Source organism: Flavobacterium sp. (assembly GCF_025352015.1).
Lineage (GTDB): Bacteria > Bacteroidota > Bacteroidia > Flavobacteriales > Flavobacteriaceae > Flavobacterium.
In genome coordinates this window covers 1-57088 of record NZ_JANXUG010000101.1, presented here as the reverse complement: position 1 = coordinate 57088, position 57088 = coordinate 1, and the positions used below count along the sequence as shown (strand labels likewise).

At 34.1% G+C, this 57088-nt stretch carries 64 protein-coding genes and 2 pseudogenes (1 of these 66 cut by a window edge); 13 read left to right on the top strand and 53 right to left on the bottom strand.

The genetic code is table 11. From position 1 onward, the window contains the following. The 3 genes from Q0Q96_RS10355 to Q0Q96_RS10345 form a co-directional block, all read right to left on the bottom strand. On the bottom strand, positions 1–829 hold the 5' portion of the coding sequence (locus tag Q0Q96_RS10355; RefSeq protein ID WP_293874855.1) for a S8 family serine peptidase. 782 nt of this gene lie to the left of the window's left edge; only the first 829 of its 1611 coding nucleotides appear in the window; the start codon lies at positions 827–829; the stop codon falls past the left edge of the window. 149 nt (positions 830–978) lie between these two features. Continuing rightward, complete coding sequence (gene mnmA / locus Q0Q96_RS10350; RefSeq protein WP_293874853.1) at positions 979–2166, bottom strand: tRNA 2-thiouridine(34) synthase MnmA; 1188 nt, start codon at positions 2164–2166, stop codon at positions 979–981. A gap of 90 nt (positions 2167–2256) precedes the next feature. Further along, positions 2257–2991: a hypothetical protein gene (locus Q0Q96_RS10345; protein ID WP_293874850.1), complete on the bottom strand. Its 735-nt coding sequence runs from the start codon at positions 2989–2991 to the stop codon at positions 2257–2259. A gap of 227 nt (positions 2992–3218) precedes the next feature. Here Q0Q96_RS10345 and Q0Q96_RS10340 point away from each other — a divergent pair, with 227 nt between their 5' ends. Continuing rightward, positions 3219–3788 carry a fasciclin domain-containing protein gene (locus tag Q0Q96_RS10340; protein WP_293874848.1) on the top strand — a complete coding sequence of 190 codons (570 nt, stop codon included), beginning with the start codon at positions 3219–3221 and terminating at the stop codon, positions 3786–3788. 252 nt (positions 3789–4040) lie between these two features. Here Q0Q96_RS10340 and proC read toward each other — a convergent pair whose 3' ends face one another. The 8 genes from proC to eno form a co-directional block, all read right to left on the bottom strand. Then, positions 4041–4847 carry a pyrroline-5-carboxylate reductase gene (gene proC / locus Q0Q96_RS10335; RefSeq protein ID WP_293874845.1) on the bottom strand — a complete coding sequence of 269 codons (807 nt, stop codon included), beginning with the start codon at positions 4845–4847 and terminating at the stop codon, positions 4041–4043. A gap of 71 nt (positions 4848–4918) precedes the next feature. After that, positions 4919–6808: a membrane protein insertase YidC gene (yidC, locus tag Q0Q96_RS10330; RefSeq protein WP_293874842.1), complete on the bottom strand. Its 1890-nt coding sequence runs from the start codon at positions 6806–6808 to the stop codon at positions 4919–4921. 40 nt (positions 6809–6848) lie between these two features. Continuing rightward, entirely contained in the window at positions 6849–8468 is a 1620-nt protein-coding gene (locus Q0Q96_RS10325) for a CTP synthase (RefSeq protein WP_293874840.1), read from the bottom strand. Between the two features lie 111 nt (positions 8469–8579). Next, positions 8580–8813: a DUF3820 family protein gene (locus tag Q0Q96_RS10320; protein ID WP_293874901.1), complete on the bottom strand. Its 234-nt coding sequence runs from the start codon at positions 8811–8813 to the stop codon at positions 8580–8582. A 79-nt stretch (positions 8814–8892) separates the two neighbouring features. Then, positions 8893–9297, bottom strand: coding sequence for an OsmC family protein (locus Q0Q96_RS10315; RefSeq protein ID WP_293874838.1), 405 nt, complete (start codon positions 9295–9297; stop codon positions 8893–8895). Continuing rightward, entirely contained in the window at positions 9297–11330 is a 2034-nt protein-coding gene (locus tag Q0Q96_RS10310; protein WP_293874835.1) for a LysM peptidoglycan-binding domain-containing protein, read from the bottom strand. The genes Q0Q96_RS10315 and Q0Q96_RS10310 overlap by 1 nt, the downstream gene beginning before the upstream one ends. A gap of 154 nt (positions 11331–11484) precedes the next feature. Further along, positions 11485–13014 carry a glutamine-hydrolyzing GMP synthase gene (gene guaA, locus Q0Q96_RS10305; protein ID WP_293874832.1) on the bottom strand — a complete coding sequence of 510 codons (1530 nt, stop codon included), beginning with the start codon at positions 13012–13014 and terminating at the stop codon, positions 11485–11487. 152 nt (positions 13015–13166) lie between these two features. After that, a complete protein-coding gene (gene eno, locus Q0Q96_RS10300; RefSeq protein ID WP_293874830.1) occupies positions 13167–14459 on the bottom strand; it encodes a phosphopyruvate hydratase in 1293 nt (430 codons plus the stop codon). 195 nt (positions 14460–14654) lie between these two features. Between eno and Q0Q96_RS10295 the strand changes: the two genes are divergently transcribed. Further along, positions 14655–15719, top strand: coding sequence for a hypothetical protein (locus Q0Q96_RS10295; RefSeq protein ID WP_293874828.1), 1065 nt, complete (start codon positions 14655–14657; stop codon positions 15717–15719). 39 nt (positions 15720–15758) lie between these two features. Here the strand turns inward: Q0Q96_RS10295 and carA are convergent, their stop codons facing one another. The 33 genes and pseudogenes from carA to rpsL form a co-directional block, all read right to left on the bottom strand. Further along, positions 15759–16880: a glutamine-hydrolyzing carbamoyl-phosphate synthase small subunit gene (gene carA / locus Q0Q96_RS10290; protein WP_293874899.1), complete on the bottom strand. Its 1122-nt coding sequence runs from the start codon at positions 16878–16880 to the stop codon at positions 15759–15761. A 595-nt stretch (positions 16881–17475) separates the two neighbouring features. Beyond that, positions 17476–17883, bottom strand: a pseudogene (gene rplQ / locus Q0Q96_RS10285) (50S ribosomal protein L17); the annotation flags it as partial. Positions 17884–17916: 33 nt separating this feature from the next. After that, positions 17917–18909, bottom strand: coding sequence for a DNA-directed RNA polymerase subunit alpha (locus Q0Q96_RS10280; protein WP_293874825.1), 993 nt, complete (start codon positions 18907–18909; stop codon positions 17917–17919). Between the two features lie 21 nt (positions 18910–18930). Further along, positions 18931–19536 (bottom strand): 30S ribosomal protein S4, encoded by a 606-nt coding sequence (rpsD, locus tag Q0Q96_RS10275; protein ID WP_293874822.1) that lies wholly within the window; start codon positions 19534–19536, stop codon positions 18931–18933. An 80-nt stretch (positions 19537–19616) separates the two neighbouring features. Next, positions 19617–20000 (bottom strand): 30S ribosomal protein S11, encoded by a 384-nt coding sequence (gene rpsK / locus Q0Q96_RS10270; RefSeq protein ID WP_293874819.1) that lies wholly within the window; start codon positions 19998–20000, stop codon positions 19617–19619. A 9-nt stretch (positions 20001–20009) separates the two neighbouring features. Continuing rightward, complete coding sequence (rpsM, locus tag Q0Q96_RS10265) at positions 20010–20384, bottom strand: 30S ribosomal protein S13 (RefSeq protein ID WP_293874817.1); 375 nt, start codon at positions 20382–20384, stop codon at positions 20010–20012. Between the two features lie 2 nt (positions 20385–20386). Further along, positions 20387–20503, bottom strand: coding sequence for a 50S ribosomal protein L36 (gene rpmJ, locus Q0Q96_RS10260; protein WP_293874815.1), 117 nt, complete (start codon positions 20501–20503; stop codon positions 20387–20389). Positions 20504–20574: 71 nt separating this feature from the next. Continuing rightward, positions 20575–20790, bottom strand: a complete 216-nt coding sequence (gene infA, locus Q0Q96_RS10255) for a translation initiation factor IF-1 (protein ID WP_007136545.1) — start codon at positions 20788–20790, stop codon at positions 20575–20577. A gap of 5 nt (positions 20791–20795) precedes the next feature. Beyond that, entirely contained in the window at positions 20796–22139 is a 1344-nt protein-coding gene (gene secY / locus Q0Q96_RS10250; protein WP_293874728.1) for a preprotein translocase subunit SecY, read from the bottom strand. A gap of 11 nt (positions 22140–22150) precedes the next feature. Continuing rightward, complete coding sequence (gene rplO, locus Q0Q96_RS10245) at positions 22151–22603, bottom strand: 50S ribosomal protein L15 (protein WP_293874726.1); 453 nt, start codon at positions 22601–22603, stop codon at positions 22151–22153. 9 nt (positions 22604–22612) lie between these two features. Continuing rightward, positions 22613–22798 (bottom strand): 50S ribosomal protein L30, encoded by a 186-nt coding sequence (rpmD, locus tag Q0Q96_RS10240; protein WP_293874724.1) that lies wholly within the window; start codon positions 22796–22798, stop codon positions 22613–22615. A 12-nt stretch (positions 22799–22810) separates the two neighbouring features. Next, positions 22811–23335: a 30S ribosomal protein S5 gene (rpsE, locus tag Q0Q96_RS10235; RefSeq protein WP_121312864.1), complete on the bottom strand. Its 525-nt coding sequence runs from the start codon at positions 23333–23335 to the stop codon at positions 22811–22813. Between the two features lie 3 nt (positions 23336–23338). Continuing rightward, a complete protein-coding gene (gene rplR / locus Q0Q96_RS10230; RefSeq protein WP_293874723.1) occupies positions 23339–23692 on the bottom strand; it encodes a 50S ribosomal protein L18 in 354 nt (117 codons plus the stop codon). A 12-nt stretch (positions 23693–23704) separates the two neighbouring features. Next, positions 23705–24247, bottom strand: a complete 543-nt coding sequence (gene rplF, locus Q0Q96_RS10225; protein WP_293874721.1) for a 50S ribosomal protein L6 — start codon at positions 24245–24247, stop codon at positions 23705–23707. Positions 24248–24263: 16 nt separating this feature from the next. Then, positions 24264–24662, bottom strand: coding sequence for a 30S ribosomal protein S8 (rpsH, locus tag Q0Q96_RS10220; RefSeq protein WP_293874719.1), 399 nt, complete (start codon positions 24660–24662; stop codon positions 24264–24266). A gap of 77 nt (positions 24663–24739) precedes the next feature. After that, entirely contained in the window at positions 24740–25009 is a 270-nt protein-coding gene (gene rpsN, locus Q0Q96_RS10215) for a 30S ribosomal protein S14 (RefSeq protein WP_293874718.1), read from the bottom strand. Positions 25010–25012: 3 nt separating this feature from the next. Next, positions 25013–25564: a 50S ribosomal protein L5 gene (rplE, locus tag Q0Q96_RS10210; protein ID WP_293874717.1), complete on the bottom strand. Its 552-nt coding sequence runs from the start codon at positions 25562–25564 to the stop codon at positions 25013–25015. Between the two features lie 2 nt (positions 25565–25566). Continuing rightward, a complete protein-coding gene (rplX, locus tag Q0Q96_RS10205) occupies positions 25567–25851 on the bottom strand; it encodes a 50S ribosomal protein L24 (protein WP_293874715.1) in 285 nt (94 codons plus the stop codon). A gap of 11 nt (positions 25852–25862) precedes the next feature. Next, entirely contained in the window at positions 25863–26231 is a 369-nt protein-coding gene (rplN, locus tag Q0Q96_RS10200) for a 50S ribosomal protein L14 (RefSeq protein WP_007803649.1), read from the bottom strand. Positions 26232–26233: 2 nt separating this feature from the next. After that, on the bottom strand, positions 26234–26494 hold the full coding sequence (gene rpsQ / locus Q0Q96_RS10195) for a 30S ribosomal protein S17 (RefSeq protein ID WP_121312857.1): 261 nt from the start codon (positions 26492–26494) through the stop codon (positions 26234–26236). A 15-nt stretch (positions 26495–26509) separates the two neighbouring features. Continuing rightward, entirely contained in the window at positions 26510–26701 is a 192-nt protein-coding gene (gene rpmC, locus Q0Q96_RS10190; RefSeq protein WP_293874533.1) for a 50S ribosomal protein L29, read from the bottom strand. Between the two features lie 13 nt (positions 26702–26714). Beyond that, the gene (rplP, locus tag Q0Q96_RS10185; RefSeq protein ID WP_293874531.1) at positions 26715–27140 is read right to left on the bottom strand and encodes a 50S ribosomal protein L16; all 426 of its coding nucleotides are present in this window, start codon (positions 27138–27140) and stop codon (positions 26715–26717) included. A gap of 18 nt (positions 27141–27158) precedes the next feature. Next, positions 27159–27926, bottom strand: coding sequence for a 30S ribosomal protein S3 (gene rpsC / locus Q0Q96_RS10180; RefSeq protein WP_293874528.1), 768 nt, complete (start codon positions 27924–27926; stop codon positions 27159–27161). Positions 27927–27931: 5 nt separating this feature from the next. Then, positions 27932–28342 (bottom strand): 50S ribosomal protein L22, encoded by a 411-nt coding sequence (rplV, locus tag Q0Q96_RS10175; RefSeq protein ID WP_293874525.1) that lies wholly within the window; start codon positions 28340–28342, stop codon positions 27932–27934. A 6-nt stretch (positions 28343–28348) separates the two neighbouring features. Beyond that, the gene (gene rpsS / locus Q0Q96_RS10170; protein WP_293874522.1) at positions 28349–28627 is read right to left on the bottom strand and encodes a 30S ribosomal protein S19; all 279 of its coding nucleotides are present in this window, start codon (positions 28625–28627) and stop codon (positions 28349–28351) included. A 6-nt stretch (positions 28628–28633) separates the two neighbouring features. Beyond that, on the bottom strand, positions 28634–29458 hold the full coding sequence (rplB, locus tag Q0Q96_RS10165; RefSeq protein WP_293874520.1) for a 50S ribosomal protein L2: 825 nt from the start codon (positions 29456–29458) through the stop codon (positions 28634–28636). A gap of 6 nt (positions 29459–29464) precedes the next feature. Beyond that, on the bottom strand, positions 29465–29755 hold the full coding sequence (rplW, locus tag Q0Q96_RS10160; RefSeq protein WP_293874518.1) for a 50S ribosomal protein L23: 291 nt from the start codon (positions 29753–29755) through the stop codon (positions 29465–29467). A 7-nt stretch (positions 29756–29762) separates the two neighbouring features. Beyond that, the gene (gene rplD / locus Q0Q96_RS10155) at positions 29763–30392 is read right to left on the bottom strand and encodes a 50S ribosomal protein L4 (protein WP_293874516.1); all 630 of its coding nucleotides are present in this window, start codon (positions 30390–30392) and stop codon (positions 29763–29765) included. Next, positions 30392–31009, bottom strand: coding sequence for a 50S ribosomal protein L3 (gene rplC, locus Q0Q96_RS10150; RefSeq protein ID WP_293874514.1), 618 nt, complete (start codon positions 31007–31009; stop codon positions 30392–30394). Before rplC ends, rplD begins: the two co-directional genes overlap by 1 nt. A gap of 103 nt (positions 31010–31112) precedes the next feature. Next, the gene (gene rpsJ / locus Q0Q96_RS10145) at positions 31113–31418 is read right to left on the bottom strand and encodes a 30S ribosomal protein S10 (RefSeq protein ID WP_136151632.1); all 306 of its coding nucleotides are present in this window, start codon (positions 31416–31418) and stop codon (positions 31113–31115) included. An 11-nt stretch (positions 31419–31429) separates the two neighbouring features. After that, positions 31430–33585: pseudogene (gene fusA / locus Q0Q96_RS10140) on the bottom strand (elongation factor G). Positions 33586–33595: 10 nt separating this feature from the next. Beyond that, positions 33596–34072 carry a 30S ribosomal protein S7 gene (gene rpsG / locus Q0Q96_RS10135; RefSeq protein ID WP_293874506.1) on the bottom strand — a complete coding sequence of 159 codons (477 nt, stop codon included), beginning with the start codon at positions 34070–34072 and terminating at the stop codon, positions 33596–33598. Between the two features lie 90 nt (positions 34073–34162). Then, complete coding sequence (rpsL, locus tag Q0Q96_RS10130) at positions 34163–34546, bottom strand: 30S ribosomal protein S12 (protein ID WP_293874503.1); 384 nt, start codon at positions 34544–34546, stop codon at positions 34163–34165. 273 nt (positions 34547–34819) lie between these two features. Here rpsL and Q0Q96_RS10125 point away from each other — a divergent pair, with 273 nt between their 5' ends. The 4 genes from Q0Q96_RS10125 to rlmB all read left to right on the top strand — a co-directional run bounded on the left by Q0Q96_RS10125 (position 34820) and on the right by rlmB (position 42152). Continuing rightward, positions 34820–36499 (top strand): hypothetical protein, encoded by a 1680-nt coding sequence (locus Q0Q96_RS10125; protein ID WP_293874500.1) that lies wholly within the window; start codon positions 34820–34822, stop codon positions 36497–36499. Positions 36500–36597: 98 nt separating this feature from the next. After that, positions 36598–39864, top strand: a complete 3267-nt coding sequence (locus tag Q0Q96_RS10120) for a SusC/RagA family TonB-linked outer membrane protein (RefSeq protein ID WP_293874498.1) — start codon at positions 36598–36600, stop codon at positions 39862–39864. 3 nt (positions 39865–39867) lie between these two features. Further along, positions 39868–41352 (top strand): SusD/RagB family nutrient-binding outer membrane lipoprotein, encoded by a 1485-nt coding sequence (locus tag Q0Q96_RS10115; RefSeq protein WP_293874496.1) that lies wholly within the window; start codon positions 39868–39870, stop codon positions 41350–41352. Between the two features lie 65 nt (positions 41353–41417). Next, entirely contained in the window at positions 41418–42152 is a 735-nt protein-coding gene (gene rlmB, locus Q0Q96_RS10110) for a 23S rRNA (guanosine(2251)-2'-O)-methyltransferase RlmB (protein WP_293874494.1), read from the top strand. 3 nt (positions 42153–42155) lie between these two features. Here the strand turns inward: rlmB and Q0Q96_RS10105 are convergent, their stop codons facing one another. Next, the gene (locus Q0Q96_RS10105) at positions 42156–42899 is read right to left on the bottom strand and encodes a rhomboid family intramembrane serine protease (RefSeq protein WP_293874492.1); all 744 of its coding nucleotides are present in this window, start codon (positions 42897–42899) and stop codon (positions 42156–42158) included. Positions 42900–43156: 257 nt separating this feature from the next. On the opposite strand from Q0Q96_RS10105, the gene Q0Q96_RS10100 reads away from it, so the two are divergent. After that, the gene (locus Q0Q96_RS10100; RefSeq protein ID WP_293874490.1) at positions 43157–44434 is read left to right on the top strand and encodes a replication-associated recombination protein A; all 1278 of its coding nucleotides are present in this window, start codon (positions 43157–43159) and stop codon (positions 44432–44434) included. Between the two features lie 37 nt (positions 44435–44471). Here Q0Q96_RS10100 and Q0Q96_RS10095 read toward each other — a convergent pair whose 3' ends face one another. The 6 genes from Q0Q96_RS10095 to Q0Q96_RS10070 form a co-directional block, all read right to left on the bottom strand. Next, positions 44472–45194 (bottom strand): hypothetical protein, encoded by a 723-nt coding sequence (locus Q0Q96_RS10095; RefSeq protein ID WP_293874487.1) that lies wholly within the window; start codon positions 45192–45194, stop codon positions 44472–44474. A 1-nt stretch (position 45195) separates the two neighbouring features. Then, entirely contained in the window at positions 45196–45879 is a 684-nt protein-coding gene (locus tag Q0Q96_RS10090) for a YjjG family noncanonical pyrimidine nucleotidase (RefSeq protein ID WP_293874484.1), read from the bottom strand. A 2-nt stretch (positions 45880–45881) separates the two neighbouring features. Then, on the bottom strand, positions 45882–46571 hold the full coding sequence (radC, locus tag Q0Q96_RS10085) for a DNA repair protein RadC (RefSeq protein WP_293874481.1): 690 nt from the start codon (positions 46569–46571) through the stop codon (positions 45882–45884). Positions 46572–46581: 10 nt separating this feature from the next. Further along, complete coding sequence (locus Q0Q96_RS10080; protein WP_293874478.1) at positions 46582–47937, bottom strand: Mur ligase family protein; 1356 nt, start codon at positions 47935–47937, stop codon at positions 46582–46584. Between the two features lie 2 nt (positions 47938–47939). Beyond that, complete coding sequence (locus Q0Q96_RS10075) at positions 47940–48599, bottom strand: tetratricopeptide repeat protein (RefSeq protein ID WP_293874475.1); 660 nt, start codon at positions 48597–48599, stop codon at positions 47940–47942. Between the two features lie 185 nt (positions 48600–48784). Next, positions 48785–50938: a S46 family peptidase gene (locus Q0Q96_RS10070; RefSeq protein WP_293874472.1), complete on the bottom strand. Its 2154-nt coding sequence runs from the start codon at positions 50936–50938 to the stop codon at positions 48785–48787. Positions 50939–51184: 246 nt separating this feature from the next. Here Q0Q96_RS10070 and Q0Q96_RS10065 point away from each other — a divergent pair, with 246 nt between their 5' ends. The 3 genes from Q0Q96_RS10065 to Q0Q96_RS10055 all read left to right on the top strand — a co-directional run bounded on the left by Q0Q96_RS10065 (position 51185) and on the right by Q0Q96_RS10055 (position 52888). Beyond that, entirely contained in the window at positions 51185–51349 is a 165-nt protein-coding gene (locus tag Q0Q96_RS10065; protein ID WP_293874469.1) for a hypothetical protein, read from the top strand. Positions 51350–51530: 181 nt separating this feature from the next. Continuing rightward, positions 51531–52610, top strand: coding sequence for a hypothetical protein (locus Q0Q96_RS10060; protein ID WP_293874466.1), 1080 nt, complete (start codon positions 51531–51533; stop codon positions 52608–52610). Between the two features lie 14 nt (positions 52611–52624). Then, a complete protein-coding gene (locus Q0Q96_RS10055) occupies positions 52625–52888 on the top strand; it encodes a hypothetical protein (RefSeq protein ID WP_293874463.1) in 264 nt (87 codons plus the stop codon). 37 nt (positions 52889–52925) lie between these two features. Here the strand turns inward: Q0Q96_RS10055 and Q0Q96_RS10050 are convergent, their stop codons facing one another. Further along, complete coding sequence (locus Q0Q96_RS10050) at positions 52926–54089, bottom strand: hypothetical protein (protein ID WP_293874460.1); 1164 nt, start codon at positions 54087–54089, stop codon at positions 52926–52928. A 35-nt stretch (positions 54090–54124) separates the two neighbouring features. Then, complete coding sequence (locus Q0Q96_RS10045; RefSeq protein ID WP_293874457.1) at positions 54125–54466, bottom strand: hypothetical protein; 342 nt, start codon at positions 54464–54466, stop codon at positions 54125–54127. A 362-nt stretch (positions 54467–54828) separates the two neighbouring features. Here Q0Q96_RS10045 and Q0Q96_RS10040 point away from each other — a divergent pair, with 362 nt between their 5' ends. From Q0Q96_RS10040 to Q0Q96_RS10030, 3 genes are all read left to right on the top strand, one after another. Further along, the gene (locus tag Q0Q96_RS10040; RefSeq protein ID WP_293874454.1) at positions 54829–55869 is read left to right on the top strand and encodes a Fic family protein; all 1041 of its coding nucleotides are present in this window, start codon (positions 54829–54831) and stop codon (positions 55867–55869) included. A 221-nt stretch (positions 55870–56090) separates the two neighbouring features. Continuing rightward, positions 56091–56624, top strand: a complete 534-nt coding sequence (locus Q0Q96_RS10035; RefSeq protein WP_293874451.1) for a T6SS effector amidase Tae4 family protein — start codon at positions 56091–56093, stop codon at positions 56622–56624. A 7-nt stretch (positions 56625–56631) separates the two neighbouring features. Next, positions 56632–57066 carry a hypothetical protein gene (locus Q0Q96_RS10030; RefSeq protein ID WP_293874449.1) on the top strand — a complete coding sequence of 145 codons (435 nt, stop codon included), beginning with the start codon at positions 56632–56634 and terminating at the stop codon, positions 57064–57066. Positions 57067–57088: the final 22 nt, after the last annotated feature.

Genomic DNA, 57088 nt, shown 5'->3' with positions numbered 1-57088 from the left:
AGGTTGAGATAATATCCGCTCCTAGTCTATCGGCTTCTTCAGCAGCTTGCACCCAATAACTTTCTTCAACAGGATTTTCGGAGCCAACATCTTCGGTAATAAATAAATAATATTGCGCATCTGGAGCTGTTCCTATCAACTGCCCATCTACATAACCTGTCATGCAAGATAAAGTCATCGTGCCATGAAAATGTGTAGAAAAAACGTCGGTATTAGCAGCGACATAATTGTAGCCACCTAAATATTGCCCATTGTTAAAAAATCTATTAAAAGGAATTATGGTATTTACACCTGTAAATCCCGAATCTAAAACAGCAATTATTTTACCAGTTCCAGTATAATTAGCTTGGTGTAACAAATTAACATTTAACATCTGAACTTGGTTAGCCGAAGTACCATAGTTAAAAAAATCTTGAACAATCATTTGCTTGTTTATCGTTTTGAATGGTTTGTGAATTGCCATTCTAGCATTTAAAGTTTTGTCTGCAAAATGAATATGATTTACAAAAGACAAATTATTCAATGCCTGAATATCGCTGATGCTTCCGCGGATATGAAGACAATTTAACCACTTGGATTTGGCTTTAACTTCTATTCCAGTAACCGATAAAACCGCATTGATATATGATTGTTCAATTGGTGCATCGTTGTTATTTAAAGAAATATTTTGAGCCATTCTTCTGTCTAGAGATCTTTGAGATAATTCAGATAAAGGATTGTCAAAAAAAGTTTGAACATTGGGTTTGTCATTAAAATAAACCCAAGCATCTTCTTGAGAAAAGCCATAATAACTGCATAGAATAAACAAGAAAAGAAATATTTTTTTCATCACTAACACAATTTGGAACAAGCTAATTTACGAAATAACCATAGAACTACCTAATTCTGCTTCGAAATTCAGCGCACGATTCTTTATTAAAGGAAGGAATTCAAGTCATATTTAGTTAATGATTTTTTAAATATCTATAAAAGTTTTACCTATGAAATTACTCCAGAACCTAGCAACTCATCACCTACATACCAAGCTACAAATTGACCCTCGGTAATGGCTGATTGGGGTTTATCAAAAGAAACATATAATCCGCTTTCATAATGATGCAAAGTTGCATTTTGCAATTCTTGACGGTACCGAATTCGTGCTGTAACTGTCATGTTTTCGCCATTTTCTAATTTTAAATCTTCTCGTATCCAATGAATTTCTGAAGGTTGAACTCGTAAAGTTTTTTTAAATAAACCAGGATGATTGGCACCTTGACCTGTATAGATTGAATTTGATTTTACATCGGTAGCGATAATAAAAAGTGCTTCTTTTGTTCCGCCAACATTTAGTCCTTTTCGTTGCCCGATAGTAAAATAATGAGCGCCTTGATGTTTTCCAACAACTTTCCCGTTTTGTGAAGTATACGAAATTCCTTTGGCTTCAAAAGCTAATTGTTCTTCCAATGAATGAAACTCTGGTATTGGTTGATGGTAAATCGGATTATTGGCATCGATTTCAAAAATCAAGCCTTCTATAGGCTTTAATTGCTGCTGCAGGAATTCGGGCAAACGCACTTTTCCGATAAAGCATAATCCTTGAGAATCTTTCTTTTCGGCTGTAACCAAATCTAATCGAGCAGCAATTTCTCGAACTTCTGATTTATTCAATTCTCCAATTGGAAATAACGATTTCGACAATTGTTCTTGCGATAATTGACATAAGAAATAGGATTGATCTTTGTTGTTGTCTTTCCCTGACAACAATTGGTAAACGGTTTTATCACCTGCTTTTATTTCTCCTTTGCGGCAGTAATGTCCTGTGGCAACATAATCAGCGCCAAGACTTAAAGCAATTTTCATAAAGACATCAAACTTAATTTCGCGATTGCACAACACATCAGGATTTGGCGTTCGTCCCTGCTTGTATTCGTTGAACATATAGTCTACGATTTTTTCTTTGTATTGTTCGCTCAAATCAACTGTTTGGAAAGGAATTCGCAATTTTTCAGCAACAAGCAGTGCGTCATTACTATCTTCGAGCCATGGACATTCATTGGAAATTGTTACCGAATCATCGTGCCAATTTTTCATAAAAAGACCAATAACTTCGTAACCTTGTTCTATGAGCAAATGCGCAGCAACACTTGAATCAACACCTCCAGAAAGCCCTACAACAACTCGTTTCATTTGTAACAAAAATTTTGCTACAAAGTTACCTTAAAATATGTGTAATTTCAAACCTGACAGTAGTTAAACTCTATATGTTAACAGCGAAAGTTATTTAATATCAACTTTTTTATCCGGCTCCATCGCTGGGTCTTTTGGCATGACGGGTCTTTTAAAATTTTTATTTATGTAGTTCATGTTGACTTCTTTCAATTTCCCTTTTTCAAGAACTTTCCACATGCCTACTTTCTTTCCGTTTTTAAAAATACCTTGTCCTACAATCTGGTTATTGGGATCTTTAAAAATAGCTAAACCATCGTATTCTCCATTTTTGTAATTGCTTTCTTCGAGTGCAAAACCGTTTTCAGCATAACTTTTATATTTTCCCTGTTTGATTCCGTTTTTATAACTTGTTTCTTCGGCAATTTTTCCGCTTTGATAAAAAACTTTTCTTACACCTTCTAACTTACCGTTTTTATAGTATTCTGAAGTCATTATATTGGGCAAATCTTCATGATAATATTTCCACTGACCATCAAATTGCTTATTAACAACTTTTCCTTCGCTAACTTTGTTTTTATTTTGATTGTAAAAAATGGTGTAGCACGAATTCTCTTTTGAACTGAATTCTCGGGTTGCAATTACAGTTCCTACTTTGGTATTATCAAAAAATTTGAATGTCCCTCGTTCTTTTCCATGGTCAAAAGTTCCTTCGTATCTAGGACGCTTTGAATCTTCATAAATCCCTTTCCAAATCCCTTGTTTTTTTCCGTTTTCATCTAGTTTATTAAATTCTTGGGCAAAAACCGAAACTGATATAAAAAAAGCTGCTAAAATATATTTCATGTTATCGCTTTGTATTTAAAAAATGTAAAACCTTGGTTGCAAAATTAAACTTATTTAGTAAACGTAAAATAGGCTTATTTAGTATTTCATCCCTATTTCACATGTTCAAAATTACTTCATTTGATTGTATTGACAAAAAGATAAAGAGAACCGATGATTGTTTTAAGAAAATATTAGGAATTTAAATTATTATTTTTATATTTGAAAAAAATTAAACACAAAATCAAATGAAAAAATTAATCAAAAGCATTGCAATAGCAGCACTAGTTTTTACTGCCTTTTCATGTAGTAAGGAAGAACAAAAAAGTTTTCAAAAAGTATCTATTGCGAAATTAGCAACGGTAACACCTGAATTAAGTATTTTTAAAGAAGCTCTTGATGTAACGGGATTAACTGCAACGTTTGAAGACGCAGGAAATTATACTGTATTTGTACCAACCAATACTGCATTTGCTAGCGTTCTTGGCGGAATGACTGTTACTGATTTTAATACCGCTAACCCAGGAGTACTTGCTAAAGTATTAAAATATCATGTTATTGCCAATGCAGGAGTATTGTCTAAAGATTTAACAAATAATCAAAGTGTGGCCACGTTACAAGGTCAAAATATTACAATCAACTTAATTCCAAATACTTATTATCCTGCAATCGATCCAGACTTAAATACGTATGAGCAAACAAGTATTTTTGTAAAAGACGCTATGAATAATTCTTCAAGAGTATTTGCTAGAGATGTTTTAGCTACAAATGGTGTTATACACATTATTGATGCTGTACTGATGCCTTCTAACAATTAAGAAAAGTAACTCTTTTTAAAATTAAACTTCTCAATACTATGGGAAGTTTTTTTTTGCAGTTTTTTTTTAGAAAATAACTTAAAAAAATTTAGTTAAGAACTAAATTATAATTCGTGTCAAAATGTAACAAGATAATTTAGTAAAATAAGTGACTTTAAAAAATCTATTTTATAACATTAATATTTAAATAAAAAAATTTTCATGAAGAACAGAAAGAATATTTATGCTGTCCTAAATAATCGATGTAACGGTTTAGGAAATTACTCCTAATTCAAGAGCTCGGTCATTAGCTGCCTTAATAGCTTTAACTATTGTCTGTTCTAAACTGCCTTTATCGAAAACTTGTAATGCGCTTTCAGTAGTTCCGCCTTTTGAAGCTACTTTAGCAATCCATTCCTCATTAGATAACGAATAACTATTTTGAATTGCAACCGAGCCCATAAACGTTTGATTTACGAGTAATTCCGCTTCTGATTCGTTGAATCCTAAATCTACTGCTGCCAGTATCATTGACTGCATAAAATAAAAAACATACGCTGGTCCACTTCCCGAGATAGCCGTAGCGGCATTAATCAGTTTTTCATTCTCTACATACACTGATTTTCCAGTAGTGTTAATGAGGTTTTGAATGATGAATAATTCTTTTCTATCTACATTGGAAGAGGCTGTAAAAACAGTCATTCCCATTCCGATTTGAGTTGGAATATTAGGCATCGAACGCACAATTTTTGGACACGAAAGTTGGGATTCAATTTTTGATATCGTTATTCCGGCCATGACCGAAAAAATAATCTGACTGTCTTTTAAAAACGGTTTTATATTTTGTGCTAGTGCTTCAAAATCCTGTGGCTTTACGGCGAGAATTACAATATCGAAATCGCTGATTTTTTTATTTGTAATGGATGAAAAATTTGCTATTGGAATAGTACTTTCGGTTATTCTAAAATTTTCATTTCTAACTAAAACAAAAATATCTTCGGGCTTGATAAATCGTGAACTGATAAAACTATTGGCATAAGTCTTGCCCATATTACCATAACCAACTATTAATACTTTCATAGTGATGCAATTAAAAACTCTAATTAAATTTATATTTTGATATAGAGTTTTGAAAATGTATTATTAAAATATTATTTCTTTTTATTTTGGATTTGCTTTTGAGCCTCGGCTTGTTCCATCATTTCTCGCATCTTTTTCTGAAATTTTCCTTCGGTTTTAGGCTTGGTTTTATTTTCTTGAATTTGCGCATGAATTTTATCGCTATTGATAAAATATTTCTTAATGACCAGCATAATTCCGATAGTTATCAAATTAGAAATAAAGTTATATAAACTCAATCCAGAACCATAACTATTAAAGAAAATCAGCATCATTACAGGCGAAACATAAATCATTATTTTCATAATTTTTGCCATGTCGGGCATTCCTTCTTGTTGTGGTGCTGCCATTTGTTGATCGCCAGATGTCATTTTCATGTAAAAGAAAATCGCAATAGCTGCCAAGATTGGGAACAAACTTATATGATCTCCATACAACGGAATATGAAAAGGTAATTTAACTACTTGATCAAAAGATGATAAATCGTCTGCCCAAAGGAACCCTTTTTGTCTTAATTCAAATGCTGATGGGAAGAACTGAAACGAGGCATACATAAACGGTAGTTGTATCAATGCTGGTATGCAACCCGCCATTGGATTCACACCAGCTTTGTTGTATAACTTCATAGTTTCTTGTTGTTTTTTCATAGGATCTTTACTGAATTTTTCTCCTATTTCCATAATTTCAGGACGCAACACTTTCATCTTCGCTTGGGACAAAAATGATTTAAACGTTATAGGCGACATCGCTATTTTTATCATAATCGTAAAAATGATTATAGCAATTCCCAATCCCATAAACGAACTTAAAAATCCAAATAATGGAATAAAAATAAACTTATTTATCCATCCAAAAATCCCCCAACCTAACGGAACAATTTTCTCAAGATTTCGATCGTATTTTTTTAAAGTTTTATAATCTGTTGGCCCAAAATACCAATTCATTTTATAGTCTAACTCCCCATTAGCAAAGGCCAACGGTAGACTTGCTTTATATTGTTTTGTAAAAAGAGTATCCTTTTTTTCGTCATGCACCAAGTTTTGAGAATTCAATTTCGCTTTTTCAAATGGTATTTTGCTTAGTAATATACTTGAAAAAAAATGTTGTTTGTAGGCTATGAAAGTTATTTTTTCGGATGTTTCTTCCTTATTATCGCCTTGTCCCACGTAATCGATTTTTCCGTCATTATGCTCAAAATAAATTTCGGCATAACGATTTTCATAGGCTATACTCCTTTCATTTCTGAAGGTTTTTAAATCCCACTCTAAATCAATTGGTTTTGAAGTATTTAAAATTGTATTTAATCCTTGTGAACGAATATCAAAGTTTACTAAATAGTTATTTGGTGCCAAAACATAGTTGTACTCCAAAAAGGAATTAGCACCCGCTTTCAACTTCATTGATAGTATTTGGTTAACGCCAACTTTAGTTAAAGTGGGTTCAAAAAATAGCTCTTTCGTATTTAAAACCCGGTTGTCTTTTGTTTGTAATTGGAGATTAAAACTGGCGTTATTATCTTTAATCAACTCTACTAACTGACCTGAATTTTTCTTAAGTTTTTCAAAATTCTTTAAAGTAGCTTCAACGATATATCCGCCTTTGTTAGCAATTTTGAGGGTTACATATTCATTTTCTAAAGTGGTAAAATTTTCTTTGGCAGAAGGTAACGTTGCAGAATAAGCAAAACTACCCAAAGTGCCTGCTAGTTTTTTAATTTTAATAGAATCATTTATAGTAGTATCTTTTATAGTTTTTGCCGTGTCAATTGGAGTAGTTATAGTTTTTGTAACTTTTTCGGTTTTAACTTTTTCTTGTTTTTCCTTTAAATCTTTAGTTTTGTTGTTGTACATTATCCACATAATGATAACGAATATCAAACCAAAACCTATAATTGTATTAAAATCAAATTTCTTATTTTCCATTATTTAAACTATTTGTCATCATTGACAGCTTTAGCTATCATTATTTATTTTTATGTTTTACCATTGCGGCCACAAAGCTAACAAAAATTGGGTGCGGATTTGCAACGGTACTTTTATATTCTGGATGGTATTGCACACCTATAAAAAACGGATGGTTTTTGAGTTCAATAATCTCTACTAAACCTGTTTCTGGGTTTATTCCTGAACAAACCAATCCTGCTTTTTCCAACTGTTCTTTATAGGCATTGTTAAATTCATAACGATGGCGATGACGTTCTTCAATTTGGTCTTGATCGTATATTTGATGTGCCAATGTTCCTGTGGCAATATCACATTTCCAAGCACCTAAACGCATGGTTCCACCTTTGTCAGTAATGTTTTTTTGATTCTCCATGATAGAAATTACCGGATGACTTGTTTCTTCATTCATCTCAATAGAATTTGCATGTTTAAGTCCTAAAACGTTTCTTGAATATTCGATAATTGCCATTTGCATTCCTAGACAAATTCCGAAAAAAGGAATGTTTTTTTCCCGAGAATAACGAACTGTGTCAATTTTTCCTTCTATGCCACGACCTCCAAATCCTGGAGCCACTAATATTCCATCTAAATCTTGCAACTGTTCGGCTGCATTGGTTTCATCAATGTATTCCGAATGTATACTAACTACATTTACCTTGGTTTGATTGGCAGCACCAGCATGAATAAACGACTCCAAAATAGATTTATAGGAATCTTGCAACTCTACATATTTTCCAACCAAACCAACGTTTACCGTATGTTTTGGATGTTTCAATCGGTGCAAAAAAGTATTCCAATTTCTTAAATCTGGTGCAGCTTTTTTAGGTAAGTTTAATTTCTTCAAAGCTACCACGTCAAGACCTTCTTCGAGCATTAAATTGGGTACTTCATAAATAGTTGAAGCATCTATAGATTGAATTACAGCCTCTCGTTTCACATTACAGAACAACGCTAATTTTTGGCGCAATTCATCTGATAATTCGCGCTCGGTTCTGCAAACTAAAATATCGGCTTTGATACCACTTTCCATCAAAGTTTTAACGGAATGTTGTGTTGGTTTTGTTTTTAATTCTCCGGCTGCCGCCAAATAAGGAACTAATGTTAAGTGAATTACAATTCCATTGCTTTCGCCTAATTCCCATACCAATTGACGTACTGATTCTATATATGGTAACGATTCTATATCTCCAACCGTTCCGCCAATTTCGGTAATCACTATATCAAAATTGCCTGAATTTCCAAGCAATTGCATTCGTTCTTTGATTTCGTTAGTAATGTGCGGAACCACTTGAACTGTTTTTCCTAAAAATTCGCCTCTTCGTTCCTTTTCAATTACCGAAAGATAGACTCTTCCTGTGGTCACATTATTGGCTTGCGAGGTGGGAACATTCAAAAATCTTTCATAATGACCTAAATCCAAATCGGTTTCTGCGCCATCATCAGTTACATAGCATTCGCCATGTTCGTAGGGATTTAAAGTTCCGGGGTCAACATTTATGTAAGGATCAAATTTTTGAATGGTTGTTCGGTAGCCTCTAGCTTGTAATAACTTGGCTAACGATGCTGCGATAATACCTTTTCCCAAGGAAGAAGTAACGCCGCCTGTAACAAAAATATATTTTGTTTGTATTTGATTCATAGTAGTTTTGTTGGGGACAATTCTCTTGACTTATCCGTACTTGTTGTGTTGTATTTGTTGTAAAAACGAGACAAAAATACGATATATTTTGAAGAAAAATCAATTTGAAAATTAAATTGGTTTTGGATATTGCTTTTTAATCGTATGAACCAATTCCTCCAACCCATTTAATTTGAGTTCGTAAACGAGTTGCAAGGACTCGCCAAGTTGCCCTTTTGGAAATCCTTTATTACTATACCAAACTATGTAATATTCGGGTATGTCAATCAGGTGATATCCTTTGTATTTGCCAAAAGGCATTTTAGTATGGGCTAATTTTATAAGTTGTTGTTGGTTTTTATCCAAAGTCAAAGGTCTTAAAGTTTTAAAAGTGAATTAAAAAACCAAAGAATTTCGACTTTAGAATTTCTGACATTTTACTGAATTACTTCCAGTTAAAAGAAATCACTTTTTTAATATCTGGATGCAGGCTATGGTGCACGGGACAAGTCATTGCGGTTCGCTCTAAAATTGTTTTGGTTTTAGCATCAGCAATAAGATTCATTTCAAAATGGATATGAATTTCAGAAATTCTTCTCGGTTCAACTGCCATAACTTTGGTCACTTCGGCTGTGGTGCCTTTTAATTCAAGATCTAAATCTCTTGCCTTAATTGCCATGATGGTAATCATGCAGGTTGCTAATGAATTTGCCACCAGATCCGTTGGCGAAAATGCTTCTCCTTTTCCCTGGTTATCTGTTGGTGCATCCGACAAGATTTCTGTCCCCGACTGCATGTGCATTGACGAGGTTCGCAATTCGCCTAAATATCTAACAATAGATGTAGCCATTACAATGCTTTTTTTATAGTTAAATCAGTGTCGTAATACAAAATGTAAATTCCATTGTTGGCATAGCCGTACGTTGCATTGGAGACATATTCAAATTTGTTTTCTATTTGTTCTGATGAAGAGGATTGAACAGTTTCTTCAAACGTTTGATCTTGTGATAATCGAAGTAAGGTATCGAAAGTGACATCAAAGCCTCGAATGGCATATTGATTGGGCAGGATTTTATTTAATTTTTTATATTTTGCATCAAATTGATTGGCTTCATCTGTTTCGTTGGGTCTAGAAAATGATGGATATAATAGTTTTAATTTGGTTAGTCTTGTCAACGAAATTTCCTCAAAGTCAAAGGTTTCATTGGGTTCTAAAATCACTAATTGCACTTGATAGTCCTTTTGTGCATTCAACATGGCGGTTGTGGTGGCTAAAATCATTCCTGTTTTTTCGGACGCAAGTACTACATAATTAAGTTTGTCTTTTTGAAATAATAGTTTTAAACTATCTGCAATGACTGTTCCTTTTTCGCTCAATCCCATTATTTTAACTTGTGGTTGCGTGGTTTGAATATATTGTTTGACACTCCCTTTTTTTGAATCAATCACTGCAATGATATTACCGTCTTTTGCTTTCATATAGTCAAAAATAGAACTTCGTAAAACCTCCATTAATGGCATGGACTGGTACAAATTAGGATATTTTTTCCCATCTTCTTTTGACATCGGAGAAATAACAGGTGTTTTTGTTGATGCTACCAATTCGGCCAGTTTTTCTACATTGGATTGATAAAATGGACCAACAATTGCATCCATAGTTTGTAGACTATTTTGTTGCACTAACGCCGCTACATTGGATGAATTTTTAGTTTCTTGTGAGTCCAAAATTTTTATATCTACATTCATACCTAACACTTTCGCAGAGTCAATTGCCATTAAGGCTCCCGAATAAAAATCCAAAGTAAGGTTTAAGAATTTATCTTTCTTTAACCTAGCTTGTGTAGAGTTTATAGTATCGCTTTCTATCTTTGTTATATTAAACGGAAAAAGTAATGCGAGTTGTTTCCTCGCATTAGTGTTTATTGATTTCATTAAATTTCCTTGTTCTTTTTTGACAGGTTCCTTTCGTTGTCCTTTGGGAACCCGCAGTATCATTCCCAGTTTTACTCCTTTTTTTAATTCGGGATTCAATGATAGCAACTCTTGCTCTGTCATGCCATAATCTGCGGCGATACTGGCAGCAGTATCTTTTTGTTTTACAACGTACTCTTCCAAATATTTTTTGGTGCCCGAAGTTGATATTGTTAAAGGAGGTGATTTTGTTATTACTGTTGCCGGTTTTGTAGTTTCAGTACTGTTTCCCGCAGGAGCATTTCCCGAAATCACAAGCTTATATCCAATAGGAAAATCCGAGATAATTTGAGGATTTAAACGTTCTAACTCGGCAATAGTTATATTATATTTTTTGGAAATACCGTATTTTGTTTCTTTGGGTTCAATAATATGATAGGTAATTCCTGCTTTTGAAGTTTCTGCATTAGCTTGTATTTTGGGAACGGTTCCTTTAGAAGGTACTACTTTAGGAGCGGCTACTTTTGGCGTACTTATTGCAACTTTTGAAATTTCAGTTGGCGTTGCAGTAGTCTTACTTGGAGCGTCTGCAGCATTAGGAAGTTTAACGCTCATTCCTATTTTCAATCCGTTGTTTAGTAAATCACCGTTAGCAGCTTTAAGCTGATCAATAGTTATTTTGTATAGTTTCGACAAACTGTACAAGGTTTCTTTAGGTTGTACCAAATGCGTACTTGGATTGGTGTTTTTTGGTGGAATTGTAGTGCTATTTACGTTTGTTTTTGGAGCCATATATGCAGCAACTTCTCCTGAAGGTGGTATTAACAATACGCTATCTAACTGAATTCCGTTTTGAGAATCGGGATTAAGCTTATAAATATCATAGGGTGTGACCTTATATTTTTGAGCAATTAGGGTAACTGTTTCTCCTTTAGCAACAGTATGCTTAATATATTTTTCTTGTTTTGCCATCAGTGAAATTGTAAAGCAAAAAATAAAAAGTAAAGCGTAAATAATTCGGTTTTTCATGTATTTATCAATTAATTCAATGTCTAAAGTTAACAAAACTTTTCAATATCAATTCTTAAAGCTAATATTTTCATTAACTTTTTTGTGTTAACAAATATTATTCCCATTCTATAGTGGCTGGCGGTTTTGAGCTAATGTCATACACTACTCTATTGACACCTTTCACTTTATTGATAATTTCATTGGATATTTTCATCAAAAATTCATAGGGCAAATGCACCCAATCTGCAGTCATTCCGTCTGTAGATTCTACAGCTCTTAAGGCAATTACCTTTTCATACGTTCGCTCATCACCCATTACTCCCACGCTATTTACAGGAAGCAAAATCGCGCCTGCTTGCCATACTTTATCATACAAACCGTGTTCTTTTAAACCCTCAATAAAAATAGCATCCACTTCCTGCAGGATTCTAATTTTTTCTGGTGTGATGGCTCCTAAAATTCTTATCGACAATCCCGGACCAGGAAATGGATGCCTGCCCAAAAGTTCTGGGTCGATGCCCAATGTTTTCCCTACTCTACGCACTTCATCTTTGAACAACATCCGCAAAGGTTCCGCTATTTTAAGTTTCATATAATCGGGCAAACCGCCAACATTGTGATGTGACTTGATGGTTGCCGAGGGTCCTTTCACAGAAATTGATTCAATAACATCGGGGTAAATTGTTCCTTGAGCCAACCAAGTTACATCTTTAATTAAATGTGCTTCTTCATCAAAAACTTCAATAAAAGCATTGCCTATGACTTTTCTTTTGGCTTCTGGATCTTCGAGGCCTTCTAATGCACTCATAAATTTTGATGAAGCATCAACACCTTTTACATTCAGTCCCATGTTTTTGTATTGATGCAATACATTTTCGAATTCATTTTTTCGAAGCAAACCGTTGTTGACAAAAATACAATACAGGTTTTTGCCAATGGCTTTATGCAATAAAACTGCTGCCACAGTAGAATCTACGCCACCTGAAAGTCCTAATACTACTTTATCATTTTTTATTTTTTCCTGCATTTCTTTCACGCATTCTTCGACAAAAGCATTCGGTGTAAAGTTTTGAGGAACATGCGCAATTTTTACAAGAAAATTTTCCAAGATTTGCTTTCCATCCGTTGAATGATAGACCTCGGGGTGAAACTGAATGGCATAAGTTGCTTCGCCTTCAATTCGATAAGCAACATTTTCTACATCTTTGGTACTGGCTAATTTAACGCCGTTGGTCGGCAAATGTTTGATGGTGTCGCTATGACTCATCCAAACCTGTGATTGGCTGTTTACGTTTTCAAACAAAGTTTCACCGTCTTTGATATAAGATAAATTGGCTCTTCCATATTCCCTAATATTGGACGCTGCTACTTCTCCGCCCGAAAAATGTGCCAAATATTGAGCCCCATAACATACGGCAAGCAGCGGCAATTTGCCCCGAATATTCGACAAATCGATTTGCAAAGCGTCTTGTGAACGAACAGAATAGGGACTTCCGCCAAGAATGACAGCTTTGTAAGACGATAAATCTGTTGGAAAATGATTGTAGGGGAAAATTTCGCAGAATATATTTAACTCCCGAACTCTTCTCGCAATAAGTTGTGTGTATTGCGAACCGAAATCTAAAATAAGTACGTTGTGTTGCATGTGCAAAAGTACAATTCCCGATTGGAAATAAAAATAGTCGGGCTTTATTCTTTATGATAATCAAAGGAAAATCGTGACAAAAGAAAAATAGGCTAAGCATAAATAAAAAAACACCTCAATTGAGATGCTTTTTATTTATAATTAAGTGAAAATTACTTCTGCTTGAACGCTCTCACTCCCGGGAAATAAGCAGTATCACCTAATTCCTCTTCTATTCTTAATAACTGATTGTATTTTGCCATACGGTCTGAACGCGAAGCTGAACCCGTTTTGATTTGGCCACAGTTTAATGCTACTGCTAAATCGGCAATTGTATTGTCTTCGGTTTCTCCTGAACGGTGCGACATTACTGAAGTATAGCCGGCGTTGTGCGCCATGTTTACGGCAGCAATGGTTTCTGTCAAGGTGCCAATTTGGTTTACTTTCACTAAAATTGAATTGGCAATTCCTCCTTTAATTCCGCGAGATAAACGCTCCACATTGGTCACAAATAAATCATCGCCAACCAACTGGATTTTGTTTCCTATCAGTTCGGTTAAGTATTTCCAGCCTTCCCAATCGTCTTCGTACATTCCGTCTTCGATAGAAATTATAGGATAGTTTGTTGCCAATGATACTAGATATTCAGCTTGCTCTTGTGAGGATCTAATTTTTCCGGTTGCCCCTTCAAATTTGGTATAATCGTATTTTCCATTTACATAAAATTCAGAAGCAGCACAGTCTAAAGCTATCATTACTTCGTCACCAAATTTATAACCGGCATTCTCAACAGCTTTTTTGATGGTGTCTAAAGCATCTTCTGTTCCGCCCGCTAAATTGGGCGCAAAACCACCTTCGTCGCCTACAGCAGTAGACAAACCTCTATCATGCAATACTTTTTTTAGATTATGAAAAATTTCTGTTCCCATTTGCATAGCATGTGAAAACGAAGTGGCTTTTACCGGCATAATCATGAATTCCTGAAACGCAATTGGCGCATCAGAGTGTGAGCCACCGTTTATAATGTTCATCATTGGCACCGGCAAAGTGTTTGCCGAAACGCCGCCAACATAACGATACAATGGCAACCCAAGTTCATTGGCAGCCGCTTTGGCAACAGCCAGAGAAACACCCAAAATAGCATTGGCGCCAAGGTTAGATTTATTAGGCGTTGCATCGAGTTCAATCATTAAATTGTCAATATAATTTTGTTCAAAAATAGAAACCCCAATTAGTTCGGGTGCTATAATAGCATTCACATTGTGTACCGCTTTTGAAACCCCTTTTCCCATATACGCTTTTCCACCATCTCTTAATTCTACTGCTTCGTGTTCGCCAGTAGAAGCACCAGAGGGAACTGCAGCTCTACCTAAAACACCATTTTCGGTTACTACATCAACTTCAATGGTTGGATTTCCTCTGGAGTCAAGAATTTGTCTTGCGTGAACTTTTATGATAATGCTCATTTTGAATTTGTTTAAAATTTTAATAAAGTTCAAATTTAAGAAATTTAAAAAATAGATGATTACTTTTTTACACAACTTATAAACGCAATCGTTTTAGTAGTTATCTCTTATAATTATATAAGTTTAAAATATTATTTCACAACACGCCGCCTTACTATTGGGCATAAATTTGTATCAATAATCAAACTATATATCATGAAAAATTCTACTATTACAATCAGCCACGTATTTAATTCTTTATTACTGATTTGCTCTTTTTTAATTATTGGTCTTATGCCAACAATTTCGCAATCTCAAAATTATAGAACTATTGATGCTTACATGGATGATTTTGTGAAAAATGAATTATTTGTTAAAAAATCGTTGATGGACTATTCCATTACTATAGTTGAATCACAAATGTATTCGAGAACAAAAACTACAGCGGTAAGAATCATAGAAAAATTAGAAAAAATAAATACTATCATGAGAAATAGCAAAAATGGTTTTGAAGGTAACACCATGCTCAAAGATGGTTTTATAAAAATGAATCAAAAAACCATTGATTGTTTACAAAATGGAAGTTTGATTTTAAACGATTACGAATATCAAAGTTCGTTACCACTTTCCCAAATATCTGAAAACCTCAATCGTAAAGAAAACGAACTTATTACTTATTATCAGGAACTTAAAAATTTCGAGATTACCAAAAAAACTTTTGCTTTAAACAATAGAATACATCTTAACGGTAAGAATAGAAAAAATATTTTAGAGTACAATGCCTATCAAAACATATTGTTTTATAAAATGAATGTCATTGATGAGAAGCTAACCGCAGTAATAAACGCTAAAGATAAAAAAGGTTTTTCTGACTGTTTAGATGTGATTGCGTTAATGCATCAAGAAATCATTATAAAAACCAACCTGTATAAAAATGATTATAAAGACACTACTCTTAATGATGCTAACGTGGCGTACTCTAATTTTATAGTTGGTCAAAAAGATAAACTTAACGATTTATTTAACAGTTATGCTGATGCCTATAATGCACTGCAACAACTAAAAAATCCTTTACATCCTCAAACAAACCTCAACATTGATGCTTATAACAATGCGGTTAAAACATTTAATATCAATAAGAATTTGTTTTATACCGTGTTCAATTCGATACAATTAAACAAAGTCAAAATGTATAATAATTGGTTAACTACCAATAGTTCTTTCTTAAAAAACAACGGTCAGTTTGAAAGTATTTACGACAGATATGTTTATAACGATTAATATTATTTATTGAAGTTTTAAACATAAAAAGGTCAAAACTTACACATTTTGTAAGCTTTGACTTTTTTTAATATTTTCTATAAAAGTATCAAACAAATATTCCGAATCATGCGTGCCAGGACTTGCTTCTGGATGGTATTGCACCGAGAAAACATTCTTTGATTTCATGCGCATTCCCGCAACAGTATTATCATTGATGTGATAATGTGTGATTTCCAAATCGTTATGCTTTTCTAATAATTCTTTATTAACGGCAAATCCATGATTTTGCGAAGTGATTTCTCCTTTTCCGGTTAGGATATTCATAACTGGATGATTAATTCCCCGATGTCCATTAAACATTTTATAGGTGGAAACGCCATTTGCCAAACCAATAATTTGATGCCCTAAACAGATTCCGAAAACAGGTTTATCAGAAGCAATCATTTTTTGGGCAGTACTGATTACTTGTTCTAATGGTTCCGGGTCACCCGGTCCGTTTGACAAGAAATAGCCATCGGGATTGAAAGATTTCATATCTTCGAATGTTGTGTTGTATGGAAACACTTTGATATAGCAATCTCTTTTGGCAAGGTTTCTTAAGATGTTTCTTTTGATACCTAAATCTAAAGCTGAAATTTTATAAGTGGCGTTTTCTTTTCCAAAAAAATAGGGTTCAGTTGTCGATACTTTTGACGCTAATTCCAAGCCTTTCATATCGGGAACACTTTTTAATTGAGTTTTTAATTCTGCTACGGAAGTTCCGTCGGTGCAAATTACTGCATTTTGGGCACCGTTGTCACGGATGTAACTTACCAAAGCTCTTGTATCGACATCTGAAATGCAAATGAGGTTTTGCTTTTCGAAATAGTCAAACAGATTGCTTTGAGAATCGGGGCGCGAATGGTTAAAGCTGAAGTTTTTACAAACTAATCCTGAAATCATAATTTTTTCAGATTCTACTTCATTGGCGTTTACACCGTAGTTTCCGATGTGTGGATTGGTGGCTACTATGATTTGCCCAAAGTAAGACGGATCGGTAAAAATTTCTTGATACCCAGTCATACCCGTGTTAAAACAAACTTCTCCAAAGGTTTTTCCTTGAATCCCGATTGATTTGCCGCGAAAGATAGTTCCGTCGGCGAGTAGTAAAATGGCAGAGGTTTTTGTAGTGTGTTGCATAGTTACTTGTGTTTGTCCTTCGACTGCGCTCAAGGTTACAGTTTAGTTGTTGTAATCACAAATTTATTTATTTACGTTCAATTTTAAAAAAAGAATTATTAGAGTTTATAAACATTCCGATAGTTCCATTTTAGCCCCGATTGTAGTGGAAATCCTTTTTGTTGTTTTTAAGAGAAGCGTCTCGACTTCGTTAGATGTGACAAAAACAATAAAAAGATTGGAACGGAAAGCGGGAATATGGATTTTTAATAGAGCCCCGACGATTCGCTCTCAATTTCAATAGAATCTGAAACGAGTTCAGATTAAAAAAAAAGGATAAACAAAACTGTTTATCCTTTTTATATTTATGAGTTAACAATCATTATGCCTTTTCTTCTTTTGATTCTTCATCAGAAGCTGGTGCTTCAGGAGTTTCTTCAGCTGCTGGAGTTTCTGCTTCTGCAACTGGAGTTTCTTCAACAACTTCTGGAGTTTGCACTTCATCAACAGGAGTTTCCACTATTTCCTCTACTACTGGTGCAGATTCTTCTACGATTGGAGCAACTTCTTGTACAACTGGGGCTAGAGTAGCAACAGGTGTGGTCGTTTTTTTAGCACGACGCGTTCTTCCTTTTTTCTCTTCTTTTTTACCTCCGTTATATAGTTCGTTGAAGTCAACTAATTCAATCATTGCCATATCAGCATTATCTCCCAAACGGTTCCCCATTTTAATAATACGAGTATAGCCTCCTGGACGATCGCCAACTTTTGCAGCTACATCTCTGAACAAATCGGTTACTGCATATTTGCTACGTAAGTAAGCAAAACAGATACGACGATTGTGAGTTGTGTCGTCTTTTGATTTTGTAATAAGCGGCTCAACGAATTGTTTGAGTGCTTTGGCTTTAGCAACAGTAGTATTAATACGTTTGTGCTCTATAAGAGAACATGCCATATTAGCCAACATAGATTTTCTATGTCCTGTTTGTCTGCTTAAGTGATTTACTTTTTTTCCGTGTCTCATTGCTATTCTAAATTTAAACCTTACGGGTTTAGATTATTCTTTATCTAATTTATATTTACCTAAATCCATTCCGAACGTTAAATTCTTGTTGGCAACCAATTCGTCTAACTCTGTTAGTGATTTTTTACCGAAGTTACGGAACTTCATAAGGTCATTTTTGTTGAAAGATACAAGATCTCCAAGCGTATCAACTTCTGCTGCTTTCAAACAATTCAAGGCTCTTACGGATAAATCCATATCAACTAATTTTGTTTTAAGCAATTGTCTCATATGTAATGATTCCTCATCATAAGATTCAGTTTGAGCAATTTCATCAGCTTCAAGGGTAATTCTCTCATCAGAGAATAACATAAAGTGGTGAATTAAAACTTTTGCGGCTTCGGTTAAAGCATCTTTTGGATTGATTGAACCATCAGTTTTGATTTCGAAAACTAATTTTTCATAATCTGTTTTTTGCTCCACACGGAAGTTTTCAATAGCATACTTCACATTTTTTACAGGAGTAAAAATAGAATCCGTAAATATTGTTCCGATGGCGGAGTTTTGTTTTTTGTTCTCTTCTGCAGGAACATAACCACGACCTTTCTCGATAGTTAATTCCATATTAAGATTTACTTTGCTATCAAGGTTACAAATAACCAATTCTGGATTCAACACCTGGAAACCAGATATGAATTTTTGAAAATCGCCAGCTGTAATTTGATCTTTTCCTGAAATTGAAATAGAAACTGTTTCATTATCTACATCTTCAATCTGACGTTTGAAACGTACTTGTTTTAGATTTAGAATAATTTCTGTAACATCTTCTACAACTCCTGAAATTGTTGAAAACTCATGCTCAACACCATCAATTCTGATAGAGGTGATTGCATAACCTTCTAACGCTGAAAGTAAAACTCTTCTAAGTGCATTACCAACTGTCAATCCGTATCCTGGTTCTAAAGGTCTGAATTCAAACTTGCCTTCAAAATCGGTTGAATCGATCATGATAACTTTATCGGGTTTCTGAAAATTAAATATTGCCATAATTTAGACTAATGTCAATTATTATTTGTTGTACAATTCGACGATTAACTGCTCTTTAATATTTTCCGGGATTTGAAGTCTTTGCGGAACAGAAACAAAAGTTCCTTCCATAGTGTCATTATTCCAAGTAATCCATTCATATACATGAGATGAATTAGCTAATGAACTACCTATTGCTTCAACAGATTTAGATTTTTCGCGAACGGCTACTTTATCACCTGGTTTCAAGTGGTAAGATGGAATGTTAACCAATTCTCCGTTAACAGTAACGTGACGGTGAGAAACGATTTGGCGTGCTGCTCTTCTTGAAGGAGCAATTCCCATTCTGAAAACTACGTTATCTAATCTAGCTTCGCATAATTGTAAAAGGATTTCACCAGTTACACCTTTAGAAGCTGCTGCTTTTTCGAATAAATTCCTGAATTGTTTTTCTAAAATTCCATAAGAATATTTAGCTTTTTGCTTTTCCATCAATTGGACAGCGTACTCAGATTTCTTACCTCTTTTTTTAGCCATCCCGTGTTGTCCAGGAGGATAATTTCTTTTTTCGAAGGCTTTGTCTTCTCCGAATATCGCTTCTCCGAATTTACGGGCGATTCTTGTACTTGGACCAGTATATCTTGCCATTTTAAATTTTTTTAAGATAGAGATTATGAATTCAGGTCGAATCCTTCGATAATCTTAATTCTATCTTGGTTATACTATAATTATACTCTACGTCTTTTAGGAGGACGACATCCGTTGTGTGGCATTGGAGTAACGTCAATGATTTCTGTTACTTCAATTCCTGAATTGTGTATCGACCTGATAGCAGACTCACGCCCGTTACCTGGTCCTTTAACATACACTTTTACTTTTTTAAGTCCAGCTTCTAATGCTACTTTACCACAATCTTCTGCTGCCATTTGAGCTGCGTACGGAGTGTTCTTTTTAGAACCTCTGAAGCCCATTTTACCTGCTGATGACCACGAAATAACTTCACCTTTTTTATTGGTTAACGAAATGATGATGTTGTTAAAAGTTGCATTAATATGCGCTTCGCCTGTTGATTCAACGATAACTTTACGTTTTTTTATAGTCGCTTTAGCCATATTACTTAATTATTTAGTTGCCTTTTTCTTGTTAGCAACAGTTTTTCTTTTACCTTTTCTTGTTCTAGAGTTGTTTTTAGTTCTTTGTCCTCTTAAAGGAAGACCAGATCTATGACGGATACCTCTATAACATCCAATATCCATTAAACGTTTGATGTGCAATGAAACTTCTGACCGAAGTTCACCTTCAATTTTGTAATACGATACGGCATCACGAATTGCTCCGATTTCGTCATCGTTCCAATCTTGAACTTTTGTATCTTGGCTAACTTGAGCTTTTTCTAAAACCTCAATAGCTCTACTTTTTCCTACTCCGAAAATATAGGTTAAAGCGATAACTCCTCTCTTGTTTTTTGGGATGTCTACCCCTGCTATTCTTGCCATAATTATCCTTGTCTTTGTTTAAATCTAGGATTTTTTTTATTGATTACATATAATACGCCGTTTCTTCGTACAATCTTGCACTCGGCACTTCTCTTTTTAACTGATGTTCTTACTTTCATTGTAAATTTTATTTTGACTTTTGTCTTTTGGCTATAAGTTTAAATGCTTATTGCTTTCTGCTTACTGCTTTTTAATATCTATAAGTAATTCTTGCTTTTGACAAATCATAAGGACTCATTTCTAGTTTTACTTTGTCACCAGGTAACAATTTGATATAATGCATTCGCATTTTACCAGAAATATGAGCAATTACAATATGTCCGTTTTCTAATTCTACACGAAACATTGCATTTGATAATGCTTCGATAATTGATCCGTCTTGTTCTATTGCTGATTGTTTTGCCATAAAAATTAAGCTACCGCTTTTCTATTTTTACCACTTTTCATCAATCCATCATAGTGTTTATTCAATAAATAAGAATTTATTTGCTGAATAGTATCGATGGCCACACCAACCATGATGATTAATGAGGTACCTCCATAAAACATTGCCCAAGATTGTTGCACACCAAGACCTACAATAATTGCTGGGAACACAGCTATCAAAGCAAGAAATAATGAACCAGGGAATGTTATTAAAGACATGATTCTATCTAAAAAATCTGCTGTGTCAATTCCTGGTTTTACACCTGGTATGAATCCACCGCTTCTTTTTAAATCATCAGCCATTTTATTTGTTGGAACTGTAATTGCTGTGTAAAAGAATGTGAAAATAACTATTAAAGATGCAAACACTAAACAATACCAAAACCCAAACATGTTACTAAAAGTTCCTGCAATAGATTGAGAAGTTTCGGATTTAGAAAGTCCTGCAACTGCGGCTGGAATAAACATAATTGCTTGAGCAAAAATGATAGGCATTACCCCTGCAGAATTAAGTTTCAATGGAATCCATTGTCTGTTTCCTCCCATCATGTCTTGTTCGAAATCACCTGTTGTAGTACGACGTGCATATTGTACAGGAATCTTTCTAACAGCCATAACTAATAATACACAAGCTATAATTACTAATAACCACACAATAATTTCAATTACTAGCAACATTGGTCCACCATTATTATTGGTAACTTTGGAAGTAAATTCTTGAAATAAAGCTTGTGGTAATCTTGCTAGAATTCCGACCATAATTAATAACGAAATACCATTACCAATACCTTTATCTGTAATTTTTTCACCTAACCACATGGCAAAAATAGTACCTGTTGTTAAAATTAAAACAGAAGAAAACAAAAACGAGAAAGAATCAAATCCTAAAAGAAAAGCGCTATTGGGCAGAGTTCTGTATAAATTATAAATGTAACCTGGACCTTGTACTAGCGTGATCGCAATGGTTAACCATCTCGTAATTTGATTTAATTTCTTTCTTCCACTCTCACCATCTTTTTGTAATTTTTGTAGATAAGGTATTGCAATACCCATTAACTGAACAACAATTGAAGCAGATATATATGGCATAATTCCCAAAGCAAAGACAGACGCTTTCGAAAAAGCACCACCAGTAAACATATCTAGTATTGAACCAATACCTTTATTTGTTTGGCCAGCCAAGCTGTGCAACTGTGTGGCGTCAATACCGGGTAGCGTAACATGCGCACCAAATCTGTAAACTAATAACAGTCCAAGGGTAACCAAAATTCTATTTTTTAGCTCCTCTATTTTCCAAATATTACTAAATGATTCAAAAAAGTTCTTCATTGATATAGCAATTATAGGGTTACAGCTTCTCCACCCGCAGCCTCAATTGCCGCTTTTGCAGTAGCCGTAAATTTGTGGGCTGTTATTTTTAATTTTGATTTCAATTGTCCTCTACCAAGAATTTTAACCAGTTCATTTTTTGTAGCCAATCTATATTCAACAAATACTGAAAAATCTACAGTATCTGTTACAATACCGTTATCAACTAATAATTGAAGATTGTCAAGATTAATGCCTTGATATTCTTTACGATTGATGTTTGTAAAACCAAACTTAGGCACACGTCTTTGAAGAGGCATTTGACCACCTTCAAAACCAATTTTTTTAGAATAACCAGAACGAGACTTGGCTCCTTTGTGACCTCTTGCTGAAGTACCACCTTTACCAGATCCTTCTCCTCTACCTAATCTTTTATTTTGATTGTGTGTAGAACCTTCAGCAGGTTGTAAGTTACTTAAATTCATAACTATGATTTATTTTTTAACTTCCTCTACGGAAACTAGATGTTTAACTTTATTTATCATTCCAAGGATTGCAGGATTTGAATCATGCTCCACAGTTTGTCCCATTTTACGTAGACCCAAAGCCTCTAATCCTCTTTTTTGTGTAAGTGGACAATTGATTTTGCTTCTAACTTGTTTTACTAATAATTTAGCCATAATTTCCTTGAATTAACCTTTAAAAACTTTTTCTAAAGAAATACCTCTTTGTTTTGCAACAGTAACAGCACTTCTCATTTGTAGTAAAGCATCAAAAGTTGCTTTTACCACATTATGAGGGTTTGATGAACCTTGTGATTTTGATAATACATCATGAATACCAACTGATTCAAGAACCGAACGAACAGCTCCACCAGCAATAACTCCTGTACCATGAGATGCTGGCATCAAAAATACTGCAGCTCCACCAAATTTTCCTTTTTGTTCGTGAGGAACTGATTGTCCGCTCAAAGGTATTCTAACAAGATTTTTCTTTGCGTCTTCTACTGCTTTTGCAATTGCTTCAGAAACGTCTTTAGATTTACCTAATCCGTGACCAACTACTCCATTTTCATCACCTACAACAACAATCGCAGAAAAACCAAATGCTCTTCCTCCTTTTGTTACTTTGGTAACACGATTTACACTTACCAGACGATCTTTCAATTCAAGACCACTAGGTTTTACTAATTCTACATTTTTGTATTTAGACATAATATATTAGAATTTAAGCCCAGCCGCTCTTGCGCCTTCTGCTAATGATTTAATACGACCGTGATATAAATAACCTCCTCTATCAAAAGTAACTTCTGTAATTCCAGCTTTTAACGCTTTTTCAGCTACTAGTTTTCCAACTGCTGTTGCTACTTCAGTGCTAGTACCTTTAGTATCTACTCCTTTATCTTTTGATGATGCAGCCAATAAAGTAATTCCATTCACATCATCAATTAGTTGTGTATAGATTTCTTTATTACTTCTAAATACAGATAATCTTGGTCTTGAAGCGGTTCCGCTTACAATCTTTCTGATTCTGTATTGTATCCTTTGTCTTCTTTCAGATTTTGTTAATGACATAATGCTAATTTTTTAAGCTGATTTACCTGCTTTTCTTCTTAATACTTCACCAACAAACTTAACACCTTTTCCTTTGTAAGGCTCTGGTTTACGGAAACCTCTGATTTTAGCAGCAATTTGACCTATTAATTGTTTGTCGAAAGATGTTAACTTAACAATTGGATTTTTACCTTTTTCTGAAATAGTTTCTAATTTAACTTCTGAAGCTAATTCTAAAACTATGTTATGAGAAAATCCTAATGCTAAATCTAATTTTTGTCCTTGATTTGAAGCTCTATAACCTACTCCAACCAATTCTAACTCTTTAGTAAAACCTTCAGATACTCCTGTAACCATATTATTGATTAATGACCTGTATAATCCGTGTTTTGCTCTGTGATCTTTACTATCAGACGGTCTTTCAACTATGATTTGACCTTCTTCAACTTTTACTGCTACGTCAGCGTAGTCTTGCGTAAGTTGACCTAATTTTCCTTTTACAGTAACTGTAGTTTCGTTTACTTCAACAGTTACACCTGCAGGAATTGAAATTGGATTTTTACCTATTCTTGACATTGATTAACAGATTTAATTAGTATACGTAGCAAAGTACTTCTCCACCAACGTTTAATTGTTTGGCTTGCTTTCCGGTCATTAGACCTTTAGAAGTCGAAACAATAGCAACACCCAGTCCGTTAAGAATTCTTGGGATTTTTGAAGAACCAGCATATTTACGTAAACCTGGTTTGCTAATTCTTTGGATATCTTTGATTACAGACTCTTTAGTATCTTTATCATACTTCAAAGCTATTTTAATAGTTCCTTGAACAGAACTATCATCAAATTTGTAACTTAAGATATATCCTTGATCGAATAAAATTTTTGTGATTTCTTTTTTTAAATTAGATGCTGGAATTGCAACCACTTTGTGGTTTGCCATCACTGCATTTCTAACTCTCGTAAGATAATCTGCAATTGGATCTGTATACATTTGTATAAATTTGCGGTTATGGTTTTCAACTAGTACTCACTAAATGAACCTTTAACCAATTGATAATTTGTTTTTGATTACCAAGAAGCTTTTCTTACTCCTGGAATTAATCCTTGGTTTGCCATTTCACGGAAAGTTACACGTGAAAGACCAAATTGACGCATATAACCTCTTGGTCTCCCAGTTAGTTTACAACGATTATGCATACGTACTGGTGAAGCATTTTTTGGTAATTTTTGCAAGCCTTCATAATCTTTAGCTTGTAATAAAGCTTTTCTTTTTTCAGCGTACTTTGCTACCGTTTTTTCTCTTTTAACCTCACGGGCTTTCATTGATTCTTTAGCCATAACTTAATTCTTTTTAAAAGGTAATCCTAATTCAGCCAATAACGACTTTGCTTCTTTATCAGTGCTTGCCGTTGTTACGAAAGTTATATCCATACCTGATATTTTGTTTACTTTATCAATATCAATTTCTGGGAAAATGATTTGTTCTGTAACACCAAGGTTGTAATTACCTCGTCCATCAAAACCCGTAGCTTTGATACCACTAAAATCTCTAACACGTGGCAAAGACGAAGTAATAAGTCTGTCTAAAAACTCATACATTCTTTCTCCTCTTAATGTAACTTTAGCTCCAATTGGCATACCTTTTCTCAATTTGAATGAAGCAACGTCTTTCTTTGAAATTGTAGATACAGCCTTTTGTCCAGTAATCTTTGTTAACTCATCAACTGCATAGTCAACCAGCTTTTTATCAGATACTGCAGCTCCAACTCCACGGCTCAAAATGATTTTTTCCAATTTTGGAACTTCCATTACGTTTTTATAACCGAATTCTTCTTTAAGAGCAGCAATTACTCTGTCTTTATATTCTTGCTTAAGTCTAGGTGTATATTCCATAACTATGCTTTATTAACTTTTTTAGAATCTTTTTTCACTGAACCTTTAGTTGAATCAGCACCGCTTACCAAAGAAAGGTTTGAGATGTGTATAGGAGCTTCCATCTTAACGATTCCGCCTTGTGGGTTTTTAGCACTTGGTTTTGTATGTTTCGATACCATGTTCACGCCTTCAACGATCGCTTTATTTTTCTCTCTGTATACACGTGTAATTTTACCTGTTAAACCTTTATGGTCACCAGCTATCACTTTTACAGTATCTCCAGATTTTACTTTTAACTTTATCATCTTACTATGAATTAAAGCACCTCAGGCGCTAATGATACAATTTTCATGAATTGTTTTTCACGAAGTTCTCTTGCAACTGGACCAAAAACACGAGTTCCTCTCATTTCTCCTGCAGCATTCAAAAGAACACATGCATTATCATCGAAACGGATATAAGAACCATCGGCTCTTCTCACTTCTTTTTTAGTACGTACTACAACTGCAGTTGAAACAGCACCTTTTTTAACGTTACCGTTCGGCGTTGCATCTTTGATTGAAACTACAATTTTATCTCCAACAGAGGCATAACGACGTTTCGTTCCTCCTAATACACGAATAGTCAAAACTTCTTTTGCTCCTGTGTTATCTGCGACTTTTAGTCTTGATTCTTGTTGTACCATAATTATTTAGCTCTTTCAATGATTTCAACCAATCTCCAACATTTAGTTTTTGATAAAGGTCTTGTTTCCATGATTTTTACTGTATCACCAATGTTACAGTCATTTGTTTCGTCGTGTGCATGAAACTTTTTAGTTTTCAATACGAACTTACCATATAATGGGTGTTTTACTCTAGTTACCTGTGCAACAACAATAGACTTGTCCATTTTGTTTGATGTAACTACACCAATTCTTTCTTTTCTTAAATTTCTTTTATCTTCCATTTTAGCAGAATACAATTATTGTAACTCTCTTTTAGTTAGCTCTGTTACCACTCTGGCAACCGCTCTTCTAGCACTTCTGATTTGAAGTGGATTAGTAATCGGTGAAATAGCATGTGCGGACTTTAAATCCATATAAGCTCTTCTCAATTCAGTAAGTTTAACTTGTAACTCAGCTGCGGATAGATTTATAATTTCTGATTGTTTCATAATTAATTTTTGATTATGCTTCGAAATCTCTAGCAACTACAAATTTAGTTTTTACAGGAAGTTTTTGTGCAGCAAGACGTAAGGCCTCTTTTGCGATAGATAGTGGAACTCCACCAACTTCAAACATAATTTTTCCTGGTTTTACAACAGCAGCCCAATATTCGACTGCACCTTTTCCTTTACCCATACGTACTTCAAGAGGTTTCTTTGTGATGGGTTTATCTGGAAATATATTTATCCATAATTGTCCTTCTCTCTTCATGTAACGAGTTGCGGCAATACGTGCAGCTTCTATTTGACGTGAAGTTAAAAACATACCATCTTCATGTACAGATTTGATTCCAAACATTCCACTTGAAAGTAAATGTCCTCTTTGAGAAACACCTTTCATTCTACCTTTTTGTACCTTACGGTATTTTGTTCTTTTAGGCTGTAACATTTTTTTTAATTTAAAAAATTACTTTCTTTTACGGTCACCCGCTGGTTTTCTATCCTTATTAAAAGGTTTTCTGTCTCCTCCTCTTGGAGAATCTCCCCCTTTACCACCACCTTGACCTGCTTGTTTTTTGTCCATGCCTACCAGTGGAGAAAGATCTCTTTTTCCATAAACCTCACCTTTCATGATCCATACTTTGATACCCATCCTACCATAAGTAGTATGTGCTTCAGCCAAAGCATAATCAATATCAGCTCTGAAAGTTGATAGAGGAATCCTTCCTTCTTTGAATTGTTCTGAACGTGCCATTTCAGCTCCATTCAAACGACCAGAAATTAATACTTTAATACCTTCAGCATTCATTCGCATTGCAGCCGCAATTGCCATCTTAATAGCTCTTCTGTAAGAAATTCTACTTTCGATTTGACGTGCAATACTAGTTCCAACTAAATATGCATCTAACTCAGGTCTTTTAATTTCAAAGATGTTTATTTGAACCTCTTTGTCTGTAACTTTCTTAAGTTCTTCTTTTAACTTGTCTACCTCTTGACCACCCTTCCCGATAATAATCCCAGGTCTTGCAGTAGTGATAGTAACGGTTACAAGTTTCAAAGTTCTCTCGATGATTACTTTTGATACACTAGCTTTTGATAAACGAGCGTGGATATACTTTCTGATTTTAAAATCTTCGGCAATTTTATCACCGTAATCATTACCACCATACCAGTTTGAATCCCATCCTCTGATGATACCAAGTCTGTTTCCTATTGGATTTGTCTTTTGTCCCATCTTACTTAATTTGCTTGTGTGTTATCATTAGCTCCTAACACGATTGTCACGTGGTTTGAACGCTTTCTAATTCTGTGTGCTCTTCCTTGTGGCGCTGGACGAAGTCTTTTCAACATCATTCCACCATCTACAGTGATGGTTTTTATAAATAAGCCTGCTTCTGAAACATTTCCGTCAGCATTTTTCTGCTCCCAATTGTTGATGGCAGATAATACTAATTTCTCTAATTTTCTTGAAGCTTCTTTTGAGCTAAATCTTAATATATTTAAGGCTCTTTCCACTTTCTGACCTCTTACCAAGTCCGCTACTAAGCGCATTTTTCTAGGTGAAGTAGGGCAGTTATTCAATTTCGCGAAAGCTATAGACTTATTAGCCTCTTTTCTCGCATCTGCTGTTTCTCTTTTACGAACTCCCATTGCTTCTTATTTTTTACCTTTATTTTTTGCTCCAGCGTGACCTCTAAAAGATCTTGTTGGTGAAAACTCTCCTAATTTGTGTCCTACCATGTTTTCGGTTACGTAAACTGGTACAAACTGACGACCATTGTGTACTGCGATAGTTTGTCCAACAAAATCCGGAGTAATCATCGAAGCTCTAGACCAAGTCTTTACTACTCCTTTGTTACCACCTGAGATGTTTTCCTGAACTTTTTTATCTAATTTGTAATGAACAAAAGGTCCTTTTTTTAATGAACGTGCCATATCTTATTATTTCTTTCTACGTTCTACAATATACTTATTACTAGGGTTAACTTTAGAACGAGTTCTATAACCTTTAGCTGGTAGTCCTTTTCTAGAACGTGGATGACCTCCAGATGAACGTCCCTCACCACCACCCATTGGATGATCGACAGGGTTCATGGCTACTGGTCTTGTTCTTGGTCTTCTTCCTAACCATCTTGTTCTACCTGCTTTACCAGATACAATCAACTGATGGTCAGAATTAGAAACTGCTCCAATGGTAGCCGAACAAGTCAACAAGATTAATCTTGTTTCACCTGATGGCATTTTTATTGTAGCGTATTTCCCGTCTCTTGCCATTAATTGAGCAAATGTTCCAGCAGAACGAGCGATAGTAGCTCCTTGTCCTGGACGCAATTCGATGCAAGAAATAACTGTTCCTAGAGGAATTTTGCTCAACGGCAGTGTATTACCTATTTCAGGAGCCGAATCTTCTCCAGACAATACTGTCTGTCCAACTTGCAATCCGTTTTGTGCTACAATATATGTTTTCTCGCCATCTACATACCACAATAATGCGATAAAAGCAGTTCTGTTTGGATCATATTCAATTGATTTAACCGTAGCTGGAATTCCAACTTTAGTTCTTTTAAAATCAATCAAACGATACCTTTGTTTGTGACCACCGCCTGTATAACGCATGGTCATTTTTCCTTGACTATTTCTACCGCCTGAGTTTTTTATCGGTGCGATTAATGAACGCTCCGGCTTATCAGTCGTGATGGCGTCAAAACCATTCACAACTCTAAAACGCTGACCCGGGGTAATAGGTTTTAATTTTCTAACTGACATTTTCTATTAGATATTATTGTAAAAATCTATTGTTTCTCCTTCTTTAACTTGAACAATTGCTTTTTTGTAAGCACTTGTTTTTCCGCTAATTAAACCACTTTTAGTAAATTTTGTAGTTCTATCGGCTCTGTAGTTCATCGTGTTGACGGTTACAACTGAAATTCCGTAAGTAGCCTCAACAGCCTTCTTAATTTGAACTTTATTTGCTTTTTTGTCAACAACAAAACCAAAACGATTGAAAATTTCTCCTTCTTTCGTGATTTTTTCTGTGATGATAGGCTTGATAATGATACTCATGGTCTATTTATTTGCTTAAATTTTCTTCAATTCCTTCTAAAGAACCTTCTAAAAGAACTAAATTATTTGCATTTAAAATATCGTAAGTGCTTAATTCTGAATTAATTACTACGCTAGATGCTTTTAAATTGCGTGACGACAAATATACATTTTTATTTGAATCTCCCAACACAAATAAAGATTTTTTGTTTTCTAGTCCTAAAGCTTTCAAAACATTGATGAAATTTTTAGTATTTGGAGTTTCAAAATTAAAATCTTCAACAACTAATAAATTTGATTCTTTTACTTTTAAAGAAAAAGCTGATTTACGAGCTAATCTTTTTACCGTTTTATTCAGTTTGAAAGAATAGCTTCTTGGTCTTGGACCGAAAACTGTTCCTCCTCCTTTGAACAATGGACTCTTTTTAGATCCTGCACGAGCAGTACCAGTACCTTTTTGCTTTTTAATCTTGCGAGTACTCCCTGCAACTTCAGCTCTTTCTTTAGCTTTGTGCGTTCCTTGTCTTTGATTTGCTAAATATTGCTTAACATCAAGATATACTGCGTGATTATTTGGCTCAATGCCAAATACTGAATCGGAAAGTTGTACTTTTCTTCCAGTATCTTTTCCGTTGATATCGATAACTTTTACTTCCATTACTTCTGAATGATTACATAAGAGTTTTTACATCCAGGAATGCATCCTTTAATGACAAGTAAGTTCTTTTCAGCCACTACTTTTAAAACTCTAAGATTTTGAACTTTTACATTATCTCCTCCCATTCTTCCAGCCATACGCATTCCTTTGAATACACGTGATGGATATGAAGATGCTCCTACAGAACCCGGTGCTCTCAATCGGTTATGTTGACCATGGGTAGCTTGTCCGACACCACCAAAACCGTGACGTTTTACAACTCCCTGAAAACCTTTACCTTTTGACACTCCTTGTACATCAACGAACTCTCCTTCGCTGAATACTGCCACGGTGATGTTATCACCTAATTTGTAATTTTCTTCAAATCCTTGGAATTCAACGACTTTTTTCTTGGCAGTAGTACCGGCTTTTTTAAAGTGACCTAAATCAGCTTTAGTTGCTTGTTTTTCTGCTTTGTCATCGAAACCAAGTTGAAGAGCTGAATACCCGTCAACCTCATTGGTTCTGACTTGGGTAACGACACAAGGGCCAGCTTCGATTACTGTACAAGGAATATTCTTCCCATTTTCATCGAAAATACTTGTCATGCCGATTTTCTTTCCAATTAACCCAGACATATTAAACTATTTAAATTATTACTTGTTTACTTTTTTAATCTATATTGTGTATAGAATATTAAATACGAAAACGAATCTTGATACTTAATACTTTGTATTATACTTATACTTTAATTTCTACTTCTACTCCGCTTGGTAATTCAAGTTTCATTAAGGCATCGATAGTTTTCGAAGAAGAACTATAGATGTCTAACAATCTTTTGTATGAACTTACCTGGAACTGCTCTCTCGCTTTTTTGTTAACGTGTGGAGAACGTAGCACAGTAAATATTTTTTTGTGTGTTGGTAACGGAATTGGACCCGTTACAACAGCACCTGTACTTTTTACAGTTTTTACAATCTTTTCAGCAGATTTATCTACCAACATGTGATCGTAAGATTTTAATTTTATTCTAATTTTTTGACTCATCTTGATAAGAATTAAGCGTTACCTTTAGCTTTTTTGATTACTTCTTCTGAAATATTAGAAGGCGTTTGTTCGTAGTGTGAGAATTCCATTGTAGATGTTGCTCTTCCTGAAGACAATGTTCTTAATGTAGTTACATAACCAAACATTTCGGATAAAGGCACATCAGCCTTAATAGTTTTCGCACCATTTCTGTCACCCATGTCATTAACCTGACCTCTACGACGGTTGATATCACCTACGATATCTCCCATGTTTTCTTCTGGGGTAATAACTTCCATTTTCATGATAGGCTCAAGAATTACAGCTCCTGCTGCTTTTGCAACTTCTCTGTAACCCATTCTTGCTGCTAACTCAAAAGACAGCGCATCAGAATCCACCGGGTGGAAAGATCCGTCTAATAAAGTTACTTTTAAACTATCAACCTGATATCCAGCTAATGGACCTGTTTTCATAGCTTCTCTGAAACCTTTTCAACAGAAGGAATATATTCTTTAGGAACGTTACCACCTTTTACAGCATTGACAAACTGTAACCCAACAGGTGTTTTACCATCTACCTGATCAGCAGGTGCAAGAATAAATACGATATCACCAAATTTACCGCGACCACCAGATTGTTTCTTGTATGTTTCTCTGTGTTGCGCAGATTTTGTGAAAGCTTCTTTGTATTCAACTTGAGGTTCACCTTGATTCACTTCAACTTTGAATTCACGTTTCATACGATCTACAAGAATATCTAAGTGTAACTCACCCATTCCTGAAATAATCGTTTGACCTGAAGCTTCGTCAGTTCTTACTGTAAATGTTGGATCTTCTTCAGCTAATTTTGCCAAAGCCATACCCATTTTATCAACGTCAGCTTTAGTTTTTGGCTCGATAGCTATACCAATTACTGGCGCAGGGAATTTCATTGACTCAAGAACAATTGGATGTTTTTCATCACACATAGTATCACCAGTCTTGATATCTTTAAATCCAACTGCTGCTCCAATATCACCTGCTTCGATATAATCGATTGGATTTTGTTTATTAGCGTGCATTTGGTAAATACGAGAAATTCTTTCTTTGTTTCCTGAACGAGTGTTCAAGATGTAGGAACCTGCATCTAAACGACCTGAATACGCACGGAAGAAAGCCAAACGACCAACATATGGGTCAGTAGCAATTTTAAATGCCAAAGCTGCGAACGGCTCTTTTACATCAGGACGGCGTAATATTTTGGTTTGATCTTCTTCTAATAAATCAGCATCATCTGGGTCAATACCCCAAATGCCTTCTTTATCTAAAGGAGATGGTAAATATTTACATACAGCATCCAACATAAATTGAACACCTTTGTTTTTAAATGAAGATCCAGCAATCATAGGAATGATAGCCATATCCATAGTAGCAGCTCTTAGGGCTGTGTTAATTTCTTCTTCTGTAATTGAGTTTTCATCTTCCATGAATTTCTCCAAAAGATTTTCATCATAATCTGCAACTGCTTCTATAAGAATAGATCTATACTCTTTTACTTCAGCAAGCATATCTTCTGGAATAGGGACGATATCAAAAGTAGCCCCTAGTGTTTCATCATGCCATACGATAGCTTGGTTTTTTACTAAATCTACAACTCCTTTAAAATCGTTTTCTTCACCAATTGGCAAAGTAATAGCAACAGCGTTAGATTTTAACATATCTCTAACTTGTTGACAAACCATTAAGAAGTTAGAACCTTGACGATCCATTTTATTAACGAATCCCATACGTGGAACTCTATATTGATCGGCCAATCTCCAGTTAGTTTCTGATTGTGGCTCAACACCATCAACGGCAGAAAATAAGAAAACTAATCCATCCAATACACGTAGTGAACGGTTTACCTCTACGGTAAAGTCAACGTGTCCAGGTGTATCGATAATATTGAAGTGATAATCTTGGGAAGTTGGTAATGGTTTACCTTGTTGTGTTGGAAAACTCCATTCACAAGTTGTTGCAGCTGAAGTTATGGTTATACCTCGTTCTTGCTCTTGCGCCATCCAGTCCATTGTTGCAGCGCCATCGTGCACTTCACCAATTTTGTGTGACTTGCCCGTATAAAATAATATACGCTCCGTTGTTGTTGTTTTACCAGCATCAATGTGGGCAGCAATTCCTATATTCCTTGTTAATTTTAAATCTCTAGCCATTTCTTAAATTTTAAAATCTAAAGTGAGAGAATGCTTTGTTTGCTTCTGCCATTTTGTGAGTATCCATTCTCTTTTTGACAGCAGCACCTTCTTCTTTGGCCGCAGCCAAGATTTCTGAAGCTAACTTACCAGCCATAGATTTTTCGTTTCTTCTTCTCGCATAGAGTATCATCCATTTCATCGCCATAGAAATTTTACGGTCTGGTCTAATTTGCATTGGAATTTGAAATGTAGCTCCTCCTACTCTACGACTACGCACTTCTACGTGAGGCATAACGTTTGTAAGTGCTTCTTTCCATACATCTAATGATGCTTTTTCATCATTATTTTTTTTAGTTTCTACAATTTCCATTGCATCGTAGAATACTTTAAAAGCTGTTGATTTCTTACCATCCCACATTAAGTTGTTTACAAAACGTGTTACTAACTGGTCGTTAAATTTTGGATCTGGTAAAAGTGGTCTTTTTTTTGCCGCTCTTTTTCTCATGTCTTTGTTTTTTGTCCTCGGATGAAAGTCGAAATTCGTAAAGATTTTACTTTATAATATTAAGACTTTATTCTTGTGACTAGTTAAAAATTACTTTTTAGCTTCTTTAGGGCGTTTAGCACCGTATTTAGATCTTCTTTGTGTTCTTCCTGCTACACCTGATGTATCAAGCGCACCACGCACAATGTGGTATCTAACTCCTGGTAAATCTTTTACCCTTCCGCCTCGCACTAATACTATCGAGTGCTCTTGTAGATTGTGTCCTTCACCTGGGATGTATGCATTCACTTCATTTCCATTGGTCAAACGTACACGCGCAACTTTACGCATTGCTGAGTTTGGTTTTTTTGGAGTAGTAGTGTAAACACGCGTACAAACACCTCTTCGTTGAGGACAAGAATCTAAAGCAACCGATTTACTCTTCTTAGTGACTTGAGTTCTTCCTGTTCTTACTAATTGTTGAATTGTTGGCATAATTAAATACTAATTTTTCTTTATTTTTTTAATTCCCGCTTTTTTAGGGGTTGCAAATGTAGTAATTATTTTGAATGAAACAAATCGTATTTAATTAATTTTTTTAGCAATTAAATATTTGTCTTTTAATGTGACAAATAATAGCCAAAAATGTTTTAGTTTTTTGAAAATCGAAATGTTTTGAATATGCTTTTTAAGCAAATTGTTTTTAGAAACTATTTACAGCAATAAAAACAATTTTTTTGCGTTATTTTGATGCAAACAATTTCAAATTTGAGAAAGATTTTTCTACTTTTTTTCTTGTGTATTTTCAGTGGAACTATTTCGGCGCAGCAATTCTATCTCAAAATTATTGGGGAAAATGAAAAAGAAACTAAACAAATAGATAGTTTAAGCTATGTTTCAAACCATCTAAATACCAAATCAATTGTTGACGAAAACAATTTGTTTTATGAAAAACTAACCAAAAAAGGGTATTTTGAAAGTCAGCTAATTGAAAATTTTAAACAAAATGATTCAACATTTTATTTTAAATATAAGCTTGGGAAAAGAACAAATTATGCGCACTTATTTATAGGAGAATCGTTTAAAGAAAATATTGTGGAAAACTACAAGGTTAAAAACGATACTTTGGTATTGCCGTTTGAGGAAGTAGAGGGCTTCTTAAATACCACTTTGAGAAAATTAGAAAGTGATGGTTTTTCGATGGCTAAGGTAAAACTAACCAACCTACAAAAGAAAAAAGATTTTATCACTGCCGACTTACTCATCACAAAAGAAATTAAAAGACAAGTTAACGCAATTGTTATCAACGGCTACGACAAATTTCCGAAAGGACACAAAAAAAATATTCTTCGATTATATCGCAACAAAGTTTTTAATCAAAAAAATTTAGATAAGATTTATAATGATTTTGAAAAATTTCGATTTGTAAAACAGACTAAATATCCTGAAATCTTATTCACCAAAGATTCTACAAAAATTTATGTGTATTTAGAAAAAGCCAAACCCAATACTTTTGACGGCTACATAGGATTTACTAACGATGATAAAAAGAAAATTGTTTTTAGCGGTTATCTGGATTTGGTTCTAAACAATATTTTAAATTCTGGCGAAAAATTTGCCTTATATTGGAAAAGCGATGGTCAAGATCAAAAAACTTTTAATCTTGGCGTTGAGCTACCTTATATATTTAAAACGCCCATTGGTTTAAAAACAGAACTTAACATTTTCAAACAAGATAGTACGTTTCAAAATACAAAAACGGCTGTAGACTTGGGTTATTTTTTTAATTATAATACGCGCTTGTATCTAGGCTACCAATCTACGGAGTCGAGCGATATTAAAAACGTTAACACTGCTACATTAAGCGATTTCAACAATTCTTATGTAACTACGTCATTGGAATTTGTAAATTTTAATCGTGACACAATTGGTAATGAGTTTCTTTTTCCTGAAAAAACAAATTTTAATCTCAAAATAGGAACTGGAAAAAGAGAATCAAAATTGATTTCCGACAATCAGTTTTTTATTAATTTGAATATTAAGCATAATTTTTACCTCAATCAAAAAAATATAATCAACATTAAATCTCAAAATTTCTATCTTCAGAGTGGTCATTTTATCATTAATGAATTACAACGTTTTGGGGGCATCAACTCTATTCGAGGATTTAACGAAAATAGTTTGCAAGGCAATGCTTTCAATTCTATATTAACGGAATATAGATATGTTCTAGCACCTGCTATTTATATTCATTCTATCATTGATTTTGCGAAGTTGCAGGATAAAACTACAAATAACAATCAAAACCTTCTTGGACTGGGATTTGGCTTCGGATTGTTGACAAAAAACGGACTTTTTAATTTAGTTTACGCCAACGGAAGTACTAAAGAACAAGCCATAAAACTATCAAACTCGATCGTTCACATTAGTTTTAAAGCTGTTTTTTAAAAAATTACAAACTTTAACACTCAATGTTAAGTTATTGTTATCAATGTTAAATTTTATTTTGTTGTAAATTTATACTCTAATTAAAACCAAATTAAATTATGAAAACAAAGTTAAATGGATTTTTGACGCTTTTTATAGCGTTACTAGTGCAGATATCATTTGCACAGGAAAGAACAGTCAATGGAGTTGTTTCAGACAACAACGGTTTACCCATTCCGGGTGTCAATGTTTTGGTAAAAGGAACAAAACTTGGGACTCAAACAGATATGGATGGAAAATTTTCCATAAAAGCAACGCCAACGCAAACGCTGCTTTTCAATTTCATAGGTATGAAATCACAAGAAATTGTGGCTACCTCTTCCTCTATTAATGTAAAAATGAAAGACGATGCAGTAGAACTCGAAGGTGTTGTAGTAACCGCGTTAGGTATTAAAAGAGAAAAAAAATCTCTTGGTTATGCCACCCAAGAGGTTAAAGGTGAAGATTTGAAATCGAATACTGCTGGCGGAAACTTTTTGAATGATTTATCTGGAAAAGTTGCAGGAGTTCAAATTAGAAGAAACAACAACTTTGGTGGTTCAACCAATGTGGTTTCTCGTGGAATAAAAAGTTTAACTGGAGGCAACCAGATGCTGATAGTAATAGATGGAGTTCCTGTTAATAATTCAAACACGAATTCATCAGCTCAAGTAAATGGTAGAGGCGGTAATTACGATTACGGTAGTACAGCTTCAGATATCAATCCTGAAGATATTGAGTCCGTAAATGTTTTGAAAGGAGCTGCAGCAAGTGCACTTTACGGTTATCAAGCTGGTAACGGTGTGCTTCTTATTACTACAAAAAAAGGGAAAGGTGGTAAAAAAGGCATGGGAATTACTGTTTCTTCTGAAGCCATTGTTGGTAGTATTGATAAAACTACATTCCCAACTTATCAAAGTAGGTACGGAGAGGGATACGGTTTGTATTATGGAACAAATGGTGATGGATATTTTAATCAAGCAGATATAAATGGAGACGGAATTATAGATAACATTGCTCCTACCACAGAGGATGCCTCGTATGGAGCTCCGTTTGACAATAGTTTAGTGTATCAATGGGATGCTTTTACTCCTTTTTCTCCCAACTTTGGTCAAAAAACGCCATGGAAGGCAGCCGCTAACGGTCCTATTACTTTTTTTGAAACACCTGTTTCTTTAAACAATTCCATTTCTATTCAAGATGGAGATGATAAATCAAATTTTTTGATTAACATTTCAAATTTAAAGCAAAATGGACTAATGCCTAATAGTGAATTAAACAAAAATAATTTCAGTGCTAAATTTAGTCACAATTTTTCTGATAAATTAACTGTTTCTGTTTACGGAAGTTATACTTCACAAAACACTGTAGGTAGAAATTCTACTGGATATGACAATAATATCACAACCAATTTTCGGCAGTGGTGGCCCGTAAATGTTGATATTAAATCTTTACAACAAGTTTATAATGCTTCTGGTGGGCAAAATGTCACCTGGAATATTAACAGTCCTACTGATTTAAGACCCGCATATTGGGATAATCCGTATTTTCAAAGATTTCAAAATTATCAAAATGATACTAGAGAAAGATTTTTAGGATATATGAAATTAGATTATAAACTGAACAGTTGGCTTTCTAGCACCGTGAGAATTTCAGATGACAGCTATTCTGAATTTCAAGAGGAAAGAAAAGCGGTTGGTTCAATTCCGTCTGAATTTGGAGTACCAGACGCAGACAACAATAGATTAGTTCAAGGTTCTGGTTACACGAGATTTAATAAAACTTATCGCGAAAACAATTATGATTTACTAATAAACTTCAAAAAAGAGTTTGGTCAATTTAACTTAAGCGGATTGTTGGGTGGTACGGTAAACAGAATTAATGTTAGTTCAATATTTGCAGCTACTTCTGGAGGTTTAATTGTTCCGGGAACCTATAGTTTAGCCAATTCATTAAATCCTAATCCAGACCCACTTGAACTTCAATCTAGAACTGGAATAAACAGTTATTATGGATCCCTTTCATTAGGATACAAAGATTTTCTTTATATAGACGGTACTTTGAGAAGAGATGCATATTCATCCCTGCCAAAAGAACGTAATGCTATTACAACTCCATCATTATCAACAAGTTTAGTTTTTTCTAATTTAATCAAAGAAAAATGGTTGTCCTTTGGTAAATTGAGAGCCAACTTGGCACAAGTTGGTAATGGATCACCTGACTTGGCATTGTTAGACACTTATGCTAAATTCCCCGCATTTAACGGTCAAGGTTTATACTCTGTTGCTTCAATAAAAAACAACCCAAATTTAAGACCAACAGTAACGACAAGTTATGAAGCTGGTCTAGAAATGTTATTTCTAAATAAAAGATTGGGTTTTGATTTAGGCGTATATCGTTCCTTAAGTACTGATCAAATTTTTAGAACTCCTTATTCAACTTCGACAGGTGTATCGTCGAGATACATAAATGCTGGCTCCATTGAAAATAAAGGAATAGAAGTTCAGTTGACGGCAACTCCAATCAAAACAGAAAATTTCCAGTGGGATGTAAGTGTAAACTGGTCCAGTAATAGAAATACTGTTGTTACACTAGCCGAGGGGATTGATAATTTACAACTTGGTAGTTTTCAGGGTGGCGTTACCATCAATGCGCAAGTAGGACAACCTTATGGTGTTATTAAAGGCTCTGACTTTACTTATCTTAACGGACAAAGAGTTGTAGGAGCTAATGGCAGATATGTAATTAACAATAATAGTAATAATTCAATTGGAAATATAAATCCAGATTGGATTGGAGGCATCAGAAACAAGTTCACCTATAAAGATTTGTCTCTAAGTTTCCTTATTGATAGTCAAAAAGGAGGCGATATTTTTTCCCTTGATATGTACTATGGTTTAGCCACTGGTTTATATCCTGAAACTGCAGCCAATAACGAACTTGGAAATCCAATTAGAAGTTCTGTAGCTGATGGTGGTGGAATTATTTTGCCCGGAGTTCAAGCGGATGGAACTCCAAATACCGTAAGAACCCCTTCTGCTGAATTCTTTGGAAATGCTTTTGGATATAGAAGACAACCTAATAGAGCATTTATTTATGATGCTTCTTATATAAAGTTAAGAGAAGTGTCTATATCTTATAACTTACCAAAAAAATGGATATCAAAATTAGCCATGGAAAGCATGAAATTTAGTATTGTAGGTACTAATTTATGGATTATTAAAAAAAACTTACCCTATGCTGATCCTGAAAGTGGTTTAACTTCGGGAAATTTATCTTCAGGTTATTCGGTAGGTTCACTTCCAACAACCCGAAATATTGGTTGCAATCTAACATTTAAATTTTAAATCATGAAAAAGATATTATTAATAGTGATCCTTCTAGCCAGTTTTTATTCATGTTCAGATGATATAACTGGACTAAATCAAGATGTTAAAAATCCTGCCTTGGTTCCTGCACAAGTATTATTTACTAATGCAGAAAAAAACATAGTAGATCAAATGGTAAGTACCAGCGTAAATCAAAACGTCTTTAGACTTTTTGTGCAACAATGGACTGAAACTACTTATACAGATGAGAGTAATTATGATTTGGCAACTAGAACTATTCCTGACAATCATTGGCAAGTAATTTACAGAGATGTATTGAGGGATTTAAAAGAATCTAAAAAAGTTTTAGCAACAGAAGTTTATACAGGTTCTGTAACAGATATCGCAAATCAGGAAATAGTAAGAGCAAATAAAGATTATTTGATAGATATTATGACTGCCTATGGTTATTATATTTTAGTAGATACGTTTGGTGATGTACCTTATTCTGAAGCTTTAGATTTAGACAATCATCCTCAACCAAAATATGATGATGCAAAAACAATCTATAAAGATTTGATTAGTAAATTAACTATAGCCTCCAATGGTTTAAATACAACCCAAGGAAGTTTTGGCTCTCAAGATTTAATCTTTAATGGTAATGTTTCCAAATGGAAGCTTTTTGCCAATTCCTTGCGATTACAAATGGCCATTAATATGGATGATATTGACCATGCTTATGCATCAACGCAAGTACTGGCTGCTGTAGCCGACGGTGTAATTCTGTCAAATGCTAACAATGCTGCCTTAGCTTATCTTCCAGCTCAACCAAATACTAATCCTATTTATGTTGATGTAATTGCGAGCGGTCGAAATGATTTTGTTCCAACAAGCACTATAATTAATAAAATGAATGGATTAAATGATCCACGAAAATCAAGTTACTTTACTTTATTTGACCAATTAGATACTAACGGAAACATTACCTCTTCCTATTATGTTGGTGGTACTCCGGGGGATGGAAATACGTATGCTAATTTCTCTCATATAGGAGATAAGTTGGTTGCTCCAACTTTTGAAGGGTTACTTATGGATGCTTCTGAAGTGGAATTTTTATTAGCTGAAGCTGTTGAACGAGGTATTGCTATAGGTGGAACTTCAGAAACTCATTACAACAATGCCATTACAGCATCCATGAAATACTGGGGAGTTTCTGATGCCGATATAGCTTCTTATCTGTCTCAAGCCACTGTAGCTTATTCCACTGCCGCTGTAAACTGGAAAAAGAAAATTGGTGAACAAGCTTATCTTGCTTTGTATAATAGAGGTTTTGAAGCTTGGACTTCGTACAGAAGATTAGATTTTCCAATATTAACTGCTCCTGTAGATGCTGCTGTAAGCCAAGTGCCAACAAGATATACCTACCCTGCATTAGAGGAAACTTTAAATGCAACTAACAATACTGCAGCATCTGCAACTATTGGAGGAAATACATTAATCACAAAATTATTCTGGGATATTTATTAATCTCAAAATAAAATGTAACGCAAAAACCATCCCTATTCGGGATGGTTTTTTTATATCTTTGCGACATGGAAAAAGAAAATCAAATCTTCGGAATAAGAGCCATCATTGAAGCCATTACTGCTGGAAAAGAAATCGACAAAGTCTTTATTCAAAGTGATGCACAAAGCGAATTGATGCAGGAACTTATGAAAGTAATGAAAAAAAGCAGCGTCAATTTCTCTTATGTTCCTGTTGAAAAATTAAACCGATTAACACCCAATAATCATCAAGGTGCGGTAGCAACCATTGCTCCAATAGGCTTTGTAAAACTAGAAACTCTTGTAGATAGCGTTGTAGAAAGCGGAAAGCTTCCACTATTTTTAATTCTTGACCAATTGAGCGATGCCCGAAATTTTGGTGCCATAATTAGAACTGCAGAATGCACAGGTGTAAACGGAATTATAGTTCAAAAAACAGGTTCTGCTCCTGTAAATGGTGATACGGTAAAAACATCGGCGGGTGCCGTATTTAATGTGCCCATTTGTAAAGTTGACCATATTAAAGACGCCATTTTCTACCTTCAAGGAAGCGGAATAAAAACAGTAGCCGCCACCGAAAAAACCGACTTAAACATATATGATATTTCATTAAACGAACCTCTAGCCATCATCATGGGGAGCGAAGATCGAGGTATCAATCCATCAGTGCTGAAAATTGTAGATGAAAAAGCAAAACTTCCTATGTATGGTACAATAGGTTCACTAAATGTATCTGTAGCTTGTGGAGCTTTTCTCTATGAAACGGTTCGTCAAAGACAATAATATTTATTCCTCTTTGGGCGTTTCTTTATATTCATAAACATAGTTTACTACAGCAGGTATTGTAATTTCTTCATCGGTTGTTGTGTTTACAAAATTTCCGTTATTGTCAAAGTGTTTCATAAAAGCATCTTCTTGCGGATTGAAATCGAGTTTTTCCCAAGGATACTGAATTGTTTTTTTGTAATCGGGTGTTTTAAATTTGATGGCAAAAAAGAAACCAGTAATCAAGCCTGCCAAATGTCCTTCCCAAGAAATTTGTTTATCTACCTCGGGGAAAACATACCAAATCATTCCACCATAAAGCAGCACTACCGTAAGCGATAATGCCATTAATCGGTAATATTGAGTCATCATTCCTTTGAAGAATATAAACGAAACTAACACATAAATTAAGCTACTCGCACCAATATGAAACGATGCTCTACCAATAATCCAGGTTATCAATCCTGAAAGCAAAATTCCATAGAATAGGACTTTTAATGAAACGTTTCTATAAAAATAAATAAGCACCGTGGTTAAGATGAAAAGCGGTAACGTATTACTGGCAATATGATTTAAATCGCCATGAAGAAAAGGACTAAAGATGATGCCTTGCAAACCCGAAATGGTCCTCGGTAAGATTCCGTGAGAAGTAAAATCGAGATGAAAAGTATGTTCTATAAAAAAAACTAACCACATCAGCAGTAGCAATAACGAAGGTACAATCCAAACCGACGGTGTATATTTAAAATGATGGTAATCGTTCATGTACTTTTTTTATTTTATCACACAGCTCAAAAACATAGCCAAAATAAAAGTAGTGCTAATTTGTCAGTGTTCGAAAAATAATTTTCTGTTGTTTAAATAATCCAATAGTTTGTTCGTTAGTCCCGATTGTAATGGAAATCAACTTTGTAACTTTGCCCAAAGCAAATTGACAAAGTTATTGCAATGGAAAGCGGGAAAATGGTTTATAAAATGCCTAATGATGGACTTCAAAAAAATTAAAATTGTATTTTTACAACATGGAAGCACCACTTGCCGAACGCATCAGACCGCAACGATTAGAAGATTATATTAGTCAGTTACACTTGGTTGGTGCCAATGGCTCGCTGACGCAACAAATGGTGCACGGCATTATTCCGTCGATGATTTTTTGGGGTTCACCAGGAACTGGAAAGACCACGTTGGCACAGATTATTGCCAAGCAAAGCAATCGTCCGTTTTATGAATTAAGTGCTATAAATAGTGGCGTAAAGGACATTCGCGAAGTGATTGAAAAAGCGAAACAAAGTGGCGGTTTGTTTACTGCCAAAAACCCTATTTTGTTTATTGATGAGATTCATCGGTTTAGTAAATCGCAACAGGATTCGTTATTAGCCGCGGTTGAAAAAGGATGGATTACATTAATTGGTGCTACAACAGAAAACCCAAGTTTTGAAGTCATACCAGCGCTTTTGTCACGTTGTCAGGTGTATGTTTTACATCCGTTTTCCAAAGAAAATTTGCTGGCTTTGTTGCACCGAGCGATGAAAGAAGACAAAATTATTTCGACCAAAAAAATAAAATTAAAAGAAACCGAAGCTTTATTGAGACTTTCGGGCGGCGATGGGCGCAAACTTTTGAATATTTTTGAATTAGTGGTAAACGCCAGTCCTCAAGGAACCATTACCATTACCAACGATAAGGTTTTAGAGTTGGTACAACAAAACACGGTGCTTTATGACAAAACGGGTGAGCAACATTATGATATTGTTTCGGCGTTTATAAAATCTATTCGTGGTAGTGATCCCAATGGTGCGGTGTATTGGTTAGCACGAATGATTGAAGGTGGCGAAGATGTAAAATTCATTGCTCGCCGCATGTTGATTTTATCTAGTGAAGATATTGGTAATGCAAACCCGACGGCATTTATTATGGCAAACAATACTTTTCAGGCGGTTGCAACTATTGGGTATCCCGAGAGTAGAATTATATTGAGTCAATGCGCTGTTTATTTAGCAACATCTGCAAAAAGCAATGCGAGTTATGTGGCAATTGGCGAAGCTCAAGCTATAGTAAAACAAACTGGTGATTTGCCAGTTCCTATTCATTTGCGCAATGCTCCTACTAAACTGATGAAAGAATTGGGCTATGGTGAAGAATATCAGTATTCACATAGTTTTGAAAATAACTTTTCGGAACAAGAATATTTACCTGATGCCATTAAGAATACGGCTTTTTACAACCCTGGTACCAATGCAAGAGAAAATGAATTACGAACTTTTTTAAGGAATCGTTGGAAAGATAAATATGGATATTGAAGCACCATTTTTAAATTATCAGCTTAAGATTATGAGTTTAGAATTTAACTGAAAACATTTCTGATATTAATTTTTCATTTTCATAATATTCAAAAAACCACTGCTCATTTTTAGAAAATAGTACCCCGTTTATGCTTCCTTTTGTAGCTATAAAAATATTTTCTTGAGACGTTTTATATAGGAACAAGATAACTTTTGTTTCACTATCAACCAACTGGAAACCATTCGCGATAGGCTGCGCATAGCATTCTCCTACATCAAGTTTCAAAGCACTGGGAACTACTACGGAAGCCGTCGCATTACTTGTTGTTGTGTTTTTTTCTAAAGAATGCAATCCATTATACTTGTATTTTAATTTATCAAAAGACTGAAACGCAGCGCGCAGTGTCTGATTGTACGCTACAGCATATTCTTTTTCCCTACTTGAACCAAAATCAGTTTCAAAAACCACTTTATCTTGACAATCCTTAAGTACTACTTTTACTTTGGTTATAAAAAAACCTTTGTCTTCAACTAACGAGGCATACAAAATTGCACATCTGTTATTCCTAACTTCGTCGGGCAAAATTTCGGTATTCAAATAGGCTTTGAAACTATATTTTTGAAGCAATAATTTGGTTAATGTATTCAACCTGAATCGATCTTTTTCTTTGAATATATCAAATTTTATAGGCACAACAACATATTGATACTCGTTGACACTTTGCGAAAATGCCGAAAGAGATACCAACAAAATCAGTATAATTACGTAATTTTTCATTTTATAATATTTTTTTTAATTCTAATAAATGGTTTATGGTCACCACATCTTGATGGTTGTGCATTTCTTTTTCATCAAATAATATAGCTTTCATCCCAAAATTTAATGCTCCACGAACGTCAGCATCTATGCAATCGCCAATCATTATAGCGTTTTCTTTTTTGACTTCGGCCAATGACAATGCAAATTCAAAAATGTTGCGATGCGGTTTTTTTACTCCCGCCATTTCTGAATTGGTAATCGTTTTAAAATAATTGCTTAAACCCGATTTACTGATTTTCCTTCCTTGCACTTCGGCAAAACCATTGGTAATAATATGCAACTTATATTTTGAAAATAAATAGTTTAAAACTTCAATAGCACCATCAAAAAGCTGATTGTTATCTGGTAAAAATTCTATATAATCGTTCGCAATCCTATCAATTTCTTCATCTGAAATACTATAATTCAAAACATCAAAAGTTTGTTTTAAACGCTGATATCGTAGTTCTTCGTGAGTCATTTTATCTACTTGATATAGTTTCCAACACGCCTGATTTATGGGCGCATAAATTTTGATAAACACTTCGCTTTCTATATCTGGTTGTTGTTCTTTGAAGATTTTATCAAAAGCTAGTATAGAATTTTTATCAAAGTCCCAAAGAGTATGATCTAGGTCGAAAAATATATCTGTAATGTTTCTCATGTTTAAAAAATGCCTTCGTCTGCAAAACTTAAAAATCCGTTTTCGGTAATAATAATGTGGTCTAAAATTTTAATATCTAACTGATCCCCTGCAATTTTTAGTTTTTTGGTAATTTCTTTATCGGCATCGCTGGCTTGCAATTTTCCTGATGGATGGTTGTGCGTCAATAGTATTGAAATTGCATTTTGCTCAAAAGCGGTTTTGAAAATCAATCGCATATCGACCACAGTTCCCGTAATTCCGCCTTTAGACAATTGTGATTTATAAATTACTTTATTGGAATTATTAAGATACAAAACCCAAAATTCTTCGTGCGGTAATTCGCCAATAATAGGTTGCATAATTTCAAAAACTGCTTTGCTCGACGTAATTTTTTTTAATTCGACGGTTTCTTCTACTCTGCGTCTTCTTCCTAATTCTAGTGCTGCGGCTATAGCTATGGCTTTCGCTTCCCCTATCCCTTTAAATTCCATCAGTTGTTTCAAGGATAATTTTCCTAAAGCGTTCAAGTTATTGTCAATGCTTGAGAGTATTCGTTTGCTTAAACTCACAGCACTCTCATTTCTACTTCCTGAACCAATAAGAATGGCAACCAACTCGGCATCGCTCAAAGCTGCTTTGCCTTTTAGCATCATTTTTTCGCGTGGCTTGTCGTCTTCTGCCCAATTTTTTATCGAAAAATTTTGTTCCAAAGTATTTTTTTTACGCTATTAGTTTTTTTACCTCATCAAAATTCAATCCTCCATAGTTTCCTGAACTCATCAGTAGCAGTGCTGAATTATCGAAATCATATTTTAAAATAAATTCCTTAAACTCTTGTGGATTGGTATAAATAATTAAGTCATCACGCTTAAACGCTTTTGCAATTTGGTCATACGATACGGCTGAAAGTTGTTTGATTTTCACAGCATCTGGCGAATAGAAAACTACGGCAACATCAGCAGCATCAAGAGCTCCTTCGTATTGCTTTAAAAAATTGGCATTCAAGCTACTGTACGTGTGCAGTTCTAAACAGGCTACTAATTTTCTTTCCGGAAATTGCGCTTTTACAGCTTTAGTGGTTGCAGCGACTTTGCTGGGTGAATGCGCAAAATCTTTATAGGCTACTTTCCCAATTCCTTCTGCTATTTTTTCTAAACGTTTGCTCGCACCTTTAAAACTTGCAATAGCTTCATAAAAATCGGCTTCGTCTACGCCCATATTTTGGCATATCCATTTGGCTCCAGACAAGTTATTGAGGTTATGTTCACCAAAAACTTCGATTGGCATTGCTCCCTCGGGTGTATCAAGCATTGTTATTCCGTTTTCTACTGAATAATTTGGTGTTTTATAAGGCAATTTTCGTATAGTATTGGATGAATCTTCGGCTACTTTTTTAACCGTTGCATCTTCTTCGTTATAGACTAATATTCCTCCTTTTGTAATTTGATTGACAAATATTTCAAACTGTTCTACATAATTTTCAAATGTTGGAAAGACATTAATGTGATCCCATGCAATTCCTGAAAGCAACGCAATATTAGGTTGATACAAATGAAATTTTGGTCGCCTGTCTATGGGAGAAGATAAATATTCATCGCCTTCTAAAACTATAAAATCATTTTCTTCGGTGAGATGAACCATTGTTTCAAAACCTTCTAATTGTGCGCCAACCATATAATCAACTTGGATGTTGTGATAATGCATTACGTGAAGAATCATAGAAGTTATTGTCGTTTTTCCGTGAGAACCGCCAATAACAACGCGTGTTTTATTTTTGGATTGTTCGTAAAGAAATTCAGGATAGGAATAAATTTTTAAACCCATTTCCAGCGCTTTCAGCAGTTCAGGATTGTCAGCTTTGGCGTGCATTCCTAGGATTATGGCATCAATATTGGGAGTTATTTTTTCGGGAAACCAACCCATTTCTATCGGTAATAATCCTTTGTTTTCTAGTCTCGATTTGGATGGTTCAAAAATTGCATCATCACTGCCCGTAACTTGATCTCCTTTGTTGTGTAATGCCAAGGCGAGATTGTGCATGGCTGCGCCTCCAATAGCTATAAAATGGGTTCTCATTCTTATAATTTCTTTTTTTCTTGATAATTTTCTAAAAGGGTTTTTGCTTTTTCGGGCTGATTCATTTTGTTTTTATAGAGATTGGCTAATTTTTGATAGCTTACTTTGGAACCACCAATTGCAATAGCTTTGCTATATAGTTTTTCAGCATCTTTATATTTTTCAAAATATTCGGCAATGTGTCCGCTGGCAAGATAGCCGTCGACAGGAGATATTTTTTGCAATTCGTAAGCATATTTTTGAGCTTTGTGTTCACTTCCGCCAATAATAGCAGGTAGTTGCAGGTATAATTCTATTAATGCCCAGCGTGCTTCAACATGGTTTGGATTGATTTGGATTGCTTTTTCGAAGTTTGCTTTTACATCACCTATCATTCCGAGTGCTCTAAATTTATTACTCTCCTTGGCTTTCATACCAAGGCAGCCGCCGTATTTGTAATAATAATTTGCATTGGATGGATTAAGTCTTTTTAGTTTATCATAGTAAATTAATGCTTTATCCCACGATTTATTGCTTCCTTCAATATCACCAAGATATTCTAACGTTTTAAGATGGTTGGGATTTTCTTTCAAGATATTTTCAAACATTGGCTTTGCCAAAGCGTATTTTTCTTGAACAAATAACTTTTCTGCTTTCTCAAAATTTGTTTGTGAAAAAACCATAATTGGGGCTGAAAATATAATAAGGAAGAAAAAATACATCAAACAGTTCATAATGTCTTTACTTAAGCAAATATAGTTCATTATTAGGATTTCAATAATAGATATTCAGCAAAAAACGTCCTAAAAAAATTAGGACGTTTTTAAATACTTTATGAAAAGCTTCATTATTTGAGATAACAAATGGCTTATTTGACCAATGTCATTTCGTCTACAATATTTTTTGCGCCCGAAAAATTCTCGATAACCCATAGTACATAGCGAATATCAACATTGATGGTTCGTTGCAATTTTTTATCAAAAATCACATCGCCTGCCATTGCTTCGATATTTCCATCAAAGGCTATTCCTATCAGTTCGCCTTTTCCGTTTAAAACCGGCGAGCCCGAATTTCCTCCAGTAATGTCATTATCTGTCAAGAAATTAACATGCAAACTTCCGTCTTTATCGGCAAATCTTCCGTAATTTTTCTTTTTATTCATTTCTAAAACTTTCACCGGCAAGTCAAACTCTTCATCGCCTTTTTTATATTTTTTTACTTGTCCGTCCAGTGTCGTGTAATTATTGATAGTAGCATCATTGCGCTTGTCTGCTGGCAAGGAACGTACTTTCCCGTACGTCAAACGCAGCGTTGAGTTAGCATCTGGATATTTGATGTCGCCAATTTTAGATTCTCTTAACCCTTCTACTAGCAAGCGGAACGAAGCACCATAATCGTTTTGTGCTTTAACAATTTCATCTGATTTGGAGTTGTATTGCGTCAATAAATCATTAGAAAGTAAATAGAAAGAATCCGTGTCTAATAAGGTTTGATTAGGCTCTTTTAGAAATGCTTTAACTTTATCTAAAGAGGAAAAAATACTTTTATCAATGGCGTCATTTACATATTTCGTAAAATCATTTTTATTTTCGTCTCCAATTTTCTTAACCATCGGTGCTATAGCATATCCAGTAGATTTTGTCGCGTAGAGTTTAAGTTGTGCCGCCAAAATATCTTTTTCTGCTGGAAGGTATACATCTTCAAAGAATTTGGTAGTGAATTCAATAATTTGTGGTGCCATCGAAGCACGTTTCGCTGCATCAACTTTGGTATAAATATCCAATTGTTTTCCTAATGTTCTTCCTATAATGGCATAAGCACTAGTTCTAAACATTTGTTGCAAATAATTGTCGTGTCTTGATTTTTCGTTGGTCAAACTATAAAACTTATTGATGTTCGCAACCACATTACCATATTTGGCTTTGTTTTCGGGTTTATTTGCCCAATCATTGAACTTTGCTTCTTGTGCTGCTTTTGATTTAGCTGTGCCAAATTTTGATAAGGCATCAATCATTCCTTGTCGGTTTTTCCAGTAATTTGCCGTTGACGCATATTTTGAAGCATAAACCAACCGAAGGGCATCGCTTTGTTCCATATATTTTTTCATACCGTCCATTCCGGTCTTGGCACCTTCAACCCATGCAGGATAAGCAAACTTTACATTTTGATTGATTCCGCTTGCGGGCATCCAACGGTTTGTTCTGCCTGGATACCCTAATATCATAGCAAAATCGCCTTCTTTGACACCCGATAAATTTACGGGCAAATAGTGTTTTGGTTGTAAGGGTACGTTGCTTACTGCGTAGTCTGCAGGGTTTCCGTCCTTGTCTGCATAAACTCTAAACATAGAGAAATCGGCGGTGTGCCGTGGCCATTCCCAGTTATCGGTATCGCCGCCAAACTTGCCTAAACTCTCTGGAGGAACGCCTACTAAACGAACGTCTTTATAATCTTGGTATACAAAATAATAGTATTCATTGCCTTGGAAAAAAGATTTAACCGATACGGTATATTTTCCGTTTTCATTGTTTTCTTTTTCGATCATGGCAATTTCTGCATTGACTGCTTTTTCTCTGTCGGCTTCGCTCATTGATGGGTTTAGTTTGGCTAAAATTCGTTTGGAAACATCATCCATTCGGACAAAGAAACGTACAAACAAACTTGATTGCGGATGTTTTTCGGCTGCTTTATTTGCTGCCCAATATCCGTTTTTGAGCAAGTTGTTATCCGCAGTTGAGAGTTCCGCAATGGCATCATAACCGCAGTGGTGGTTGGTTAAAACCAATCCGTCTTTGGAGATAATTTCGGCAGTGCATCCTCCGTTGAACTGCACAATGGCATCTTTAAGACTGTGGTGATTGATGCTGTAAATTTCTTCGGTGGTGAGTTTTAAACCTTCTTTTTGCATGTCTCTGTGGTTTAATCTTTCGATAAACATTAAGAACCACATTCCTTCGTCGGCTTTCATACTCATTGGCATTAATAGCGTAGCGATGAGTAAGGATAAAATAATTTTTTTCATATTTAATAATTTATTTTTTGAGTGGGGCTAATATACTTTTTTTTGCCTATTTGATTCACAAACAAGTACAAAAACTACTAGTATTTCTTAAATTTTAACTTTGGTTTAGGATATGGTTAATTGTGTGACTGAAAAAGGTATGGAATAATCAGAAAGTTGTTGTTTTAAAAAAATGAGTAAAATAGAAAGTTCGGAAGGCAAGAAATGAAGTTCGAAAGGGGTAAAATAAGTTTCGGAAGGCAAGAAATGAAGATCGGAAGGCGTGAAATGAAATTCGAAAGGTGTGAAATTAATTACGAAAGTTGCGCCGTAAAAGACGGAAATATAAAATTGCCCTTCGACTGCGCTCAAGGTGACAAGATGGATGGCGAAGTTGACTGGATTTTCGGATTAAAAAAGGCTCCCAGGTAGAACCCTTTTGTTAGAATTTTTGTTTTTTTTATTATTTTGGTGGCGACGAAGGTAGACAAACATGCGTTTATACGCCCCAATAGTGGTAAATTGGTGTATATTTTTTGCGCCTATATACGAGTTATAAGCAATTTTACGGAACGTACTCGCAACAACGAAACTAATAAATTAATTCAATACTATGAAGAAATACATTTATACAGCAACAATCTTTTTCCTTCTTATTCTATCTTCTTGTTCTGAAAAGAATGAAAGTAGCCAAAACATTTTTGAAGCAGACAAAAATGCGTTACTAAAATCAATAGACATTTTAGGGAAAGCAGCCGACAAGATGAATAAAATTTCAGCTACTGAAAGTGAAATAAATATTAATAATATTGCTGATAATTCGCAAGTTTCAAAATTAACGGAACAACAACAAAGTTATCTTGAAGCATTAGAAGAAATTGAATCAGGCATAAAAGAAAGTTATAAAGTTTCTGACAATTTTCTTAATAATATTCACCCCGAAATGAAAACAATGTATCGGGACAATTATATTGGAAGTTTCAAATTAGTTCTTACAGAACAAAAAGCAATATTAAAAAAGGGGTTTGACAAAGGAACCGACATCTTAAAAGATAAAGATTATCTAACGAAACTATCAGAAGAACACGCTAAATCAGAAAAACATATTTTAGAAATGCAAACGTTATGGTATAACTTTATTCAATCTCATCAAGATGTTTTGAATGATGAAATCAATTTATCAGGAAAAAAATCAAACAAATCTTACTGGGGGATGTTTTGGCGTTTTCTGATTGCAACATTTATAGCAGTTATTCTTGTTTCTGTAGTTATAAGTTTACTTGTCTTGCCCATTGCAGGACTTGGTCTTATCGGTGATAAAATAAAGTCAAATGTTTTGCCGTATCTCAACATTCTGTTTTCATTAATTGCAGGTATAGCACAATTTTATTTTTGGCTTCTTTGGGCAGCATTTTGCGTGCACCACATTTACTATTTTATGGATTCACCAAATGTTACACATCGTTGGCTTTATTATATTACAGGATTTTCATTTGCTATCACTCCGATGAGTTATTTATCATCTAAAGAACAAGACATAACGGATTCACATAAAGAAAAAGCAAGTATATTTTTAGGCTCTTCAATTTACATTTTATTTACAGTTGTTATGTTCATTCTCTTTTGCATTTATCCAAACTGGATGGATTATAAATATGTCTCTTTCATTAATGACTGGCTAACGAAGCATTAAACACATAATTAAAAATGGAATTAAAAACAAAAGAGGCATATATAGTTTTTGGTGAACTGGGATTAGCACCTGTTGCAGAAGAAATAATTTTATTTAATAATGAGTTGGTTGAATTAATTCCACATAGTACTAATAAAAATACAATGACAGGTATTCCGATTAATAAAAGACAGAAATATGTATTAAAGTTTTTAGACAAATATGATTGTAAAGAAATTAAAGAACCAACTAAATTTGCCAAACTAACTTATACTAATCATAACAACAAAGAAATATGAATCGTCCTAAAATAGGTTGACTAAAAATTTGACAAATTTATTCATTAATTGTAGCTGAAATTAAATTTCCTTTCCTCTCTACAACAATCTTAATGTTTCTGTTTTGTTTCAAATAATTTTGAATATCGCAATATGATTGAGTATCGATTTTTTTAGTATCAATTTCGTTTATTTTAACAACAACATCACCAATTTTTAAATCTTTAGTTGATTTATTTTCCCAAATAAAGCAAATTTCAAGTTGGATATTATCAGTATCATTTATGCATAAACTTAAATCATTATCAACTTTGTTCTTTTCGTTTGTATTTCCAAGATATACTTGGTTTTCAGTAAAATTAAATATAACATCTTCTAATCCAAATATTTTATTGCCGACTAAAGGCTTCGAATTATCAATTATTGTCGAAACTAAATTAAATCTATTTCCGCCTAATTCTATTTCGTTTAGTATAATTTTTTTAAGTTTACCAACAATATCAGAATTAATAGTTATAAAACCCTTTCCGTAACCATTTACCACATTATTATCAGAATGAGTTTTAACATCTTGAAATACATTATTATTTAACTTTAACATTCCCGAAAACCCAGTATCTAATAAAGCAACAATATACTTGTTATTATATTTTAAACGCAAAAGCGGAGAAATATCGCTTTGCCATTTTATTGAGGTAAAATTTTCATCATTAGTAGTTTTAAATGCAGTTTTAGAAAAATATACATTTTTATTCTTAAAATCAAATTTCCAGTTACATTTTTTTATAATGTTTGCACCCAAAATCCCATCTATTTTGAAGCAAGAGACAGAGTTAATCTTACTTAAATCTTGTTTTATGTATGCAACTTTATTAAATTTCGTTCCATTGATAATAAAGTTTGTTTGAAATATCTTTTTTTCTACATCATTCCCTAGTAAATCAGTTACCGTAATTTTGGATAATTCGCTTGATTTTATATCAATTTCATTAGAAAATATAGTGACAGTTGCACCAGTATCAAACAGAAAATTATATTTTTTATCTTGTATTACGACTTCAATAAATAAGTAACCACCTTGATAATTAAGTAATGCGGTCTCGTTTGTTGTATCTAGATTTTCAATAAAACCACCTAATATTTGCTCACTAATATTAATATCTTGTGAAAAAGTATTATTCACAAAAATACCAAAAACGATAATTAAAGCATATTTGTTCATAGAAGTAAATATTAAGGTGGTTATTTAAAGCAATTTTAGAATGACCAAATTAATGAAACCGACCACTTGAATTTAACCCTTGGTGGTTCTTCTGCCCAGTTCCAGGTATCAGAACCTTCGATTTTAGTCTTAATTTTTCTTTTACCTGCTACGGGATTTTGATAAACTTCTGGCGTTTCTAAAACAATTTCTTGTTTTGTTGCAATTGCGGTTGCAGTTTGAAAACCAATGTACGTCATAAAATCTTTAGAAATTAATCGGGTATATTCAATTTGATCATCATTTAAATCAAAATTTGAAATAACCCAATCTGATGTTTCAAACTGAATTTTGAAAATTTCACTTCTAAATTCGTCTTCGGACAAAGAATTAATCATTCTTACTTTAAGGTCTAAACCTTTTTGATTAAACGGTACTTTTTTTATGATAAAAAAATTTTAGATATAGGCAAAGTTAATAAGGTATTTATCTACTTATTTACAATATTTTAATAAAATTTCTATAAAGAATAGTTAAAATAGATAAGGCTTCTGCCAACAGGGGTTTGGCAAAATTGGGGTTTCGGTCATTCCTCGAAAGTTGGTTTTGTGTTTGCGAGATTGGTTTTAAACCTTTACATTTGGCTAACTTTGCCCCCAAATTCAGCCAAGCCCAACTCGTTAACTGCCATTATCGAATCACGAACGCATAAAATCGAATCGAATCGAATCATTTTCGAAAATATTTATATATTTGTGAAATGGAAAACAATGTATATAACTTCAAAATTGACATAGATTGGAGATTGATTAATATAATCAGTCAAATAGATCGATTCGATGCGTCTTGGACTACTATTGAGAAAAAAGAAGGTCAAAGTTTAAAACAACTAAAGTCAATTGCAACCGTCAGAAGTGTTGGAGCTTCTACTAGAATAGAAGGTTCAAAAATGAGCGATGAGGAAGTAACTGTTTTGCTCCAAGAATTAGATATTTCAAAATTAGAAGATAGAGATTCACAAGAAGTTGTTGGCTATTTTAATGCGTTTGACATTATTTCAGAATCTTATATGGATATAGATATTTCAGAAAATAGTTTGAAGAATTTGCATAATATCTTGATGAGACATAGTAAGAAAGACGAATGGCATAAAGGAAAATACAAACAACACAGCAACGCAGTTGAAGCAAATTATCCTGATGGAACTAAACAAATTGTTTTTCAAACAACTGAAGCAGGATTTGCAACTGAAAATGCGATGCAAAACTTAATAAATTGGTACAATAATGACTTAACAACTCATCCATTAGTTAAATGCTCACTATTTACATATGAATTTTTAAGTATTCATCCATTTCAAGACGGAAACGGAAGATTGAGCAGATTAATTTCATCTTTATTGCTACTGAAAAATGGATATAATTGGATTCAATATGTCAGTTTTGAACACGAAATAGAAAACAGAAAACCTCAATATTATAGAGTTTTAATGAATTGTCAAAGTCAAAGACCTAACGAAAACGTAAGTGAATGGGGTGTTTTCTTTTTCGATGCACTGAAAAAAATTCAAGAACAACTTATATTAAAATTAGAGCAAAGTGGTATAGAAATTCAATTATCACCAAGAGAAAAATCAATATTAACATTTATCATTAACAATGCTGGCTGTAAATCGGGAGAAATTGCAAAAAAACTTGGAATTCCAAGCCCAACAATCAAAAGATTATTACCCGAATTAATACAAAAAAACTTAATTGAAAAACACGGAATTGGACCAAGTACAAATTATTCAATAAAATAACGGCAGTTAACAGCGGTTTCACAAAATGTGGGCTTTGGGTCTTGAATTCAAAGATTGTTTTGTACTTTTGAGTTCAGTGATTAACAGAAATGTAAGTGCTAATTGAATCGTCCTAAAATAGGTTGACTAAAAATTAAACACTTTTAGTATTCTATGGAAACATCAACAAATCAAGCCAGCCGAAAAAACGGCTATCAAAAAGTAACTTTCCAGCACAAACTTTGCCAAGTTTCAATGATTTCAAGAATGCTTGTCCTAGTAAATACGACAATGGTCAAGTAGTTTGCACTAATATTGGAGGTGGTGCTTTAACAATGTATAATAATGTAGCAAATAGCGGTTTTAGATTAAATACTTGTGCGCTTCGCGTATCTAGGGCATTGAATTATTCTGGAATAATAATTCCTGCTTTACCTGATAACCCAAACGGCACAAAAAACACAGTTGTAGGTTCAGATGGAAAGAACTATATAATAAGTGCTAAAGTTTTGAATGCTTGGCTGCGTAAAACTTTCGGAACAAATCCTTCAAATTATCAACATTATACTGCTTCTCAAGGAGGTGCACATGGAGTTGGTTTTTCACCTTTACTAGCTAATATAAACGGGATTTATTCCATGGTTTCTTTACCCGCTATACAACATACTTGGGCTACAGGTCATGCGGATTTATTAAATTCGAATTCTACTTGTGGAAATCATTGTCTTTTTTATGAAGCTCCTATTTTGCGTTTGGACGTATGGGAATTAAATTAAAATTTTTATGAAATCAATATTATTAGTTTTCAGTTTCTTAATGTTATTAAGTTGTTCAGTAACAAAAGAAGAAAAAGTGTTAAAAAAAATTTATATTAAAGAATTTAAATATAGATATTTTGCTAGCTGTGTAAAGAATGGTTTTGATAATTCAAAAGAGGTTCAAACACTTTTTGAAGTTGACAATAGTGGATATGGAGAACCTATTTTGGGAGATAAATATTTATTAATAGACAGTATTGCCAAAATTACTGCGAAGAAAATAAAGTTAGATTCAGTTAATTCTATTGGAAAAATAGCTGAAGGTGTACAAGGGAAAAAAGTGTTTTCAACATGTCTGTGTGAGTACAATAGTAATTGGTTAGACTCAATAGCAAAAAACGAGTACAAAAAAAACCTAAAACTAGATAGAGATTTTAAACGAGTATTAAATAAAAATTAAATAAAAAGCAGTTTTGGCTTCG

What these genes read in the sequence shown, in the direction of transcription:
- Q0Q96_RS10060 (WP_293874466.1), top strand. Translation starts at nt 51,531, where the DNA reads ATGAAGAAATACATTTATACAGCAACAATCTTTTTCCTTCTTATTCTA.
- rplN (WP_007803649.1), bottom strand. Translation starts at nt 26,231, where the DNA reads ATGGTACAACAAGAATCAAGACTAAAAGTCGCAGATAACACAGGAGCA.
- Q0Q96_RS10315 (WP_293874838.1), bottom strand. Translation starts at nt 9,297, where the DNA reads ATGGCTACATCTATTGTTAGATATTTAGGCGAATTGCGAACCTCGTCA.
- rpsQ (WP_121312857.1), bottom strand. Translation starts at nt 26,494, where the DNA reads ATGGAAGATAAAAGAAATTTAAGAAAAGAAAGAATTGGTGTAGTTACA.
- rpsS (WP_293874522.1), bottom strand. Translation starts at nt 28,627, where the DNA reads ATGGCACGTTCATTAAAAAAAGGACCTTTTGTTCATTACAAATTAGAT.
- Q0Q96_RS10100 (WP_293874490.1), top strand. Translation starts at nt 43,157, where the DNA reads ATGGAAGCACCACTTGCCGAACGCATCAGACCGCAACGATTAGAAGAT.
- Q0Q96_RS10295 (WP_293874828.1), top strand. Translation starts at nt 14,655, where the DNA reads ATGAAAAATTCTACTATTACAATCAGCCACGTATTTAATTCTTTATTA.
- Q0Q96_RS10310 (WP_293874835.1), bottom strand. Translation starts at nt 11,330, where the DNA reads ATGGCAAAACAAGAAAAATATATTAAGCATACTGTTGCTAAAGGAGAA.
- secY (WP_293874728.1), bottom strand. Translation starts at nt 22,139, where the DNA reads ATGAAGAACTTTTTTGAATCATTTAGTAATATTTGGAAAATAGAGGAG.
- Q0Q96_RS10095 (WP_293874487.1), bottom strand. Translation starts at nt 45,194, where the DNA reads ATGAAAAATTACGTAATTATACTGATTTTGTTGGTATCTCTTTCGGCA.
- rpsN (WP_293874718.1), bottom strand. Translation starts at nt 25,009, where the DNA reads ATGGCTAAAGAATCAATGAAAGCCCGTGAGGTTAAAAGAGAAAAAACG.
- guaA (WP_293874832.1), bottom strand. Translation starts at nt 13,014, where the DNA reads ATGCAACACAACGTACTTATTTTAGATTTCGGTTCGCAATACACACAA.
- carA (WP_293874899.1), bottom strand. Translation starts at nt 16,880, where the DNA reads ATGCAACACACTACAAAAACCTCTGCCATTTTACTACTCGCCGACGGA.
- rplB (WP_293874520.1), bottom strand. Translation starts at nt 29,458, where the DNA reads ATGTCAGTTAGAAAATTAAAACCTATTACCCCGGGTCAGCGTTTTAGA.
- Q0Q96_RS10325 (WP_293874840.1), bottom strand. Translation starts at nt 8,468, where the DNA reads ATGAATCAAATACAAACAAAATATATTTTTGTTACAGGCGGCGTTACT.
- rpsJ (WP_136151632.1), bottom strand. Translation starts at nt 31,418, where the DNA reads ATGAGTCAAAAAATTAGAATAAAATTAAAATCTTACGATCACATGTTG.
- rpsG (WP_293874506.1), bottom strand. Translation starts at nt 34,072, where the DNA reads ATGAGAAAAAGAGCGGCAAAAAAAAGACCACTTTTACCAGATCCAAAA.
- rpmD (WP_293874724.1), bottom strand. Translation starts at nt 22,798, where the DNA reads ATGGCTAAATTATTAGTAAAACAAGTTAGAAGCAAAATCAATTGTCCA.
- rpsC (WP_293874528.1), bottom strand. Translation starts at nt 27,926, where the DNA reads ATGGGACAAAAGACAAATCCAATAGGAAACAGACTTGGTATCATCAGA.
- rpsK (WP_293874819.1), bottom strand. Translation starts at nt 20,000, where the DNA reads ATGGCTAAAGCGACTATAAAAAAACGTAAAGTTATCGTTGAATCAACA.
- Q0Q96_RS10080 (WP_293874478.1), bottom strand. Translation starts at nt 47,937, where the DNA reads ATGAGAACCCATTTTATAGCTATTGGAGGCGCAGCCATGCACAATCTC.
- rplP (WP_293874531.1), bottom strand. Translation starts at nt 27,140, where the DNA reads ATGTTACAGCCTAAAAGAACAAAATACCGTAAGGTACAAAAAGGTAGA.
- Q0Q96_RS10070 (WP_293874472.1), bottom strand. Translation starts at nt 50,938, where the DNA reads ATGAAAAAAATTATTTTATCCTTACTCATCGCTACGCTATTAATGCCA.
- Q0Q96_RS10050 (WP_293874460.1), bottom strand. Translation starts at nt 54,089, where the DNA reads ATGAACAAATATGCTTTAATTATCGTTTTTGGTATTTTTGTGAATAAT.
- rpsL (WP_293874503.1), bottom strand. Translation starts at nt 34,546, where the DNA reads ATGCCAACAATTCAACAATTAGTAAGAACAGGAAGAACTCAAGTCACT.
- Q0Q96_RS10105 (WP_293874492.1), bottom strand. Translation starts at nt 42,899, where the DNA reads ATGAACGATTACCATCATTTTAAATATACACCGTCGGTTTGGATTGTA.
- Q0Q96_RS10055 (WP_293874463.1), top strand. Translation starts at nt 52,625, where the DNA reads ATGGAATTAAAAACAAAAGAGGCATATATAGTTTTTGGTGAACTGGGA.
- rplD (WP_293874516.1), bottom strand. Translation starts at nt 30,392, where the DNA reads ATGGAAGTAAAAGTTATCGATATCAACGGAAAAGATACTGGAAGAAAA.
- Q0Q96_RS10115 (WP_293874496.1), top strand. Translation starts at nt 39,868, where the DNA reads ATGAAAAAGATATTATTAATAGTGATCCTTCTAGCCAGTTTTTATTCA.
- proC (WP_293874845.1), bottom strand. Translation starts at nt 4,847, where the DNA reads ATGAAAGTATTAATAGTTGGTTATGGTAATATGGGCAAGACTTATGCC.
- Q0Q96_RS10090 (WP_293874484.1), bottom strand. Translation starts at nt 45,879, where the DNA reads ATGAGAAACATTACAGATATATTTTTCGACCTAGATCATACTCTTTGG.
- rplF (WP_293874721.1), bottom strand. Translation starts at nt 24,247, where the DNA reads ATGTCAAGAATAGGTAAAAATCCAATTTCAATTCCTGCAGGTGTAACT.
- rpmC (WP_293874533.1), bottom strand. Translation starts at nt 26,701, where the DNA reads ATGAAACAATCAGAAATTATAAATCTATCCGCAGCTGAGTTACAAGTT.
- Q0Q96_RS10075 (WP_293874475.1), bottom strand. Translation starts at nt 48,599, where the DNA reads ATGGTTTTTTCACAAACAAATTTTGAGAAAGCAGAAAAGTTATTTGTT.
- Q0Q96_RS10340 (WP_293874848.1), top strand. Translation starts at nt 3,219, where the DNA reads ATGAAAAAATTAATCAAAAGCATTGCAATAGCAGCACTAGTTTTTACT.
- Q0Q96_RS10120 (WP_293874498.1), top strand. Translation starts at nt 36,598, where the DNA reads ATGAAAACAAAGTTAAATGGATTTTTGACGCTTTTTATAGCGTTACTA.
- yidC (WP_293874842.1), bottom strand. Translation starts at nt 6,808, where the DNA reads ATGGAAAATAAGAAATTTGATTTTAATACAATTATAGGTTTTGGTTTG.
- rplV (WP_293874525.1), bottom strand. Translation starts at nt 28,342, where the DNA reads ATGGGAGTTCGTAAAAGAGAAACAGCAGATGCGAGAAAAGAGGCTAAT.
- Q0Q96_RS10345 (WP_293874850.1), bottom strand. Translation starts at nt 2,991, where the DNA reads ATGAAATATATTTTAGCAGCTTTTTTTATATCAGTTTCGGTTTTTGCC.
- rplW (WP_293874518.1), bottom strand. Translation starts at nt 29,755, where the DNA reads ATGAGTATCATTATCAAGCCTATCATCACAGAAAAAATCACGAAAGAA.
- infA (WP_007136545.1), bottom strand. Translation starts at nt 20,790, where the DNA reads ATGGCAAAACAATCAGCAATAGAACAAGACGGATCAATTATCGAAGCA.
- rplR (WP_293874723.1), bottom strand. Translation starts at nt 23,692, where the DNA reads ATGTCATTAACAAAATCTGAAAGAAGACAAAGGATACAATACAGAATC.
- rplO (WP_293874726.1), bottom strand. Translation starts at nt 22,603, where the DNA reads ATGAATTTAAGTAACTTACAACCTGCTGAAGGTTCTACACACAATCAA.
- Q0Q96_RS10065 (WP_293874469.1), top strand. Translation starts at nt 51,185, where the DNA reads ATGAAGATCGGAAGGCGTGAAATGAAATTCGAAAGGTGTGAAATTAAT.
- rplC (WP_293874514.1), bottom strand. Translation starts at nt 31,009, where the DNA reads ATGTCTGGGTTAATTGGAAAGAAAATCGGCATGACAAGTATTTTCGAT.
- rplE (WP_293874717.1), bottom strand. Translation starts at nt 25,564, where the DNA reads ATGGAATATACACCTAGACTTAAGCAAGAATATAAAGACAGAGTAATT.
- mnmA (WP_293874853.1), bottom strand. Translation starts at nt 2,166, where the DNA reads ATGAAACGAGTTGTTGTAGGGCTTTCTGGAGGTGTTGATTCAAGTGTT.
- Q0Q96_RS10030 (WP_293874449.1), top strand. Translation starts at nt 56,632, where the DNA reads ATGAAATCAATATTATTAGTTTTCAGTTTCTTAATGTTATTAAGTTGT.
- rplX (WP_293874715.1), bottom strand. Translation starts at nt 25,851, where the DNA reads ATGATAAAGTTAAAAGTAAAATCTGGAGATACTGTAAAAGTGATAGCT.
- rpsD (WP_293874822.1), bottom strand. Translation starts at nt 19,536, where the DNA reads ATGGCAAGATATACTGGTCCAAGTACAAGAATCGCCCGTAAATTCGGA.
- Q0Q96_RS10280 (WP_293874825.1), bottom strand. Translation starts at nt 18,909, where the DNA reads ATGGCAATATTTAATTTTCAGAAACCCGATAAAGTTATCATGATCGAT.
- rpsH (WP_293874719.1), bottom strand. Translation starts at nt 24,662, where the DNA reads ATGTATACAGATCCAATTGCAGATTATCTTACGAGAGTTAGAAATGCA.
- rpmJ (WP_293874815.1), bottom strand. Translation starts at nt 20,503, where the DNA reads ATGAAAGTAAGAACATCAGTTAAAAAGAGAAGTGCCGAGTGCAAGATT.
- rlmB (WP_293874494.1), top strand. Translation starts at nt 41,418, where the DNA reads ATGGAAAAAGAAAATCAAATCTTCGGAATAAGAGCCATCATTGAAGCC.
- Q0Q96_RS10040 (WP_293874454.1), top strand. Translation starts at nt 54,829, where the DNA reads ATGGAAAACAATGTATATAACTTCAAAATTGACATAGATTGGAGATTG.
- Q0Q96_RS10045 (WP_293874457.1), bottom strand. Translation starts at nt 54,466, where the DNA reads ATGATTAATTCTTTGTCCGAAGACGAATTTAGAAGTGAAATTTTCAAA.
- eno (WP_293874830.1), bottom strand. Translation starts at nt 14,459, where the DNA reads ATGAGCATTATCATAAAAGTTCACGCAAGACAAATTCTTGACTCCAGA.
- rpsM (WP_293874817.1), bottom strand. Translation starts at nt 20,384, where the DNA reads ATGGCAAGAATAGCAGGGGTAGACATCCCAAAAAACAAGAGAGGAGTT.